Below are 57,671 nucleotides of genomic sequence, written 5' to 3'. Positions count from 1 at the left end.
CTGTCTTTTGAAGTATGGTTTTTGCAGCAGTCACTCTTTTCGGACTTTTCTTTACAGCAGGTATCCTGCATAGATTGAGAGTAGAAGCTGTCTTTAGGAACTAAAAAAATTCCTAGACATAAAATAATTGCAAGAATGTGAAACAGCTTCATCTCTGCAAAAATACAAAAATTATGACAATGGATCACCAACTTTTAAAGCACAATTGTGCCAAGGCTCTCCGTGTGCCGGGTTCAGTTTGGGTTTTGGCCCTGTTGGAGCTGGTGCTGTTACCGGACCGGGAACGTTTTGTGCACTCTGAGCAGGTTGTTGTGCTGGTGTTGGTACCGGTGCTGGTTTGCTGCTTAATGGCTGACCTACCGGAATATCACATCTGTGACCTGGCTGTCCGTGTGGAGGGTTCATGCCGGGCGCAGTTTTCACCTGTTTTGCATTATTGTCAACTACTGCTTTTCCTGCCGACATCGAATTAGCATCTATTTTAATGGGATTGTTTGGGTTTTGGCCCGGAGCGGTCTGTATGGCCGTTGGGCTTACATTAAGCGGCTGTCCTACCGGAATATCACATCTGTGACCTGGCTGCCCGTGAGGAGGGTTCTTGATTCCCGGCGCTGCTGCAATAGGAGCAGGATTTGGATTGGACTGTACGCCTGCCTGATCCAGCAGGGAAGCTTGAGGAGCTGCGTTAACGGCTACATTGGGCTGCTGTACACCTGCTTCTTCTTTTAAATAAGTTGGCTTTTCGTCTTTATTACATGAAACGGCGAGCAAAGAGATGGCGATAACGCCAAAGAATGTATTTTTCATATCCAATCGGTATGAAACAAAATTAGCAAAACATTTTTAATTGTTTTGCTAATTTTATATTTATAATCTGTATTTAGGACTAATTTTTAACTAAAAGCCTAAATCCTTCCCCGTGAACGTTGATAATTTCCAATCCTTCGTCGTCTTTTAATAACTTACGAAGTTTTGCGATATACACGTCCATACTTCTTGCGGTAAAGTAATTTTCCTTTTTCCAGATCTTTCTCAAAGCCAGGTCTCTTGGCATGAAATCATTTCTGTGGATACAAAGAAGTTTCAACAGTTCATTTTCTTTTGGAGAAAGTTTGTATTCTTTATCACCTACTTTCAGCTGTCTCAGCATAGAGTCGAAGAAAATATTACTGATCTTGAACTGCTCCTGTTCTTCATTTTCTAACGTAGAGCTTCTCTGCAGGATCGCTTTTATCTTGTACAAAAGAAGTTCTGTATCAAACGGCTTTGTGATATAGTCATCCGCGCCCAGTTGGTACCCTTTCAGGATATCCTCTCTCATATTTCTTGCTGTAAGGAATATGATAGGTGTATTTTTATCGATTTTTTTTACGTCTTCCGCTAATGAAAATCCATCTTTTTTAGGCATCATCACGTCAAAAATACAGATGTCAAATTCATTTTCTGTAAATTCTTTCAAACCCTGTTCTCCATCTGTAGCAAGGGTAACCTCAAAGTTATTGATCGTTAAATAATCCTTCAGCACTGCCCCGAAACTCTGATCGTCTTCTACTAATAATATTCTGTTGCTCATGATTTTAATAATTAAAAATTAATGATTAAAAATTAAGAATGAACGTTCTCACTCTATCTTCTATATTTTGTTATTTGGTTCAATATTTTATAATTGATGAATAATTATCATCTATCATTCATCACTCATCATTTATGTTATCGGCAGTTTGATAATAAACGTACTTCCCTTACCTTTATGGGAGTCTACGATGATTTGCCCTTTATGCAGTTCTGCAATTTTCTTTACGTAAGAAAGTCCCAGTCCCTGTCCTTTTACATTGTGAATGTTTCCGGTTTCTTCTCTGAAGAATTTTTCAAAGATTTTTGTCCTGTTCTCCGTTTCCATTCCCATTCCTTTATCCGAAATCTCTATGATGTACCAGTTTCCTTCGTTTCTTGTTTTCACATGAATTTCAGGTGCTTCAGGAGAATATTTATTGGCATTATCCAACAGGTTTACCAGCATATTGGAAATGTGAAATTCATCTATTTTAAAGGTATAGTTAGATGCATTGAATTCCTGGGTCAGCGATCCGTTTCTCTGTTTTACGATAAGATTGAAAGATTCTGTTGTTCTCTTGATCAGTTCACGAACATTGGTTTCCCTTAAGAACAGTTCTACTTCATTTCTTTCAAGCTTAGACATATTCAATACATTTTCCACCTGCTTCTTCATCCTTAAATTTTCCTGCTTGATCAGTTCCGAGTAGTATTTTACCTTCTCAGGATTGGTAGCGATCTTGTCATTGGCCAAAGAATCTGTAGCAACAGAAATCGTTGCCAACGGCGTTTTGAACTCGTGAGACATATTATTGATGAAATCTGTCTTTACTTCTGCCAGTTTCTTCTGTCTCATCATATAATTAATGGAAATAATATAAATTCCAAGGATAGTCAGTAAGGAAAGGAAAGTTCCGAGAAGCATCGGCCAGTTGTTCATGGCCAGCGAGTATTCTTTTTTAGGAAACACCAAAGCCAGACTGTATAAAGTCCGGTTTTTTATATCCGTGAAAAGAGGGTAGGTGTAAGTATTATTTTCCTTTTTCTCTTTGTATGCTTTATTGGCAACACTGGTGAGCTTATTATTCTGGTCGACGACTCCGTACCCGAACTTGGCTGTGATTCCTTTTATTCTCAGCTCTTTTGCGATGACCGAATCAAGAATTTTCGGATCCACTCTTTTACCGATCGGAAGGTTGGTTCCTACTACTTTTACGAATTCCTTCACGGCATAATCTCCGTTTTCAATATCGGTATTAAGTTCTGAAGTAAGAAGTTCCCGGTTGGTGGTGTCCTTTTTTACCTTGTAGGCAGCGTTGTCCGTATATAAAGTAGTCAGCTTCAGAGTATCTCCCTTTTGAGAGATCGGAAGCTGTGTCTTTGATATAATATTTTTGGAATAGATGATCTGGCGTTGTGTACCGGAATCTTCTACCTGTTGGATGGTCGTTAAAGATGGCTGATCTTTGCTGGCAGTGATATTGTTTCTTAAATTACTATAGCCTTGATTCAGGTATTTATCAGCTTCAATTTCCTCAATATTTTTTGAAGTATTTTCTAAAACGGAGTATACTTTATTAGAGAATTCCTGTTCCAAAGCACCGTAATAACCTTTCAGCCAATAAAATTGGAGCGTAACAAAAACAATCAGTGAGATCGTCATAAACACCGAAATTATTGGGATGAATTTATTATTCATTATTTAATTATATATGTATTGAGAAAAATGAATGTTAAAATTAATTATTTTAAGACTTGATAAACAAAAAACGAGCCAAAAAATTGTTTAATTTCTCTTAAAAGTGAGTTTTTTAACAATTATTTATGAATTTTAAATTACTTGTCCTATGGAAAGTCCTTCAAACTGAGAAATTAGGTAGCTTTGTTAAAAATAATTACTTATGGAATCTAATATCGTTTTTAACAAAGATTTTGACTCGAACAGTGTTTATGTCATGACGGTTTATGATGCAGATGTTTCAAAAGTGTGGGATTATTTTACCCAATCTGAATTACTGGACCAATGGTGGGGTCCAAAACCGTGGAAATGTGAAACGGTCAACCAGGATTTTAAAGAAGGCGGAATCTGGCATTACGCAATGGTAGGTCCGGATGGGGAGAAAATGTATGCGCAGGTTCAATACGGCGAAATCATGGAACACCGAAGCTTTGACGGGCTGGATTCTTTCTGTGATGAAAAAGGAAACATCAATGAGAATTTTGGACAGGCCAAATGGCTGTTTGGATTTACAGGAATAGAAGAAGGAGTGAAAGTAACTGTCAATATTCATTTTCCGTCTCAGGAAACGATGAAACAGCTATTGGAAATGGGTTTTGAGGAAGGTTTTAAAACAGGATTGACACAGCTAAGAGATGTGATGATTTGATAATGTGTTGATGTGTTGATGAGATGATAGGGGTAATTAGAAAATTTGACAAAGCCGGAGATGGGGCCCATTTTTATGTTTTGGCTGAAGCCGTTGACTTTTTGTCATAGAAAAGACGGGCTGAAGCCCGTCCCTATTTAATTTTATATGTATATGTGCATTTGAAGTTTAAAATGATTTGAGGGTTTATAGAACCCTAAGATTTGTACTCTTGTACATCATCCTAATCGCCAAATCATCGTATCCTCAAATCAGCACATCGTCTCATCAAATCAATTCTTCCTCCTGAAAATACTGTATAATCGCTTTTTTCATCAGAAGAGACTGTTCGTTGGGTCTTAATTCCGGAAGTTCTTCCAGTTTGTCATATTGTGGCCATCCGTCTTCATAGTGTGTAAATTTGTAGTACCCGAAAGGTTCCAGCAGTCTGCATACCGCGATGTGGATTAAATTTACTTTGTCTTCTTTTGTATATTTTTGTTGGCCGCTTCCAAGTTCCTGTAGTCCGATCAGAAACAAAAGGGTTTCAATCGGTGGATTCTTTTCAGTATCGAAAGTATCTACAAAGAACTGTTCTATTTTTTTCCAATAATCTCCTTCGTTAACCATAATTTATAAATTATCATTTATTTTCAACAGAAACGCATATTCCAGCGCGTCTTCTTTCAATGATTCAAACCTTCCGCTGGCTCCGCCGTGGCCTGAGCTCATATCTGTTTTGAATAATAAAAGATTGTCATCTGTTTTCAACTCCCTCATTTTTGCCGTCCATTTTGCCGGCTCCCAGTATTGAACCTGAGAATCGTGAAGACCTGTTGTGATCAGCATATGAGGATAGTCTTTCGCTTCTACATTGTCGTAAGGCGAATAGTCTTTCATATACTCATAATATTCCTTGTCATTCGGGTTTCCCCATTCGTCGTATTCTCCGGTTGTCAATGGAATGGTTTCATCCAGCATCGTTGTCACCACATCTACGAAAGGAACCTGTGCTACGATTCCGTTAAAAAGCTTAGGTTCATAATTAACCACAGCTCCTACCAGAAGTCCGCCGGCGCTTCCGCCCATCGCATACATATGGTTGGATGATGTGTAGTTTTCCTTAATCAAATGCTTTCCTGCATCGATGAAATCGAAGAATGTATTTTTCTTGAAGAGCATTTTTCCATCTTCGTACCATTCTCTTCCCAGGTATTCTCCGCCTCGGATGTGAGCGATGGCATAAATAAATCCTCTGTCCAAAATAGAAAGTCTCACATTGGAGAAACTTGCGTCCACTGTATGTCCGTAGCTTCCATAACCATATAACAGTAATGGTGTTTCTGCAGATTTTTGAGTGTCTTTATGATAAACCAATGAGATCGGGATTCTGGTTTCTCCATCTCTTGATTCTGCCCAGATTCTTTCCGATACATAATTTTCAGCATGGAATTTTCCACCCAGTACTTCCTGTTGTTTCAGAAGCTGAGTTGTTTTCTCTTTCATGTTGTACTCATAGGTTGAGCTCGGCTGCGTCAGTGATGTATAGCCATAACGGAGAACCTCGGTATCAAATTCCATATTGATTCCGATATAAGTAGTATACGTTGGGTCAGAAAAAGGCAGATAGTAGGATTCCTGAGTTTTCTCATCAATAATCTTGATTTGAAGAAGTCCTTCTTCTCTCTCTTCCAGAACCAGATAGTCTCTGAATATTTCAAAACCTTCCAGCAGAACTTCAGCACGGTGTGGAATTACGTCTGTCCAGTTTTCCATTCCGCAGTTATCAATCTTGGTTTTTACAATCTTGAAATTGGTGGCATCATCTGCATTGGTGATGATGTAGAATTCATCTTCATAATGTTCTACAGAATATTCCAGATCATCTATTCTTGGCTGAATAATTTTCCATTCCGCGAAAACATTGTTGGAAGGGATAAATCTGTGTTCATCAGAAATCGTACTTGAGCTTGCAATGAAAATATACTCCATTGATTTTGTCTTGAAAACATTCACGTCAAAAGTATCATCCTCTTCGTGGAAGATCAGAATATCTTCTGAAGCATCTGTTCCCAGCTTATGTCTGTACACCTGGAATGCACGGAGACTTTCATCTTTTCTGATGTAGAAAACGTGTTCATTATCATTCGCCCAGACCGCTTTTCCCGTCGTGTTAAGAATCTGATCTGCGAAAACTTCTCCTGTTACTAGATTTTTGAAATTGATCGTATAGATTCTTCTGCTGACATTGTCTGATGAAAAAGAAACCAGTTCATTGTTTGGAGAAACGGCAACGCTTCCTACTTCAAAGTAAGTTTCACCTTTCGCCAATACATTGACGTCAACTATTATTTCTTCTTCGTTATCAAGACTTTTGTGTTTTCTGCAGAAGATAGGATATTCTTTTCCTTCTTCGTAGCGTACAATGTACCAGTATCCGTTAAAGAAATAGGGGAGAGACTCATCGTCTTTTTTGTAGCGGGCTTTCATCTCTTCGAAAAGTTCTTCCTGAAATGCTTCAGTGTCTTTCATCATCACCTCTTCGTAAGCATTTTCCTCTTCAAGGTATTGGATGACTTCGGGATTTTCCCTTTCGTTAAGCCAGAAGTAATTATCAGTTCTTCTGTCGCCGTGTATTTCTAGTATTTTTTCTATTTTTTTTGCCTGTGGAGCTTTCATCCGAATATTTTAAGTTTTTAATGGGCCGGATGGAACGTACTTATCTGTTTTCTCTTTTTCAGAGAACCGATTTATAGTAACGTTTCATTCAATATTAATTCTTGTTCAAATTTAGGTAAAAAAAAGCCATCTTTCCTGTATTGAAAAGACGGCCGTTTTTATCTTATGTATTAAAGACTATTTGTGAAGTGCTTTAATATACTTTTCAAGTGCCATAGTCATAGACGGAGTTTCCTTTGTAGGAGCCATCAGATCTACTTTTAGACCTGCTTCTTCCGCAGCTGCTAAAGTAGTGTTTCCGAAAACACCGATCTTGGTTTCCTCCTGTTTGAAGTCCGGGAAATTCTGTTGAAGAGATTTGATTCCCTGTGGGCTGAAGAAGATCAGCATGTCATAATCCTTAGCATTGATGTCTGTAAGATCGCTGCATACAGTTCTGTACATGATGGCTCTGGTCCAGTCAACATTAGCTGTTTCCATCGTTTTCACGATATCAGGGCTCAGCACATCTGAAGACGGCAGAAGGTATTTTTCTGTAGGGAATTTCTTGAACAGAGGCAGAAGATCTGAGAAGTTTTTCTCCCCAAAGCTGATCTTTCTCTTTCTATAAACAATATGTTTCTGAAGATAGTTGGCAATCGCCTCAGACTGGCAGATGTATCTCATCGTATCCGGAACCGCGAAACGCAGCTCTTCGGCAAGTCTGAAGTAATGATCTATTGCATTTTTGCTGGTGAAAATAATCCCAGTAAACTGCGTTAGATCTATCTTCTGAGTTCTGAGTTCTTTGTTGTCAACTCCTTCGACGTGGATGAAAGGGCGGAAATCAATCTTTATTTTTTCCTTCTTTGCTATATCCAGATATGGAGAAGACTCACTAGGCGCTGGTTGAGAAACCAATATAGACTTTATTCTCATCATTGACTTTTATTAAAAAAATAACAACTTCCATAGCAACAATAAAGGTGCGATTTGGAGGGTGCAAATATACAAAAATTTATAATACCATTTTTCGGGAAGTATGTTGTTTTTGTGAAACAAATAGAAGAAAATCTTGAAAACCGCGACAAATGCGAAGAATCCGAAATAGTATAAAAATATTTTATTTCTGTCTACGGGGAAATAATAGTGGGTTACACAAAGAATTATTAACAAAAATGACAGAATGAAGTAAAATTTGGTGGAGGTAAAATAAAAAACAGTCCATTTTTTGCCATCACCTATACTTTGATAAAACAAAAAGCCTAATGCAGATTTTGAGGCATAAAAAAATATGACTGCCATTAATGTATATCCGAATTTATTGAGCTGATATCCCATAAGCTGAAGATCGGCGATGTATTTCGGAACGATAGGGATATATTGAGAAAGCAAAACAGAAAGGGTCAGAGCCGTTACACAGGACGTGATAATCCAGCTCGGAAGGTTGTTGCTGGCATCAAAATACTTCTGAAGCAGAAAGTCTTTCAGGCTTGCATCTCTCTCTATGATATTCATCATGAAAACATACAGGAATATGCATCCTATCAGGATAAAGATTACCCAGTCATTGTTCTCAGGTATTCTTACGTGGTTGATAAAGTTTTGTGATAACGGCAAAGGAATATTTTTTGCAAAATTATAGATTATTTTGTATAAAATAAAAAGGTTAAATAAACTATCTTTGCAAACTGAAATGAAAAAACTCGTCATCATCCCTACCTATAACGAAAAGGAAAATATAGAAAATATTATTTCCGCGGTTTTTGCATTGGAAGATGACTTTCATATTCTGGTGGTGGATGACTCTTCCCCGGATGGAACAGCAGAAATAGTAAGAGGCCTTCAGAAAAGATTCCCCCATCATCTTCATATGTCTGTGAGGCATACAAAAGACGGTTTGGGAAAGGCATATATCCATGGATTTACATGGGCCATAGAAAATAAGTATGACTATATTTTTGAAATGGATGCCGATTTTTCACACAACCCAAGTGATTTGCCGAAACTTTTTGAAGCCTGTCTGAATGCAGATATGGCGATAGGTTCCCGTTATTCAAAAGGAGTGAATGTCGTGAACTGGCCTATGGGCCGTGTGCTGCTTTCCTATTTTGCCTCCAAATATGTAAGATTTATTTTAGGACTTCCTATTCATGATACCACAGCAGGATTTGTCTGTTTCTCAAGAAAAGTTCTTGAAGAGATTGGATTAAATAATGTAAAACTTAAAGGATATGGCTTTCAAATAGAAATGAAATTCCGTGCTTTTAAAAAAGGTTTTAAAATTGTAGAAGTTCCTATTATATTTACGAACAGAATTTTAGGAGAAAGTAAAATGAACGGTGGCATCATTCATGAAGCTGTATTCGGAGTTTTAAATTTAAAGTGGAAATCAATAATCAACAGATTATGAGAAAGCTGGTCTTCATTTTCGTTATGCTGTGCATGTTCTCATGCGGCGATTATATCGACAAACCCAAAAATCTGATCGAGCCGGATGCTATGGCTGAGATCCTCGCTGACCTTGCGCTTACAGATCAGGCCATCATGACCTATCAGAATAAAAACCTTGAAGCGGGAACAAGATTTGTGCTTAAATCCCATAAAGTAAAATCTGAAGATTTTGTAGAAAGCTTTAAATATTATGTCATCAAAGACAAAATGAAAAATATTGCGGAAGACGCGCAGAAAATAGTACTAAAAAAAGATCCTAAAGCGGAAAAATATATTCAGGATAAAATGAAAGGTACTTTACCTCCACCTGTTTTAAACAAATAAATATGATGCGGAAACGCGTTCTGTTTTTAAAAGCAGAACCGTTATTAGCGGCGAATAAAAAGAATAGACGAATGAAATTTTTTAATATAGAAAAAACCTCTGAAGGAAAAGCAAGAGCGGGGGAGATCACCACAGACCATGGGAAGATCCAGACACCCATCTTTATGCCTGTAGGAACTGTAGCAAGTGTAAAAACGGTTCATCAGAGAGAATTAAAAGAAGACATTAAAGCCCAGATCATCCTGGGAAATACCTACCACCTGTACCTTCGTCCTGCAATGGACACTATGGAACAGGCAGGGGGACTGCATAAATTCATGAACTGGGATCTTCCTATCCTTACCGATTCAGGAGGTTTTCAGGTGTTTTCACTTTCCAAAAGCAGAAAAATGTCTGAAGAAGGAGTGAAATTCAAATCTCATATCGACGGAAGTTATCACATGTTTACGCCTGAAAAGTCTATGGAAATCCAGAGACAGATCGGCGCGGATATTTTCATGGCTTTTGACGAATGTGTTGCTTATCCCAGTGGATACAACGAGGTAAAAGCTTCTATGGAAATGACCCACCGATGGCTAAAAAGATGCATCGATTGGAATGAAGCAAATCCTGAATTATACGGTCACAAACAAAGATTTTTCCCCATTGTTCAAGGTTCTACCTATTCGGATTTAAGAAAGATTTCAGCGGAAGTAATTTCTGAAGCAGGTGCTGAAGGAAACGCAATCGGCGGACTTTCCGTTGGTGAGCCTGAAGAAGAGCTGTACAGAATTACCGACGAGGTTACCGATATTCTTCCACAAGAGAAGCCAAGATACCTTATGGGTGTAGGAACTCCTTGGAATATCCTGGAATCCATTGGTCTCGGAATTGATATGATGGACTGTGTAATGCCTACCAGAAATGCCAGAAATGCAATGCTTTTCACATGGCAGGGGGTGATGAACATGAAAAATGAAAAATGGAAGCAGGACTTTTCACCTTTGGACGAATTTGGAACCAGCTACGTAGACAGAGAATATTCGAAAGCGTATTTACGTCATTTATTTGTATCAAAAGAATATCTTGCAAAGCAGATCGCATCAGTACATAATCTTGCTTTTTACTTAGATCTTGTAAAAGTAGCGAGAGAACATATTTTAGCAGGTGATTTCTATGAATGGAAAAAATCTGTAGTGCCGGTTCTTAAACAGAGACTTTAAAAACAGAACGATCATGATCAAAATTATAGACGGGTATATCATCAAAAAATATCTTGGAACATTCAGTTTCATGCTGATATTGTTGTCTATAGTAGTACTGGTCATTGATGTACAGCAGAAAATTCCAAGGATTGAAAATGCAAAAGCACTCGATCCTAAACTGAATCTGATGTATTTCCTGATCCATTTTTATCCGTTCTGGATCATTAATCTTGTGGTGACGTTCCTGGCTATCCTGGTATTTATTTCCGTGATTTATTTCACATCCAGAATGGCGAATAATACCGAAATTGTTGCCGTAATCAGTAGTGGAGCCAGTTTTCACAGGTTTGCAAAGCCTTACCTTTATACCTCTGTTTTAATTGCCATGATATCCCTTGTGGTGAATCATATGGTGCTTCCATGGGCCAATATCAAGAAAAATGAACTGGAGGCGTACACGTATAATGCAGCCAATAAAGAAAAAATTCTGGGTACAGGTCCTGCATCTTCCCAATTCAGTAAAACGGAATATATTTTCGTCAATTCCTGGAACAAAAGAGAAACCAGAGGCTCAGGCTTCGTTTATCAGAAGTTTGATAAAGCCAGAAAAATGGTCTACGAGCTGAAAGCATCTGAAGTATATTGGGATAAAGCTAAAAAACAGTTTATCCTCACCAATTATCTCGAGAAAACCATCAACAAAAATAATACAGAAAAACTCGGCAACGGTATCGAAATGAGGAAAAGTTACGGGCATTCTCCTGAAGAACTTTTTCCGAACGAACTGCTTGGCCAGAATAAAACCACTCCCGAACTTGTCAAATTCATTGAAAGGGAAAAAAACAGAGGAAACAGTAACCTGAACTCCTACCTTAATGAGCTCCATCAGAGAACTGCAATGCCCGTGGCCATTATTATTCTGACCTTCCTGGCCCTGTCTCTGGCTTCCCAGAAGAAAAGAGGTGGTCTTGGAGTCAATCTGGCCATAGGAATTTCCCTGGCGTTTGTTTTTGTTTTCTCTTTTGAAGCTTTAAAAGTTGTTTCGGAGAACAAAAGTTTATCACCGGCGGTAGCTATGTGGCTTCCGAATATGGTATTCTTCCCGCTTACTTTATATCTGTACCTGAAAAGAGCCAATCAGTAAATCAGTAGAGGAGTTTGATCTCCTTATGATAAAAAGGTTTTAAACCATCCTTTTCGAGTTCTATCCACAATTCTCCCTTTTCGTCAGCATGACGGATGATGCCATTTTGTCTCTCTTGTCCGATTTCGAAGACAGAGATCTCATCTTTGCGATATAAATTCAGGTTAAACTGATCGATAATTTCCTGTTCAGACGGAATATTTTTCAGTTTTTCTGACAGATACTGATGAAGTTGAAAGACAAAATCTTCAAGATCAAAAACCTGCCCGGTGAGTGTCAGAAGTGATCCTGCATGCGATATTTCATCAAACTGATCCTGCAGAACATTGAAACCGGCACCGATGATGAAGTAATTATTTTGGTTTATTTTTTTCTTTTCAATTAAAATCCCGACGATTTTTTTATTTTTAAGGATCATATCATTCGGCCATTTTATTTTCACCACATTGTCAGTCAAATTGGCAAGGAAATCCCGGATTACAACTGCGGTATAGTAATTGAATATAAAATCTGAGAGCAAGAAGCTTTGAGCCTTAACAGCCAGCGTATACGCCACATTTTTTCCGGCCGCCGCCGCCCATGTATTTCCGTATTGTCCGCGGCCTTTAGTTTGATTGAATGTAGAGAGTCCAATAAAATCTGAATTTTCGTAAAGTAAAAACTTTGAAACTTCGTCATTAGTAGAAGAGCACTCTTTTAAATAAAATAATTGATCCATTTAAGAAAACTTTAAGACTTTAAAGGGCTAAAAGTAAGGCTAAAGTAAAAGAAAAACAATAAATTTGCAGATTATAGATATTTTAATGAATAAAACAGCAGAAAAGCAGGCACTAATAGATAAAATTGTTGAAGCCATCCAGGATGTAAAGGGTGAAGATATTATGATTTTCGATCTTTCGAAAATTGAAAATTCTGTAGCGGAAACTTTTATAATTTGTAGCGGAAACTCAAATACACAGGTTTCTGCATTGGCAGGGAGTGTGGAGAAAAAAGTAAGAAACGATCTTAAAGATAGACCTTGGCATGTAGAAGGTACCGAAAACTCCATGTGGGTTTTGGTAGATTACGTAACAGTGGTAGTGCATATTTTCCAGAAAGAAGTTCGTGAATATTACGATATTGAAGAACTTTGGGGCGATGCAGCCATTACCAAAATAGAAAATTAATTTTAAATTTTAAAAAGTATAAATGAACAATAAAGGATTCAACTGGTTTTTTCCAATTGCAATCGTGGCTCTTTTGTTATTTTTCGGTTCCAATTTTTTAGGAGGCGACAGTGCAAAATCTATTGATGAGGATGCTTTCTTCAGGGAAATGCAGGCAGGAAAGGTCCAAAACGTTATCATATACAAAGACACAGAGAAAGCTGATGTTTTCCTGACAAAAGCAGCAAAGACAGCAATGGTTAGTAAAACAGCCAACCAAAGCAATCCTCTTTCTGCGTTCGAAATGGCTCCAAAAGCAGATTTTTCTGTGAAATACGGAGACCTTCAGCTTTTCCTTCAAAAATTTGATCAGATAAAAGCTACAGACGCTACTATCAAAACGACCAAAGATTACGGAGCAGGCAAAAACCCGTTCATGGACATCCTGGTTTCAGCATTGATATGGATCGCGATCTTAGGACTTTTCTACTTCCTTCTTTTCAGAAAGATGGGCGGTGGCGGAGGCCCTGGCGGACAGATCTTCTCTATCGGGAAATCTAAAGCGAAGCTTTTTGACGAAAAAGAAAGAATTCAGGTGACATTTAAAGATGTTGCAGGTCTTGAAGGCGCTAAAGAAGAAGTACAGGAAGTGGTAGACTTCTTGAAAAACTCTGAAAAATATACAAAATTGGGTGGTAAGATTCCTAAAGGTGTCCTTCTTGTAGGCCCTCCGGGAACCGGTAAAACCTTATTGGCAAAAGCTGTTGCAGGGGAAGCCAAGGTACCATTCTTCTCACTTTCAGGTTCAGACTTCGTGGAAATGTTCGTTGGAGTTGGTGCTTCAAGAGTTAGAGACCTTTTTGCTCAGGCAAAAGCTAAATCTCCGGCTATCATCTTTATTGATGAAATTGACGCTATCGGACGTGCCAGAGGAAAGAATAACTTCTCCGGTGGAAACGACGAAAGAGAAAATACATTGAACCAGCTTCTTACAGAAATGGATGGTTTTGGAACAGACGTTAACGTTATTGTTATGGCTGCTACCAACAGAGCTGATATCCTGGATAAAGCATTAATGAGAGCAGGTCGTTTTGACCGTTCCATCTATGTAGACCTTCCGGAATTACATGAAAGAAGAGAAATTTTTGATGTTCACTTGCTGAAAATCAAATTAGATGATACTGTTGACAGAGATTTCTTAGCGAAACAAACCCCTGGATTCAGTGGAGCGGATATTGCTAATGTTTGTAACGAAGCAGCGTTGATCGCGGCTAGAAACAGTCATACCTCTGTTACTAAGCAGGATTTCCTTGATGCTGTAGACAGAATCATCGGAGGTCTTGAGAAGAAAAATATGGCCATCAAACCTTCTGAAAAAAGAAGAGTTGCTTATCATGAAGCAGGTCACGCGACAATTTCATGGTTGGTAGAACACGCAGCACCACTTTTAAAAGTAACGATCGTTCCGAGAGGACGTTCTTTAGGAGCAGCATGGTACCTTCCGGAAGAAAGACAGCTGACCACTACTGAACAAATGTTAGACGAATTGTGTGCAACGTTAGGAGGTAGAGCAGCAGAGCAGGTTATCTTTAACAATATTTCAACCGGAGCATTATCTGATCTTGAATCAGTAACGAAAAGAGCGCAGGCTATGGTTACTGTTTACGGTTTAAGTCCTACGATTGGTAATATTTCTTATTATGACAGCTCAGGCCAGTCTGAATATAATTTCGGAAAGCCATACTCAGAGGAAACTGCTAATAAGATTGATGTTGAGATTAAATCAATTATCGAAAATCAATACGAGAGAGCAGTTCAGATTCTTACTGAGAACAAAGATAAATTGGATGCTTTGGCGAATAAGCTTCTGGAAAAAGAAGTGATATTCCGTGAAGATCTTGAAGATATATTCGGTAAAAGAGCATGGGATCCTGAGTTAACAGAAAGACCTGTTACAAGCACGATTGCTACGGCGAAAGAACCGGATGAGCAGATCATCATTAAAGACAAGGAAGAAGAAAGTGAAATTCAGGCTCCGGAAAGCCCGACTCAACTTTAAAATACTTCCAAAACATATTAAAAAAAACCTGACAGTCTTAGAATTGTCAGGTTTTTTCATATTTAAAGCCACATTTTTAGAATCTATTGTAATTATTTTCTATTTTTGTATAAAGTTGACTAAAAATAGATTAAGTTGAATTTATTCAAGAGGATTGTAAGCAAACTTACCAACCAGCCTGAGGAAGAGGAAAAACAGAGTCTGGAGAAGCTCGGGGATTCGCTGAAAAATGCGGATCTTGACTATAAGTTTGCGCAATTATTTACGCATTCAGGGGGATTTTTTAATTATTGTGCAGATGAAGCGGAAGCTCTACAGACTTTAAATCAGATTGTCAAAATAGAAGGAGTAAACAATGTGTTCTGCTGGGACAAAGAGCTTCAGAACTTTTTGAATGTGGTGAAAATACCATACACCTCAGAAATGGAGCATTCTAACGATGCCGCCTTCATCACCTGTGAATATCTTATCGCCTACGACGGGAGAATTATGCTTTCGCATAACAATATCCTGCATTACCATTCTTCAAGACTGCCGGGTAAGATCATTATCATGGCCAATGTTTCGCAGATTGTCAACAACCTGAATGATGCGATGGGAAAGATAAAAAGAAACGGGAATATCAAAAACCTTACTTCCATCAGTGGAGGACAGTCAAGTTTAGATACTTCCTCCAATACGAATACAAAACTGTTTTTATTGCTGCTTGAAGATTAAGCATCAACTTATAAATTTTACATCTTGGACAAAAACCTTATTCAAAGAACCATTTCCGGGCTTGTTTACGTTGCCGTTATCATTCTTTGCACAACACCGCTGGGCGCCCAGCTTATCAACAGGATCCATCCTGACCTTATCAGACAGGAATACCTGTATCATGGGCTGATCACTCTTTTGCTGCTGGTAGGAACCTGGGAATGCGTTAAGATCATGAAATTCGGGAAAGGCTATGAAAAATGGATCGTACTCCCGCTGGTGATTTTTATTTACTATGTTTTTTCCAAAAGATATTTCCACCACGATTTCTTTTTCGATTTCAGGCTGAATGAAATACTGGCTATTTCCCTGATCGCGATTGCGGTGGTCACCTTATTCAAGTACCCGAACGAACTTTATTTCGACAGCGGAAAGCTGATATTTACCGTCATCTATGTAGCACTGCCTTTCAGTTTTGCATTGGGACTGCCTAAGTTTTCCAGCTTTGACGGGACGTTCTCACTGGAAGTTCTTTTCCTGTTTATTCTGATCTGGAGCAGTGATACCTTTGCTTATCTTACCGGAAAATTTTTCGGGAAACATAAAATGGCCCCAAAAATCTCTCCAAAGAAGACCTGGGAAGGTTATGGCGGCGGAGTAGTGCTAACGTTGGTTTTATCCTACTTTATTGAGCATTATCAGCCGGAACTTCGCGGGAACTGGATGGTAGTAGGTTTCCTGGTAGCTGCATTTGCTCCGTTAGGGGATCTTGTGGAAAGCCAGCTGAAAAGAAATTTCGGCGTAAAAGACAGCGGAAACATCATTCCGGGGCATGGAGGCGTGCTGGACAGACTGGACAGTTTTTTAATTTGCGTTCCTGTCGTATATTTGTACTTTATTTTAGAAAAATTTATTTAATCTCATGAAACTACATAAGGAGTCAAAAGGAACGATTACCGTAGCAACGATACTTTTTATCATCATAAGTGTGTTGGCTATTTATTTTCTTAAAATGTGGTCGTTACTGATCATTATGCCAATATTGGTTGTTTACAGTTTAGTATTCTGGTTTTTCAGAGTTCCGGAACGTGATATTCTGGAGCACAGAGAAAACGTAATCGCACCGGTAGACGGAAAGGTCGTGATGATCAAAGAAGTGGATGAAACTGAATTTATCAAAGGAAAAGCCATTCAGGTTTCCATCTTCATGTCACCATTGAATGTGCACATCTGTAGATATCCGGTATCCGGAAAAGTGATCTACAAAAAATACCATCCAGGAAAATATCTGGTTGCATGGCATGAAAAGTCATCTACAGAAAACGAAAGAACAACGGTAGCGGTAGAAACGGCTACGAATCATAAAGTGGTATTCAGACAGATCGCAGGATATGTGGCCAGAAGGATTGTTTTCTACTGTAATGAAGGTGATCAGGCAAAAGCCGGACATGAGTTCGGATTTATCAAATTCGGTTCTAGAATGGACGTATTTTTGCCTTTAGACACGGAAATTATCTGCAAGATCGGAGATATTACAAAAGGAGGTCTGGATGTGATCGCCAAAATGAAAGATTAATAGAATATTTATCATCAGAATATAGAAAGGAGAAATTAAGTTTTCTCCTTTTTTTGTTTTTATAAATTGGTCTTCTCATTTGTGAATTCCTTTTACATCATTTTCTTACACGTACGAGTACTATTGAGTAGTTGTTTCGTAGCATATGTTAAATCTGACCGGTATTTTTGTCATGACAAGTTTTGATTTTAATTGATTTTTTTAATTAATTTTATCCAAAGCATAACAGTTTTTAACCAATTGGTCAATTGTAATGAGCGGCATATCGTTTTTTTATGTAAATATGCTGAAAAATTATACGGATGTATTAAGTCTCATTGAGCTTAATATCTTATTAAAAAAAACACATCTTTTCACAATTTTCACTGACATAAAAAATAGCAGGACTAACCGCTCTGCAACTTTCTGTTATGCTTTGCTGAGTATTGATATGAGGTCGTTTGGCTTGTGCAAAAAGCTACATGAGCATTATTAAAAAAACATAAAACAAATACGATGATTTTTAAATTTTTCTTCAGAATGATCAGTGAAGAGCCTGACAAACTGGATAATGAATATGAGCGCAGCTATCTGAATCTCATTAATAAATACCTGGTTTTTCTTTTTCTGCTGTTCTTATTTTATTCTGTTTTTATCGTGATTTTTTTTGGGGATGCACTGATCTCCATATTTCTGACCATCATTACGCTTTTCTGGCTTTTTTTAATGGCTATGAAAGGGAAAACCGGCCGTTACCGGAAGATGCTCAAGACAAGTGTTATTTTCGTGTTTGTTCTGCTGACTTTTATTGTCAGTTTCTTTCATATTTATACATTCAAAAGTGCAGGGGTAGAATATTTTTATTTCTCGCTATTATTTGCTACTCCGTTTTTTTTCAATTATAGAGAAGAATCCGTTCTGATCCTGATCATGGCCTTTGTGATCAGTCTCAATTTTATTGCATGCCTCTACGTTGATTTTGACTTTCTTCCTAAGAGTAAATTTTTTGAAGCCGGAGATTTCAAAACGGTGAAACTGCTCAACATTCTCTTCTCCGTTGGGTCATTCCTAATGGATATTTCCTTTATAACCCAAAAAGATGACCTGATTTACGGACTTATTGAAGATAAAAGAATCAAAAATTCCACGATAGTAGATCTGCAAAAAACCAATACCGGACTTCTGAAACAGCAGATGCTGATCAATCATCTTACTGAAGAAAATATCAGGGAAATCTATCAGCTTGCTGAAAGTAATTCGCCTTTGTTTTATGATAAATTCCAGGTGTTTTTTCCCCATTTTATTCCGGAGATTTTAACCATCAATCCCAACCTTATTCATTCGGAACTGTATTTCTGTGCCCTGATAAAAATTGATTTTGATACTAAGAAAATTGCGCAGTGTACGAAGTGCAGCATCCGGGCCGTGGAGAGTAAAAAATACAGGATCAGGAAAAAACTGAATATACCCTCAGAAATGAATATTAACAGTTTTATTCTTAAAATATAATTTTTTTGACAATACGCGTAGTATTACGTAGAAAGACAGGCTGTTGTTGATTGTTGTTGTTAATATTTTTGCTGTACTTATGAATTTAAAAGATATACATATTGGAAGTTTTGTGAAAGCGAAGGCAGAAGAACTTGGGGTATCCACTACCAGGATCATGAATTTTTTCCACTGTACCGAGGCCGAAATACAGGAAATGTATGATCAGGAAAGTATAGACACGAAAAAACTGCTCAGATGGAGTAAGCTTCTGCATTTCGATTTTTTCAGAATCTATACGGGACATCTTATCCTGTATTCACCTCCTTCAAAAACGGATAGAGCTATTAAAATGGAGAGTTCGACACTGGAATTCAGGAAAAGTGTGTATACAGAAGAGGTGAAATGTTTTATACTGAATAAAATCCTGTCCAAACAGATGACTACCACCGAAGTTCTGACGAAATACAAGATTCCCAAGACGACTCTTTACAAATGGATTAAGAAAGCATAGCCATGCCTGATTTTAAACTAATTTATACAGACATCATCAGTGAAAAGTTTCCTGAGAAAATAAACAATCCGGTAATCAGAAATAAGCTGAATGTTCTTCATACGACATCTGATATTTTAAAATTCAATGCCCTGATCTTTGGCCAGGCCACCTACAGCGTTGAGTGTAAAAGTCAGAGGCTCCGTTCTTATGATGAATCTTCTATCCGTGAAATTCTCAATTATCAAAAGAAAAACAGGCTCACCAATACAGAAACGGCCAATCATTTCAAAACCAGCCGTAATACGATTGCCCGGTGGAAATCGGTGTATAAATTGTGACTTTTTTGTCTGTTTTTACATCAATTCCACATCCTGACCTGTTTTCTGTCTCTTTTTAAGTGTTTGTTTGTAAGATGCTGATTGATTGTGAGTTTTACTACTCGCGCGTAGTATTGCGTAGGCTGTTTTTATTTGAAATGCCTTTATGGATGATATTTTTGCGTTGGCTGAAAAGTCAGTTTAAAACATAACAAACATAATTATTTCGAAACGATGAAAACAAATTCTACAACAGCAAAAATCAAAGTTTTGCTTCTGGCGCTGCTTTTGGTTTTTGGACAGTTCTATTCACAGATTCAGAACGGCTCGGTAGGGATCAATACGTCTTCGCCTAATGTAAATTCGGTGCTGGATGTGGTCTCAGGAAACAATAATAAAGGGATATTAATTCCCCGCCTCACGGAAAACCAGAGAAATGCAATTATTATTAACAAACCGAAGGATGACGGTCTTACCATTTATAATACGACAGAAGACTGTTTTAATTACTGGAGCTTTGCCGATGATGAATGGAAAAGTGTCTGCGGGCAGATGGGAAAAGCCGTGTTTACGGTTGACTGTTCCAACACGAAAGTGATGGGAACCTATGTGAAAGGAAGAGACCTGACCACTTCCAATTATCTGAATATTTCCGTTAATGTGACTAAAATAGGAAACTATACGATTTCAGGAACCACCATCAACGGATATAATTTCTACGGAACAGGGACATTTTTGAATACAGGTGTACAAACCATCCAGATAGGCGGACAGGGCACTCCTCAGAATGTTCAGACGGATGATGTGACGCTAACGGCTAACGGCAATGATGTGACCTGTACTCCTGCTGTGTCTGTCAACGTTCTAAGCCCTGCAGGAAGTTATACCATGAGTTGTGGAGGTGCTGTGGCGAATGGCGTGTATAAAGTGGGAACAGCTCTTAATTCCTCCAATACGATTACATTGCCCATCAATGTTTCTTCATTGGGAAGTTATACTATTACAACTAATACTGTAGATGGAATTTCATTCAGAGGTTCAGGTACATTTACATCGACAGGAAATCAAAATATAACCCTGAGCGGTATGGGAACACCATCTTCCACAGCGGTGAAAACCATTACCATTACTTCAGACAGTCAGGGAGGGGTTTCTACAACATGTAATGTGAGTGTCATCGTTGTAATTCCTGCAAAAAAATTACTTGCCATAGGACTTGGAACAACTTATGGATATAATCTTAGCAATAGCGGAAGACCTTCAAATACATTAATTACCACTAACACTAATTACGGAACGCTTCCTGCAAGTACCGTAAAATATGAAGGATGGTCTCAAATTATTGATGGAGGTAATTCTCCAAGTGCAGCTCAGTTAAATACCTGGTTACTGGGTTCAGCTCCCGTTGATATGGTTGTAATAGGGTATAGCTATGGAATGAGTGCTGGCGAAGCTTCAGTTTTTCTTCAATATTTGCAGAAAGGGGGTGTTATTCTTTCGTTCTGTGAAGATACTACGGGAAATCAGAATTTCTTCAGAACTATTTTTAACGATCCAAGTATTACCCAATCTACAACAGGAGGTTCCGGTGACGGAAGAACCTATACTTTACCCATTACTTCTGACGAAATTACAAATGGTCCTTTTGGAGATATTCGGGGTAAGCTTTGGGGAGATGATGCTACCGATGTGGTATATTTTACAGGATTGCCATCCGGAGAAATAAGTGTTTACTCAAATGCGACAAATGCCAATAACAGTACAGGTACAGTTGCTGGTGCTGTCACAGCTTTCAAACATAAAAGTTTCAACCTGATATGGGTTGGAGAAGGAGGTTTTAATTCTCAAAGTGGAAACACGGGAGATTTAAATTCCAATACCATTTGTCCGTTTATTTTAGATACAAACAAAAAACCAACTCCAAAAACTACGTATGGTACAGCCGGAACGTTGATCTATAATTCAACTTTTACAGCAAATGCTTTCGCATGGGCTATTAAACAGGCAGAATTCAAAGGAATTAATACACAGTAATGAAAGATAATTTTTAAAGAGGGCTGCGGCATGGTGAAACCATGCCGCAGTTTTTATTTTATATGTTTTTTTACCTCTTCTGTGAGGCTTAAAATAGTTTCAATGGGCAAATCCTCTTTCATATCGATGAGGAGAATTTTAAACTTCTTTCTGCCATCCTGAATCAGGAGTGGATGATCAAGTCTGTCTCCATGATAAAAACTGACGTAATGCTGTTTGTACTTTTTGCTGTAGTAGAGATAGCACAGCATTTTCTTTTTATACTTAAAGAAAGGAAGTCCGAAACTTAATGTCTCTGTAATGTGTTCCGTATCAGATTCGAGGATCTTTTTCCGTAAAAACAAAAGAGTACTTCTTTCAGGCTCGTCGATTCTGTAGAAGTACTCTTGTATTGGATTCATTTAAATGAATTTAATTCAATAAACGATTAGTCAAAATTTTGCAGCTCTACCAGCTTGTGGTACATGCCTTTCTTGGCGATAAGATCGTGGTGTGTTCCCTGTTCCACTACAATTCCTTTCTCCATTACTACGATCCAGTCTGCTTTCTGAATCGTTGAAAGTCTGTGGGCAATCACCAGGGAGGTTCTGTTTTCCATCATTTTATCTAAGGCATCCTGAACAAATCTTTCAGATTCCGTATCCAGTGCAGAAGTAGCTTCATCTAGGATCATTACCGGTGGATTTTTCAATACCGCTCTGGCGATGGAAACCCTCTGTTTCTGACCTCCGGAAAGTTTATTTCCATCGTCACCGATATTAGAGTTGTAGCCATCAGGAAGATTCGAAATAAAATTGTCAGCATTGGCAATTTTTGCCGCCTCAACTACTTCTTCTTTCGTAGCATCAGGTTTACCCATCAGGATATTGTTGTATACTGAATCATTGAACAGTACAGATTCCTGAGTTACCATTCCAAGAAGCTGACGGTATTCTTTTAATTTTAAATGTTTAATATCAACTCCGTCAATTAAAATCTGACCTTCATTTACATCATAGAATCTTGCCAAAAGGTTAGCAATAGTTGTTTTTCCACTTCCACTCTGGCCTACAAGGGCGATGGTTTTTCCTTTCGGAATGATCAGTGAGAAGTTTTTAAGGATCACATTATCTTTATCGTAATAGAATCCAATATTTTTGAATTCGATTTGGTTGCTTAAGGTAGAGATAGAAATAGGTTCTGCAATTTCTTCTACTTTTAAATCATAATCAAGAACTTCAGCTACTCTTTCCAAACTTGCCATACCTCCCTGGATAGAAGAAATCGCACTGGAAAGCTTTTTCGCCGGGTCGAGAATCTGGAAGAACATACCGATGAATACCAGGAAAGCCTGAGGTTTCATCGTTTGGTCCTCTAAAATTTGTGTTCCCGCATACCAGGTAATGATAAGAATGGTGATAGAACCAAGGAATTCGCTCATAGGAGAGGCTAATTCTCTTCTTCTGCTCATATCGATCGCGTAGTTCTGCCAGTTGGTCGTTGTTTCGTTGAATCTGTTTTTAAGGATCTTATCTGCGTTAAAGATCTTGATCACCTTAGACGACTTCAATGTTTCGTCAACCAATGAGAAAAGATTTCCAAGTTCAGCCTGAGCAAAATGAGCCTGTTTTTTCAAACTTTTTCCGGTCCATGAAATCAGCCAGCCCATAATCGGGAAAACAAGCAGTGAGAACAGGGTAAGCTGAGGAGACAATAAAAATAGTGCGATCAGTGAAGAGATGATCATAAACGGAGCATTGATAATGTCTACCAAAACCCCCATGATTCCACCTTCCACACCTCCGATGTCATTGGAAATTCTGGACATCATATCTCCCTTTCTCTGTTCTGTAAAGAAAGAAACCGGAAGCTGAAGAAATTTATTATACATCGCCGTACGAAGATCCTTGGTAATTCCTACACGGTAATTCACCAATAGGAAAGATCCGATGTATCTGAAAATATTTCTCAGTAAAAATGAAACTCCCGTGATGGCACAAAGAACAGCCAATACATAAACAGCACCGTGCTGGTCTATCTGTATCTGTACAAAATAGTACGCTTTATCTTTTATATAATTGAAATAGTCGCCGAAGGCTCCGCTCCATACCGGCTCTTTGGCCTGTTTTTCAATCGTACCGAACATTAATCCCAAAATAGGAAGCATGGTTCCTACCGATAAGATATTAAGTAAGGAGTACAGAATATTGAAAAACATACTTCCGAAAAGGTATTTTTGATGCGGTTTCGCGAAATAAAGTATTCTTTGTAATGGTTTCATTCAATGAAAAATTGGATAGCAAAATTACGTAAAATTAAAGGAAAAGACGTTCTTAATCCTGTTTTACTTTAATTAATATGTTTCAATCGGTCCCGTTTTGTTACAAACGTTTGTTTAATTTTATATCATTAATGGGATATAAGCTAAATAAAAAACCGCCATTCCGGCGGTTTTATGATTGTATTTATTTAAAATTTTACTTTGTCATTATATTTTGGAGCAAAATTCTGAGGATTTAATTTTTCAAGAGTTTTTCCCACATTGTTGATAATACCCGTTAAATTATCAAAATCTACCACACTCACATCATCACTTTCATTATGGTAATGCGAAGCTTTCGTCATATCAACCGTAGAAAATGAATGTGCGATAATTTTCTTCTTCACAAAACTTACATTGTCTGATCTGTAGAATAATTTTTGTGCTGCGTAAGGGTCCGGGTTGATTTTTAAACCGTTCGCTGCATATGTGTTAAAAAGTTCATCAAAGTCTGAAAACTCGTCACCCGTCATAAAAAGAGCATTTTTCCCGAACTGAGATTCTGTAGCGACCATTTCAAAATTGAAAAGAGCGGTCATATTATTATAAATCTTATCCAAATTAGCATCCGTAGAAATCGCTTTGGACCCCAACATTCCTTTTTCTTCTCCATTAAAGGCCATGAAAACCATTGAGAATTCAGGTTTTTTATTTTTAAAATAATCGGCAATACCTGCTAAAGTGGCAATTCCGCTTGCGTCATCATCTGCACCATTATAGATATTATCTCCGGTTTTGTCACTTGTCCCGATGTGATCGAAATGACCTGAGAATCCCAGATACTTATCCGTTTTCCCTTTTTTAACCCCGCATACGTTGTAGACTTTCTTTCCTTCATATTCAAAAGGAATCAGGTAGGAATTCCCTGTACAGTAGCCAAGTTTATTTTCTTTAAAAAGCTTTGCAATATATTCTGCTGCCTTGTCATTTTCCGGAGTTCCGATCTCACGGCCTTTCATTTCGTCTGAAGCAAGCGTGGAAAGGATGGTGGTTACTCTTTCTTTTGAAACTTCCTGTGCCAGCGTAAATACGGAGCAGAAGGACAGGGCAAGGTAGGTTAGTTTTTTCATTATAGATACAATTTAATAAGATCAGTCGTATTCTTAACGGAAATGTTGCACGAAATGGTATAAATTAATCAGACAGGAATGCATTTCAACCATTAAGAAGCTTAAGATGTCATGCGAAATTAAGTAAATCATTTAATTTTTAAAACATTTTCCAGGCTTTCAGTTGATATTCACACCGATACTATTTCAAAAAAGACTCTGTCACACTGAGCGGAGTCGAAGGGTGATAATTTAATTATGAAAATCAAAACAGTTTATATAATGACTACAAAAAAAACAGCTCCTTTCGGAACTGTTCTCACTCAAAAAATCGTTGTAAGGCTATCGAAGTCGGTCTACAGATTTTACGAGCCTCTCATCTCTGCGGATCAATACGTTTGCGATAAGCAGACATATGATTGCAATCAATGGGAAAACCGGCTCAATACCCTTCTCAGGAATATGAATTCCTCCGGATAAGTTTAGTAACCAGTACGCCAATACACCAATCAACAAAGCGTTTATAACGATGCTGAACGTATTCAGCATGATTTGTCTTTTTCTGTTTTTGAAACTGAAAATACTTAATGCACCTGCCAAAACAAGGGCAATACAACTGATATCAATCACCGGAATATTGCCGAAAACGTCAACATCCTGTCCTGTAACGAAAAGGGAAACAGCAGCCAAAACCGCCAAAAGAGTCCATATAGTCTGTATTCTCTGTAACATTGATTATTAAATACCTGGCAAAAATAACATAAATTTTGCACAATTCAAAAATTAGTGTAGATTTGCATTATACATATGTACTTGAAAACAAAAGTCACCGGACTTACTTTTCTTACTCACAATTAATTACATTTTTACATTAAGTATGTTTAACATAGAAACGTTAAGGTCAAAATCCGTAACGGAACTGACTAAAATCTTAAAAGATTTAGGCGTTAAAGTTGCTAGAAACAGCAATGATAATGATAAGATCTTTGCCGTTCTTGACTTTCAGGCTTCTAACCCTAAAGTTGCAAAAGATTATTTCAACGCCACAGAAACCAGCATGGATACTGAAGAAAAACCGGCAGACAAACCTGCTAAGGCTCCTGTAAAAAAAGCAGCGCCTAAAAGACAACCTGCCAAACCGAGAGCAGAAGTAAAAGCACCAACTGAAGAAAAACCACAGATTGAAGAGAAAGTAGAAGAAAAGGTGCCGGCTGCTGAAGAACCCAAACAGGAAGAACCGAAAGCTGAAACAGTTTCCACTCCTGAAGAAAACAATCAGGCACAAGCTAAGAAAAAAAGAAAAAGAGTCGTAGCCAATAACACTGGTAATACAGAAACTCCACAAGAAAGAGCTGAAGCTCCTAAAAATGCAGAACCTCAGGAATCTGCTCCATCTGAAGAAAAGCCTAATATTCCTCAAAATCAGGCCAGATCCCAACAAAGACAAAATAATCCGCAAAACAGCGGAAACCAAAATAAGAACCCTAATCAGCATCAAAACCAAAACCAGGGTCAGAACCAAAATCATCCTAACCAACACCAGAATCCTAACCAGAATCAGAATTCAAATCAAAATCAGCAAAGACAACACGCTGACAGAAATGAGGAGCATCATTCTGAACACAGAAAAGAATTCAGTTTCGATGGGATGGTAAGTATTGAAGGGGTTTTAGAAATCCTTCCGGATAACTACGGATTCCTTCGTTCATCAGATTTTAGTTATATATCTTCTCCTGATGACGTGTATGTTTCTACGGCACAGATCAGAAATTTTGGTCTTAAAACCGGAGATACCGTTAAAGGAATTGTAAGACTTCCGAAAGAAGGGGAAAAATATTTCTCACTGCTAAAACCTACGGAAGTAAACGGACGTGATCTTGCGTTCATCAAAGACCGTGTGGCATTTGAATATTTAACGCCGCTTTTCCCTGAAGAAAAATTCAATCTTACCGGAAACGGATCTACACTTTCAACAAGAATTGTAGACCTTTTCGCACCGATCGGGAAAGGACAGAGAGCAATGATCGTAGCCCAGCCTAAAACGGGTAAAACGATGTTGCTTAAAGATATCGCCAACTCTATTGCAGCCAATCACCCTGAAGTATATATGATGGTCCTTCTGATCGACGAACGTCCTGAAGAAGTTACTGATATGGAAAGAAGTGTAAATGCAGAAGTTATCGCCTCTACATTTGATGAAGCAGCTGACAAGCATGTAAAAGTGGCCAACCTTGTTTTAGCAAAAGCCCAGAGAATGGTAGAATGCGGACATGATGTAGTGATCCTTCTTGACTCTATCACAAGATTAGCAAGAGCATACAACACGGTGACACCGGCATCAGGAAAAGTACTTTCCGGTGGGGTGGATGCCAATGCGCTTCACAAGCCAAAAAGATTTTTCGGGGCAGCCAGAAAAATTGAAGGGGGTGGTTCATTAACTATCATTGCAACAGCACTTATCGATACAGGTTCCAAAATGGACGAAGTGATCTTTGAAGAATTCAAAGGAACGGGTAACATGGAACTTCAGTTAGATAGAAAAATTGCCAACAGAAGAATTTATCCTGCGATTGATCTTGTCTCTTCAAGCACACGTAGAGATGACCTTCTCTTAGACGAAGTGACTTCGCAGAGAATGTGGATCTTCAGAAAATACCTTTCTGAGATGAATCCTGTAGAAGCAATGGAATTTGTAAACAAAAACATCAGAGGAACTTTAAATAACGAAGAATTCCTGATGTCTATGAATAAATAGATTAATTTAATTGTTGTTAAAAAAAGCACGGAAATCAGCGGATTTTCGTGCTTTTTTATTGAAGTTTTTGAATTTGGGAGTAAGAGTGTAGTGTTTGAGAGGGCAAGATTATAAATTTGTTCTCTTGTAGTTTAATAATTAAATTAGACTTTGAGATGTATTTTACACTACAAGAACCTCCATCTTCCGACTTCCTGCTTCCTTCTATAAAAATTAATTCATTCTAAATCAATATATCAATGTTAAAGATTTATTAAAGTAATACCCAGTATTTGATAATCGCTTAAATATTGGCTAAATTTGGATATAACATTAAAAATAAAAATTATGTCATTTGAATTACCTAAATTAGGATATGCATACGATGCATTGGAGCCTACTATTGATGCTAAAACTATGGAAATCCACCATACAAAACATCACCAGGCTTATATTGACAATTTAAATAAAGCCATCGAAGGAACTGAATTAGCAGGTAAAACGATCGAAGAGATCTGCCAGACAGGAACTGACAAGCCAGCAGTAAGAAACAATGGTGGAGGACACTTCAACCACTCTTTATTCTGGGAAATTTTAACGCCGGGCGGCAGCAATGAGCCTGTAGGAAATGTAAAAGCTGCTATCGAAGCTTACGGAGGTCTTGAAAAATTCAAAAATGATTTTTCTGACGCTGCTAAAACAAGATTCGGTTCAGGATGGGCTTGGTTAGTGAAAAATGCAGATGGATCTGTATCTGTTTCATCTACTCCGAACCAGGACAACCCGTTAATGCCTGTTGCAGACGTGAAAGGAACTCCGGTTCTAGGATTAGACGTTTGGGAGCACGCTTACTATTTAAACTACCAAAACAGAAGACCTGACTATGTAGCAGCGTTCTTCAGCGTAGTAAACTGGGATAAAGTAGAGGAATTATTCAACAAATAATTTTCAGCTATTATAAAAGTAAAAAGGTTCAGAATTTCTTCTGAACCTTTTTACTTTTATAATATTAATAATGAACTCACTTAAACTTTTATTATATCCTTTTAGAGTTGGAAAAACGCAAGGAACGCAAAGCTCGAATAAAAATGAGGATATTTTAAGGCGCAAGAAAATCTAAGATTTTCGGCAAGTTCATTGGCGTTTATTGAACGAACGGTCTGCAATTTTATCGTAGATAAAATCCTCGCGCCTTAAAGCATTTGAATTAGAAAAAAAACTTGCGTTCCTTGCGTTTTTCCAACTCTAAAGTTTGAATAAGTTGAATCTCAATTTCTTAATCTTTAAATTATCTCGCAGCATCACTTGGAGAAAGCCCGTTCATTTTCAATCCGTATTTCCAGCTTACATAGGCAAAGACCTGATAGAGCTTGTATTCAAATTTAATCCCGTATTTTTCTCTCGGATCGTAATCTATGCTGGATTCTATAATATTCCTGTATTTTCCTGAGCTGTAATAAGAATTCCATTCAGTAACAAGGAATGTATTTTTTGTTTTCAGATAAGATTCCGAATACTGGCTCATCGGTTTGGCTACCGCATTTAAAAAGTAATCGAACTGGGTGTCAATTACAGTAAGATCCCACTCGCCATCCTCATTTTTAGAAGGCTTCATTTCAGACTTCTCTTCACCTTTCTTAGGGCTGTCCTGAGAAAAACAGCTGAAAGGAATCAGTGCAAAGAGAAGTAGGGTGATTATATTTTTCATAATAAAGGCATTGTATAAAAAATAAGCACTCAAAATGAGTGCCTAAGTTAATTTTTTATGGTTCTTTCTGAAGAATAACAAATGCCGGGAAGTGGTCACTGTATCCTCCTGTAAACTGGTCTCCATTCCAGGATCTGAAAGGATAACCTTTATAATTTCCTTCTTTGTTCACTAAATATGGGGGAGCAAAAATTTCCGCTTTGTATACTGAATATTCTTTAGTTACCTGATCCGAAACCAAATTCTTGGACACTATGATCTGGTCAAAAAGGTTAGGTGCATCCTGATAAGCCAGTGAAGCAATACCTTTCTTATATAAAGGATACATTAAATTAAGGTAAGGTGTAGTTTCGTTTAAATCTTTAGGGCTTGCTGCCGCTTTTAGATAATTTTTTAAACTTGAGCTTACAGGATCATCATTGAAGTCACCCATTGCAAAAAGCTTTGTCGTAGGATCTGCTGTTCTGATGCTGTCCATTTGCTGCTTCAGTAAAGCTGCTGCTGCATTTCTTTTAGGTAATGAAACGGCCTCACCACCTCTTCTTGAAGGCCAGTGATTCATGAAGAAGGCCACTTTTTCATTGTCAAGGAAACCGGTTACTACCAAAATATCTCTGGTATATTCTCTTTTACCGTCATCACCGAACACTTTCAGCTCTTTCTTTAAAGAGTTGGTTACCGTAAATCTTCTTTTCTGATAGATTAACGCTACATCAATTCCTCTGTAGTCATAAGAATTGTAGTGTACGATTCCGTAATCATATTTGGCAAGAGCAGGCTGTTTTACAAGATCTTCGATCACCTGTCTGTTTTCTACTTCAATAAGTCCTACCACGGCAGGAGCTGTTTTGGTATACTGAGCACCCATTTCAGCAATTACTTTGGCTTCGTTGGCCAGTTTTGCTTTGTAGATTTTAGTATTGTAGTTTTTACCGCTGCTTGGCGTGAATTCTTCAGAACCGCTTTGGTATCTTACTGCTTTCTTTCCCTTTAAAGCGCTGTCACTCCAAGGTCCGTCATGCTTTTCAGCTTCTAAAAACTTGATGGAATCTAAGGGTATACTTCTATGGAAAGCCGGATTATGGATGTCTTTAGTCCCATCTATATAATCTGCAGAACGTATGGTATCCCAAAGGTTTTCAACATTCAAAAAGCCAACAGCAGCCACTTTTCTAAGCTTCCCCTGTTGTGCAAAAGCCATTACCGAAAATACGATGGCCATAAAACTCATAAATCTCTTCATCCTCTAGAGTATTAAAATTATTTAAACGACAAATTTACCTTTTTTTAATTCACCTCATTTTAAATATTTGTAAATTTAAAACAATATAAAATAATTCTCTTACATAATGAATCATAAAAGGTTGCAATGTTAAGAAAAAATAATGTTAAAAAAGTTGGAAATTCTAAATTTTGACTAAATTTGTGCCCCCAACTTTTAAACTGTTGAAAACTAAGAAGAAAAGTATTAAAAAAAATAAATATACTCATGATTAAAAAACTATCATTAGTCTCTTTATTTACTTTACTTCCTGCTTCATTCTATTTTGCGCAGACCACTGTGTTTGCGTATCTTAAGGATGCCGAAGGAAAGCCTATTGAAAGGGCAGAAGTAGATCTTAAAGGGAGCGAAAATGATGTAACGGCTGATAAAATTGGATATTTCCAGTTTGTAGACCTGCAGCCGGGCCATTATCAAATTATGATTACGAAACCAAACTTCGAAACCAAAATGATGGAGTTTGACGTAGCCGATGAGAAAAAAAAGGATCTGGGTATCATTACCCTGTATTCTAATCTTACAAGCGCAGATCAAGGTTTAGCTATTATAGACAATGATGATGATGACAGCAACAGCAGTGGACAGGCTTCCACAGTAGGTTTGCTACAATCATCAATGGATGTATTCAGTAGAATTGCTGCGTTTGATTTAGGGTTTTACTGGTTCCGCCCAAGAGGTATCGACGGAAGAACTGGTGAATCTATGCTGAACGGTGTTTCCATGGTAAAATCTGATAATGGTAATGTTGACTTCAGTAACTGGGGTGGGCTAAACGAGATCACGAGATATCCGGAAATCGCGTCCAACCACTCTCCATCTGAATATGCTTTTGGTGGAAACAGCTCTGTGGTTTACAAAAACACAAAAGCAAGTGAGTATAGAAAAGGATTCCAGTTTACGCAATCCTTAACTAACAGAAACTACAGAAACAGAACATCTTTACGATATACCTCAGGAATGAGCAAGAAAGGATGGGCGTTTACTGCAATGGGAGCCAGAAGATGGGCTGACGAAGGAATTCAGGAAGGAACTTTCTATGATGCTTACGGAGCTTACCTTGGGGTTGAAAAGAAATTCAGCGACAGCCACACGATTACCTTCAATGCGATCGGTGCGCCTTACAGAAGATCTACATCCAGCCCGAATACTCAGGAAGTGTATGACTACAGAGGGGTACATTACAACTCGTACTGGGGATGGCAGGATGGAGAAAAGAGAAGCGAAAGAGTTCGTAGAGGATTCCAGCCGCTTTTCCAGATTCAGGACTTCTGGAAGATTAATAAAAAATCAAGTCTTTGGACGACTGCATCTTACCAGTTTGGAAAAGATAAAGGTTCCCGTTTAGACTGGAATGGAGTTACCAATCCTTCTCCTACCTATTATAGAAACTTACCAAGTTACTATATCAACAGCATTATTTATAACGCTACCAATAATACACAGCCAGATCCTACACAGTACGGAACTCTGATTGATGCTTACAATACAAGTTTGTCAAGCTGGCAGAACGGAGATCCTAATGTTACTCAGCTTAACTGGGGACAGATCTACGCCAATAACCAAAAGGTGGATGCTGCAGACCAGGCTGAAATGGGCCGTTTGTACGGAATATCCGGAAAACGTTCTAAAGTATATCTGGTAGATGACGTAAGTGATGATAAGATTTTCAATGCTGGTACACACTACACGTACAACTTTAACGACCGTACGAAGTTTATCATGAACGTATCTTATCAGAACTACAAATCTGAGCTTTACCGTGAAATGAAAGATCTTTTAGGGGGTGATTACGCTATTGGTGTAGATCCGTTTAAAGAATCTGCAAAACCTGGTTCTTCAGGATTGTATAATACTCTAGATTCCAACGTTCAGCTGAAAGAAGGAGACCGTATGACTTACAATTATATCCTGAGAAGACAGGAGGCAAAAGTAAATCCGGGACTTAAATTCTCTACAGGTAATTTTGATGTATTTGTTTCTGCTATGGCAGGATATTCTACTTCAAACAGAGAAGGCCTTTTCAAGCATTATTTATATGACAACTCTTACGGGAAAAGCAAAGATTATAATTTCTGGAACTTTGGTCTGAAAGGACAGATCGTTTACCGTATCAACGGACGTAACTTCTTAGTGTATAACGGAGCCATGTACAATCAGGCACCATTCCTGGAAGACTTGTTCATCAATCCAAGAATTAATGCACTTGTTAACCCTAATATCAGAAGTACAGTATATACAGCGAATGATTTAAGCTATGTGATCAATACACCTTTCCTTAAATTAAGAGCATCAGGATTTATTGTAGATACTCAGAATGAAACCAATGTACAGAGATTCTTTGCAGACGGAATTCAGCTGAGCAGCACAAATCCGGACGGATCTGTTTCTCAGGTACAAAGTGCATTCGTTACTCAGGTAATGTCCAACGTAGAGAAAAGAAATATGGGGGTTGAATTAGGGGTTGACCTTAAAGTTCTTCCTACTTTATCTTTACAGGGTCTTGCAAGTTTAGGTGAGTATACATACAGAAGCAATCCGGAAGTTTATCTGGTTTCTGATGCTTCAGGAAGTAGTGTAACTTCTTTCGGAAAGGCCTATTTAAAAGATTATAAGCAAGGGGGAACTCCTCAGCGTGCTTTCTCTTTAGGTTTCCGTTACAACAACCCGAAATACTGGTGGGTAGGTGCCAACTGGAACTATTTTGATAACAATTATCTGGATCCGGCTCCGGCTTTAAGAACGAATAACTTTATTCAGAACCCTTATTCAAGTACACCTTACATTGGTCTTACCGATGGAGATGTACGTGATATGCTGAAGCCTGTACAACTTCCTTCTGCATTTTTCTTAAATGCCAATGCAGGGAAATCATTCATGATTGGAAAGTATTACATATTATTGACTGCTTCTGTGAATAACATCTTAAACAACAAGAGATTCATCACAGGAGGTTTTGAGCAAACGAGAGAAACAAAAGCGAAAGATTTTGCTTCGGATTATTACAGTCCTACACCTTCTTTCGGACCGAAATACTGGTATACTCAGGGACGTTCGTACTTTGTTAACTTACAATTCAGATTCTAATAAAAAATAAAAAAATAACAATGAATAATTTCACTAACTTTTTCAAAACGACGTTCGTAGCAGTAGGTGTACTGTCTGCAGTGTCTTCTTGTGTAAAGAATGATGATTGGGAAACTCCCCCGATCGCCTGTTCCAATAAGTTCGAAGCGCCAAACATTTCAATGGCAGATTTTTCGGCTCAGGCTCCTGCTACAGGATATAAATTAATTACTACAGATCAGATTTTCGACGGTTATATCGTTTCTTCTGATGCTCAGGGAAATTTCTACAAAACCATCTCTTTCCAGGATAAAACGGTTAACCCTACAGTAGGTCTTCAGATCGAGGTGGATAAAGCAAGTAACTTTGCAGATTTCCCGGTAGGTGCACACATCAGAATTAATGCTAAAGGATTGCGTTTAGGTCTGGACAGAGGGACTATTAAATTAGGTTCTGAAGATCCGAATTTCGCGATCGGTAGAATTCCTCAGGCTCTTGTAGGAAGATATGTTTCCGGAGTATGCTCAGGAAACGGTTTGGATATCCAGACGCTTGTCCCTACAAAGCTTAATTCATTAAATGATGCAAAACAGGCTAACCTGATCAACACGTTAGTTACTGTATCTGACGTACAGTTCGGTATCGGTGAAATCTTCCCGGTTCAGAAAAAATATCTTGATTATGATGCCGGAAACCAAGGTTTGGATACAGACAGAAATATTGAAGATAAATTAGGAGGTGCAGCAGTAATCAGAAACTCAGGATTCTTCAAGAGTGGAGGAGAGCTTATACCAAAAGGAAACGGTACCGTTACCTTCGTAGTAAGCAGATACAATTCTACATGGCAGATGCTTATCAGAAGCTTATCTGATATCAACTTCACCGGAACTAGAGTAGATGCAACGCCACCTAAAGGTGGTACTGAGATTGCGTATTCAGGTTCATTCCTTGAAAACTTTGAAAGTTATTCACTGACACCTGCTAACCTTGAAGTATATCCTAAATATGTAAATGATGCGGTATTAGGAAACAGATACTGGCAGTTAAAAACTTTCAGCAGCAATAAATATATTCAGTTGGGAGCTAATTCAGGTTCTGGAAACTATTTAACTTATTTCGCCGTACCTGTTGACTTTACAGCAGCCAATACCGTGAAATTTGACGTTAACGTTGGATTCTGGAATGGGAATGCTTTAAAAGTATACTACACGACCAACTATACTCCGCTTGGAGATATTACAACGGCCACTAAAACAGATATTACATCTGCGTTTACAATTCCACAGGCTCCGGCTGTTAATTATGGTACATTAGCTCCTGCGGGAACTTATACACTGCCTGCCGGATTAACAGGGAATGGATTTATTTTATTTGAATACACGGGAGCATCTACAGGTGTGACTACTACGATTCAGTTAGATAATATTCAGGTTCAATAATCAAAATCTGATATTTTAAATACTGGCCGTCTTTTAGGAGACGGCCTTTTTTGTTTAGTTATGATTTTTATAATGATCAGTAAATTTGAAATTATTTAAATCCTGATATTTTTTATTTATCCTTGTGAAGGTTTTGAACCTTGAGGATAAGTTTTGTCTTTTTTAGAATGAGTATATTGGAATATATAAAAGTTAAACTCATCCTGTATGAACGAAATAACCAAAACCTTGACCTGTTTGTTCGTGTTTATCATGCTTTTCTCCTGTGAAAAAAACGAGTGTTTAAAATACAGTCAGATACTTTCCAAAGAAGAATGTAACATTATTGTAGATCTGGAACCAGCTAATTCGGTCTGGTTTGAGATTAAAGGACATGATCCTATAACGCAGGAACCTAAAGTTTGCAAAACACACAACAGATGGTGGAATTTATATGCCGATGAAATAGAACTTGGAGATACGGTGGTAAAAAAGAGAGGGGAACTAACATTTAATATTCATAATAAAGATACCGTGATAATGCATGAATGGGAGAAATGTAATGACATAGATGCTGCTCTCAAGAAAGGATCTTAATCGCTATTATTTTGGATCAATTTCAAAACTTTGGGAGCAAGCTTTTTAAACATTAAGACATTAAGATCTTAAAAGATGGGGTGCTTAAAGAACTTAAAAAAAATCAATGTATTGATTTCTTCATTCATAAAAATAAGTATACTGCTTAAATCCTTAATGTTTAAATTAAGAAATAAACTAAAGTTTATTGAGGTTAAAGAAATTAAGGTCAATTTTAAACAGATTGTATTTATTCTACTCCCCAAGCTTTATGATTAATCCATTATTTTGATAAAACAAAACAGGAAAAGACACAAAAAAACCACCGCATCTGCAGTGGTTTATTTATTTTTAAATTATTCCGATTAGAAAGAAACCTCATTCACTTCTTTTCCTCTTTGGAAGTTCATTACTTTCTGGCTTCCTTTGTAAGAAACACTCACAATATTGAACTGCTTAGGAAAAGAACTTAAAAGAATGGTGTTTTTAATCTTCATGGTACTGATGTCCGGAACACCGCCGGTTTCAAAATATACCCATACCGTTTCTCCGCTTACCTGACTTCCGGTGAAGGTTATAGTTTTCGGAGAGCCATTGACGTACACATCAAAATTATTGTTCACATATTTTTTAACTTCTGCTTCAAATCCGGCTGTATTGGGATTGATTTTAATAGCGTCAGAAATATGGTTGGTATTCATCTTTGTGGTAAACTTCAATGTTTTGCTTCCATCTATATAATCAACTTTGGTCATTGAAGAGAAAAAGTCTACATACATAAAACTCATTAACACAAAAAATGTTAAAATTCCTGATATATATAAAAGTTTTTTCATCTTAATTAATAGATTTACAATCATACTTGCTAATTATAGGTCACAAATAATATGCCAATTAAAAATTTACATTCACAGAATACTTATCGTAAAATGCTTTAATGTGAGCCACCGCTTCATCAGCCGTGTCTACCACTCTGTATAAGTCCAGATCATCTTCTGCGATCATCCCTTCTTTTAACAGTGTTGCCTTGAACCATTCCAACAGTCCGCCCCAGAATTCACTTCCTACAAGAACGATTGGAAATTTACCGATTTTATTGGTCTGGATCAGTGTCATAGCTTCCGTCAGTTCATCCAGTGTCCCGAAACCTCCCGGCATGACCACGAATCCCTGAGAATATTTTACAAACATTACTTTTCTTACAAAAAAGTAATCGAAGTTCATAGAATAAGATTTGTTAATATACGGATTAAAATGCTGTTCAAACGGCAGATCAATATTAAGTCCGATAGATCTTCCCTGTGCATTAAAAGCGCCTTTATTTCCTGCTTCCATGATCCCCGGGCCGCCTCCGGTAATGATTCCGAAGCCCAGTTTGGTGATCTTTTCAGCAATTTCCACCGCCATCGCGTAATATTTACTTTCAGGCTTCAGTCTTGCAGATCCGAAAATAGAAACACAAGGTCCGATTTTGGCCAGTTTTTCGTAGCCATCCACGAATTCAGCCATCACTTTGAAAACCATCCAGCTGTCTTTGGTGATGGTTTCGTCCCAGGTTTTCTGTCTGAGACTGTTGTGAAGCTTTGTTTCATTAATATCTAAGGCCGGATTTACTAAACTTTCATCCCTGTTTCCATCCATTTCCATTACAAAAATTATTTAAAATGTTTTTCGGCTTCTATTACAGATTCGGGTCTTCCCACATCTATCAGAATGCTGTCGTGCACAAATCCGTGGATATGCTCGGTCTGCATCAGATCCAGATATTCCTCCATAACAGAAAACTTGCCGGTTCTCTTTATTTTTTCAAAGATAGCGGGGTTGATACAGTGAACGCCACTGAAGGCAAGAGCTTTAAAGCCTTTGTTGAATTCCGCCAGCCTCTGTTCTCCCGACTGTACATTCAGCCAGCCTCTCAAAACCATATCGTCGTTGAAAAGTAATTTTCGCGAACTATCTCTGTCTGAAACCGCTAAAGTAGCAAAATCTTTTATCTTTTTGTGGTACTCCACCAGAGCATTGATATTGATATTCGTTAAAATATCAGCGTTCATGATCAGAAAATCTTCCCCGTGATCGAGGAACTTTCTAGCAAAAATCAAGCCGCCGCCGGTTTCCAGCAGTTCATTGGTCTCATCTGAGATTTCAATGTTGCATCCGAAATTACTGTTTTTATTTAAAAATTCAACAATCTGATTTCCAAAATGATGGATATTGATCACAAAATCTTTTATTCCGAAGCCTTTAAGATAATTGATATTTCTTTCCAAAAGCGGTATGCCGTTTACCTTGGCCAGTGCTTTCGGATGATGATCCGTAAAGGGTTTGAGCCTTGTGCCTTTTCCGGCAGCGAAAATTAAAGCTTTCATATAGTATAAGTAATGAGTGATAAGTAATGAGTAATTTCAGGGTTGATGAACAAGTAAAATAGTACTTATTGCTCATTACCCATCACTCACGTTCAACTGATGCTGTTCGTCATGGTGAAGGCTTATTTCTGTTCCTTCAGGATATTTTTCCCTGATGAATTCAGCAATTTTGATGGCAGAATATACAGACCTGTGCTGTCCGCCAGTGCATCCGAAACTGATCTGAAGGTCTTCAAAACCTCTTTCCAGATAATTATCGATATTGATGGACACGATAGATTTTACCAGCTCCAGAAATTTAGGCATCTCTGTTTTGGTTTCAAGATATTCCTGAACCCCGATGTCATTTCCTGTCTGGATTTTATATTCTTCAATTCTTCCAGGGTTTAAAATTCCTCTGCAGTCGAAAGTAAAACCTCCGCCGTTTCCTGAATGATCCTTGGGAATTCCTCCTTTTTTGTACGAAAAACTGTGTATGTCGATGTGTAGCATTCTTGTTTATTTTATTTGAACCATTTAAGGTTTTTATTTTTTTAATAGTAAGCCTTCGACTCCGCTCAGGCTGACATTGTTAATATGATTCGGCTATAAAACCAAAAGAATCTTAATGGTTCAAAATCGCATTAATTTTTAATTTTGATTCTTCTGTAGCCAGCTGTTCAATTACTTTTTTAAGTTCCGGATAATTGTTCATCTGTTCCCACGATGATGCAAACTGCGTGATATTTTGAATCCCTTTTTCCAGACTTGATATGAAATGTTGTTTTCTTTGGATCAGTCCTCTGAAGCCGTAAGCTCCAAGCACCTGCAGGAATCTCATCATCTGGATTGGTTTTACCGAGTTTTTTAGTTGATTTTTAACTTCTTCATTATCAAATTGCCCGATGTAATAATCAAGCATTTCGTTTTTGAAATCCTGCGGGAAATCAGCCTTTGCCTGGAAAAGAAAAGAGATCACATCATACATCAATGGACCTTTCATAGCAGACTGATAATCGATGAACGAAACTTTACTTTCTTCATTTACCATGATGTTTCTGGCCTGAAAATCGCGGATCATAATTCCTGTAGGTTCGAGGCTTTCAATAAGTGCAGCGATCTGTTTAAATTCTTTCAGTAAAGCAGACTTACGGTATTCCAGTTCCAGAACATCCGCCACAAAGTTTTTAAAATAGTACAGATCATGGATCACGGGAAGTTCGTCATAACTTTCATATTCAAAAGTTTTTGAGAAATCAATTTTCCCCTGCGTCCGGATCTGAAGTTCAAAAAGTTTTTCCAGGGTCTGTTTTACCAATGCCTGCACATGTGGAGAAAGTCCTTCTTTGGTAATAATCTCGGAAAGAGTCTGTCCTCCCAGGAATTCCTGTACATACATTTTCCTGTCATCAGAGACTGCAAAAATACCGGGTGTATTGAGGTTGAGTTCAGAGAAAATTTCAGAATAATAAAGGAAACTTTCGTTTTCCGGGATATTTTCATTGCTGGTGATGATGTATTTTCTGCTGCCGGATTTGGCCAGGAAATTCACCCTCGCAGAACCGCTTTGAGCTAGTGTAACGAACTCAGAAGATGGTTCACCGAGATAGTTTTCAAAAAATCGTTTTGCGTTTTCGGAAGTCATAATATGGAAACAAATATACTAATTTAATGGGAGTTTGAGAGTTTTGGAGTAGGAGAGTATGAGGGTGTTGGCGTTTGAGAGGTTTGAAAAGTTATCAGTTATAAATTATGAGTTATTTCGAGTGGGTTCCGGAGTTGGAGGACTTTCACATTTCACTTGCGCAGCAAAATTCACAATTCACATCCCTCAATAACAACCTAAAAATCTGAAATCTCACGTCTGAAATCTGCAATCTGATGTCTTAATTTAGCTTACATTTCAGTCGAATTTTTATCTTTGTACTATGCTAAAGGATTTTAAACCAGTTTTAAACATTTTGCTGAGGTTCATCGTCATTTATCTGGTGTTGCTGTTTGCTTACCAGTTTTATCTGAATGCTGGTAAAGCAGGCGGACTGGATCCTTTTTCGAGAATAATCGCGGATCAGGTGGCCTCTATTCAGAAAGCTTCAGGATTTCCTACCTTACTTTATAATGATGTGAAAAATGAGCAGGTTTGGTTTTATGTAAAGAAAAATTACGTAACCCGAATGGTGGAAGGGTGTAATGCCATTTCAGTAATGATCCTGTTTGTCGCATTCGTATTTGCGTTTTATAAAGGTGCCAAAACTGTTGTTTTTGCTCTTGCCGGACTTGTCCTGCTGTATATCATGAATCTTCTCCGGATTGTTGGACTGAACGTGGTAATGTCAGACTATAAAACATATGGAAAGATGTTTCACGACTTTATTTTTCCGGCGGTTATCTATGGAACGGTGGTGGTTCTTTGGCTGGTATGGATTAAATTCTTTGCATTAAAAAATGAAAATTCTTAACTGGCTTCTCGTCATAGCAGGAATCTGCGGTCTTATCAGCGTACGTGTGCTGGAGGACAAAATGTTCTATGATCCTTTCCTGGAATATTTTCATGAGGCGAATAAACATATTGCATTTCCGCAGTTTGAGTGGGGCAAATTAATACTTGGTCATGTTTTCAGGTTTATTCTTAATCTTGCTTTGTCCTGCCTGATCATTCAGTGTCTTTTTAAAAATAAACAGTGGACGGTGCAGGGCGCATTGCTCATCACCATTATATTTGTTATTACTTTCCCGATTTATCTTTACTGTATCTATGACCGGTTTGATGTGGGTTATCTTTTCTCCTTTTACATGAGAAGGTTTGTCATTCAGCCACTGGCGCTGCTTTTGATTGTTCCTCTGTTTTATTACAGGAAACAGTTAGAAAAGAACAGACAAATAAACGGGTAGACTCATTACCTTACAGGTTGCCTCACAATTTTGGAATATTGGGAAAGGTCAATGGTGAATTTTGCTTCGCAAGTCAATGGTGAATGATAGAAGTAGAAGTAAGAATCAAGATAATCAGAAGATGCTTCATTAGCTTAATTAATGTCAAACAGTAACTAACTAACCAGCAACTGACAACACTCTGAGCCCTAGTCTGCTGTATGTTTGTCTACACTCGTTACATTTTCCGGAGTCCATTGTACTCTTTTCACAAAGTTTTTTTCGCGGACAGGGCAGTCTTTGATCTGACAGACAGAACATGAAACGGTTTTACAATCATCCATATGAAAGTTAAATTCTACGCTTCTTTTGGTATTTTTAGCTAAAAGAATAATCATTTTTTCCATTTCATTGTGCGCTTCCCGAAGGCTGTAATACCAGGGCAGAGTAATATGGGCATCAATATGGAGATTGGCGCCGAATTGCTGGATTTTCATATTGTGAACGTCTATCCATTCTATTCTTCTGTTGTCTTCCAGTACCTTGATAATCTGGTTCAGAAGATCAGGATCCTGCTCATCCATAATTCCGCTTAGCGACTTTCTGACGATCTTATATCCGACATAGATGATGTAGAAACCAAAAACAAGGGCTACCACAGAATCCAACCAATAAATTTTGGTAAAATAAACAATAACCAAGCTGATGACCACACCTAATGTTGTGATGGTATCAGACTGAAGGTGCTTTCCGGAGGAAACCAAAACCAGCGAGTTTTCAGCTTTGCCTTTTTTAATGGAAATATACCCTAAAAGATAATTAACGATCGCGGTTGCAGCGATGATCCATATTCCCAGATCCAGTTTGGCTAAAGTTTTTCCTACAACTAAGCTGTTGATGCCTTCATAGATGATCATGATCCCCGCAATGGCGATTAAAGCGCCTTCAATGCCGGATGTTACGAATTCTACTTTTCCGTGGCCGTACGGATGGTCTTCGTCCTTTGGTTTGGCGGCCAAATGAAGAGAGTAGAGCCCCATAAATGCACTGATGACATTTACGACACTTTCCATGGCATCTGAAAATACAGCATCGGAATTGGTGAGCTTCCATGCAATGATTTTTCCAATGAATAAGATGACTCCGAAAACAGCAATGATTTTCTGGAATCCAATTTTGTCTTTGTGGGTAATGGTCTTTTTATTTTCCATAGTTTGATAAAAAAAAGAATCTCAATTCTGAGACTCTTTTTTATTTTGTTAGTTTAAACTAAGTTGTTAGCTGCTAAGTATTCTGCAATCTGTACAGCGTTCGTTGCTGCTCCTTTTCGCAGATTGTCTGCTACGATCCAGAGATTCAGCGTTTTGGGCTGGGAGAGATCCCGTCTTATCCTGCCGACGAATACATCGTCTTTACCTTCGGAGTAGAGCGGCATTGGATATTCGTTGTTTTTCACGTTATCCATTACGACTACACCTGGTGTTTCAGATAAGATCTTTCTTACTTCGTCAAGGTCAAATTCGTTTTCAAATTCAATATTTACACTTTCTGAGTGACCTCCCTGAACAGGAACTCTCACTGCAGTTGCGGTAAGGTTGAATGTATCGTCACCTAAAATTTTCTTAGGTTCTTTCATGAGTTTGATCTCTTCTTTAGTATAATCATCATCACTGAATACATCACAGTGAGGAAGTGCATTTTTAAAGATCTGATAAGGATAAACTTTGGCAACGCTGTCGTCTCCGTTTATTTCGGCATTAAGCTGATCTACGGCATTTTTCCCTGTTCCTGTTACGGACTGATACGTAGAAACAACGACTCTTTTCAGATCATATTTTTTATTCAATGGACCTAATACCATCACCAACTGAATGGTAGAACAGTTTGGATTCGCGATGATCTTATCTTCTTTGGTCAATACACTGGCATTGATTTCCGGAACCACCAGTTTTTTGGTAGGATCCATTCTCCAGGCAGAAGAATTGTCAATGACTGTAGTACCAGCTGCTGCAAACAGAGGGGCAAATTCAAGAGAAGTGTCTCCTCCGGCAGAGAAAATAGCAATATCAGGTTTGGCAGCTATAGCGTCTTTCATGCTTACAATCGTAAATTCCTCCTGTTTATACTTCACCTTCTTACCTACAGATCTTTCGGATGCTACCGGAATTAATTCTGTTACAGGGAAGTTTCTCTCCTCCAAAACTTTCAGCATAACTTGTCCAACCATTCCTGTTGAACCGACTACAGCTACTTTCATTGATTTAATTAAAAATTTAAGGTTAAACTATTACCAAGTAATCAACTCATTGTATATCACTTAGTATTTTATTTTTTAAGCCCCAAAGACTCTTGTCCAAGGGAACGCGAATGCAAATAAACCTACCGCAATAAGACCCATGATTACAATTCCTAAAGAAATAGTGTCATTAGATTTTACTTTCTTATTGATGATCGTCATCAATACCGCTGCGATCAGCATAGAAAATGGATGTTCTACAAATGTCTGTCTGCTGTAAGCATCTTTCATTAATGTTCCGGCTGCTATGGCAGCTTTAAAGCCCGGAGAGGTGAACAGTAAACATACGCCCAGTAAAAACTGAACGTGGAAGAAAATCATCGTGAAGAGCGTGATCTTCTTTAAAAATTTGTTCACTTTACCACTGAAGCCAAACATAGTAGCTAAAAGGGCAATAATAAATAATGAGGCCAAAAGAAGTTCAAGATACCCGAATCCTTTGTGTGCATTAAGCAAAATCTTGTAAAAATCCATATTCAATTTTTTCTATTTTTCTAGGTACAAATATAACAAAAATCCCGGCTAAAAGCCGGGATAGATATTTATAAAATCTAATATAATGATCTTATTAGAAGTTGAATGACAATGTAGCTGCCCATGTTCTTCCGAATCCGAAGAATACTCTGTTAGTTGTATCAATTCCTTTATAGAAGTTATTTGGATTATTGATATAAGCGCTATACTGCTGTTGAGCTGTTGCTCCACTTGGTATATCTTTAAAATCTCCTACTCCTTTAACGAAATTATTTGTTGCACCATCTTGGATGTAAGTAGTATCAAATAAGTTGTAAACGTTAGCTCCAACAGTGAAATACTGGTTAGCGTCTCTCAATCTGATTTTATATGAAATACCTAAATCTGTAAGATTGTAATCAGGCAGTTTTAACACTCCTCTGTCTTGGTTAGCAATATTTGAGAAAGTAGCAATATCAATAGAAGAATAAAGTTTACCTACAAATCTCCATCCTGCATAGATGCTTAAGTCTTTTACTGGCTTAACAGTAGCTCCTAATGATGCAGTCATTTGAGGAATACTGTTACTGCTTGTTCCTCCTACTTTTACTTTATCAATATAAAGCGTAGTTGTGTTTGAAGTTCCAGCTACAGTTAGAGGATTGTTGTTTCCGTCAAATGTCGTACCTGTTGCGTTTCCTTTATAATAATAGTCTCCCCAAGAGAACATACCATTAATTTCTAAGAACTTATTCAGTTTGTAAGTTGCATCAAATTCAACTCCCTGGTGAATTTCAGTGATACCATTCATTTCTGCGTAAGCATCTGTTACATCAGGAACCTGGATTGTTCTTCTTAATGCTCTGTCTTTCCATTGAGTTCTGTAAACGTTAACGTTTGCACTGAAGTTTGCAGATCTGAATCCATAACCAAGTTCAGCAGAGAAAATTTTCTCATTAGTTAACTGAGGGTTAACAACTTGCTGGTTACTTGGATATACGGTATTCATAAATGGCTGCTTACTGTAATAACCAACATTTGCAAAAACATTATGGTTTTCGTTGATGTTATAGTTAGCACCCCCTTTGATGTTGTATCCAAAAATGTTTTTGAAACCTGTTTTTCTGTTTACAGTTTGGTTTCTTTGTACGGTAACACCATCTTGAATGAACTCATCGATTCTTTGGTATCCCTGATTAGAAACCGATCCCTGTAAGAATGCAGATAGTTTATCTTTTGTATATTCTACCTGACCAAATCCACTGTACCAGATTACTTCTCCATCATTACTGAATCCAACTCTTTCGTTCAAAGGAACCTGGCTTCCTCCGAAAGGATTCCATGATAGTTTTTTGTAATCAGAAGTTTGAGAAACAACGTTTGGAGCAATATTCTTGTTATTAGAATCTTTATATCCCTGTGCACCATATAGATCTGAAACAACCTGATAATGATATCCGTAATAGTATCTGTCGTCAGTACCTACAGAGAAGTTCCAGTTATCATTAATCTTATGTTGGAAATTAGCTAGTACACCGTACCAGTTATGAGAATTGATACTTGCTCTACGTACTAATGTTGCTCCTGCACCTGCTGTGCTCGCATTTACTGCAGCATTTTCAGCAAAAACTTTGTCAAAATTGTAAAGCCCCTGTGCATCTCTAAAGTATGGTTGGTTATTAACTAGAGCTGTAAGACCTCTACCGTTAACTCTTCCAAGATCAGAAGTTCCACCACCTCTACCGTTAGACATGTAGGCTACTGTGCTCAACTTGGATTTATCATTGATATTCCAGTCCCAGTTAAACATGATAACTGGTTTGTTATAATAGTTTGATCTGTTAGAAAGAGCGACTCTTCTTCCTTCAGCATTGGTGTAATATCCCCAGTCTGAATTATAAGTTCTGTCAGGAGTTCCGTCATTATCAGGATTATATCTTACATAATCACTGATAGTAGGAGCATAAGATCTTTGATCATGCCATTGTGGAGCTCCAGTGATTGTGAATTGGAAATTGTGTTTTTTGTTTGGCTCCCAACCTAATGCAAAATAGTAAGCGTAAGATTCGTAGTCTGTATTTTGAATATAGGTAGATCCGCTTTGTCTGCTCATTAAGAATGAAGTAGACCATCCTTTGTCGGATTTTCCTGTATTGTAAGCGAATGATGTTTTTAAAAAGTCATTGTTACCAACTCCTAATCTTACAATACCGCCTTTTTTCATATCTGCTGACTTCGTGATGAAGTTCATTGTACCTCCAACAGAAGCGATAGCAAGTTTAGAAGAACCAAGACCTCTTTGTACCTGCATAAAACTTGTTACGTCAGATAGCCCAGTCCAGTTTGAGAAATAAACAGTACCACCTTCCATGTCATTAACAGGCATACCGTTTACCATTACTGCGATGTTTCTTGATTCAAAACCACGCATAACAATCTGAGAGTCTCCAAAACCACCGCCGCCTTTTGTTGCGTATACAGATGGTGTTGTGTTTAAAAGTTCAACAAGTTCCTGGTTTCCTTGTCTTTCAAGAATTTGTGCTGCTTTTACTGTAGAAACTGCTACTGGTGTTTTTCTATCTTTAGCGATATCCGTAACACCTCTTAGAATTACCTCGTCAATATCTTTCGACTTCGTTACAGTGTCTTGAACTTGCTGAGCGTAATAAACACTAGCTGTAGATAAAGTGATAGCTACAGTCAGTATCGATTTGTTGATTAATTTCATAATCGTTAGTAATAGTTAGATTTAATTTTCTGCAAAATTCGCGAAATAAAATTTAACTAATATTAACTGTATGTTAATTTTTACTCAATCTTAATAAGAATTAAAATACTGATTATCAATGCTATGTATAAAAATTGAATTTTAGCATGAAAAAAATCATATTATTGAGTTTTTAATAAACAGGGGCTGTTTTTGTTAAAAATACAACGCTATTTCACTGCTTTGAGACTCAAATCTATATTTTCAGCAGAGTGGGTAAGGGCCCCGGCAGAGATATAAGTAACGCCTGTGGAAGCGATTTCTTTTAACATTTCGCGGGTAATTCCACCGGATGCTTCAGACTCACAAGATCCATTGATCATCTCTACCGCCTGCTTCATCATGGGTACGCTCATGTTGTCAAGCATAATTCTGTCCACTTTTGCTTTGATAGCTTCTTTGACTTCTTCGAGATTTCTTGTTTCAACCTCAATTTTTAACTTTTTCTTGCTGTTTTTAACATAATCTTTTGCCATTTTCACAGCATTCGTAATGCTTCCGTTATAGTCAATATGGTTGTCTTTCAACATAATCATATCATATAAGCCATATCTGTGGTTGGTTCCGCCACCGATAGCTACTGCCCATTTTTCACAAACTCTGAAATTCGGAGTTGTTTTTCTGGTGTCGAGAAGCTTTGTTTTAGTGCCTACCAATCTGGAGTCCCAGTCGTGGGTAAGGGTAGCGATTCCGCTCATTCTCTGCATACAGTTCAGGATAAGTCTTTCCGTGGAAAGGATGGATCTTGCACTTCCGGTTACGATCATTGCGACGTCACCTACTTTGGCAGCTTCTCCATCTTTAATGAAAGTTTCCACCTTTAAATCCTTATCAAAAGTTTTAAAAATAATTTCCGCCAGCTCAACCCCTGCTAAAATACAGTCCTGCTTCACCAGAAGTTTAGCGCTCTGCTCCAGATCTTTCGGAATGGTAGAAAGGGTAGAGTGGTCGCCATCCTGAATATCTTCCTCTAAGGCATTTTTGATGAACGTTTTTAATACTTTATCGGTTGCGTAGCTTGGTCTTTTCATTATGGATGTTTTTTAGACTAGATCTTTATTATAAAATGCGCCCTTGTTTTCCGTCATCTCCATAGATTGGGTAATGATGAGGTGGGCAACTGTTGTCAGGTTTCTCAATTCAGATAACTGCGGTGACAAAATGGAGTAGTGATATATTTCATCAACAGCTGCAGCGATTTCCTGGTGTTTTTGCAGGGCCATAGTCAGACGTCTGTTGCTTCTTACGATACCTACCAGATCACTCATCATTTCCTGAAGCTGTTTTCTGAGGTAACTCACGATCACCATTTCATCCATGATCTTCATGCCTTCCTCATTCCATTCCGGAACAGCTTTGAGATCATCGAAATTGAAATTGTTTTCTTTAAGTAAATCAACGGTTTTGATTGCGGCATTGTGTCCGAAAACCAAACCTTCCAGTAAAGAATTTGAAGCCAGTCTGTTCGCGCCATGAAGTCCTGAGTTGGTACATTCACCTACAGCAAAAAGATTTTTGATAGAAGATTGCCCGTCACGGTCTACTTCGATACCGCCCATCAGATAATGGCAGGCAGGAACTACAGGGATCAGTTGGGTAAAAGGATCAATTCCTTCTTCTCTGCATTTCTTATATATATTCGGGAAGTGCTCCAGGAATCTTTCGTGATCCATATCGCGGCAGTCGAGGCCGGCATATTCATCTCCTGAAATTTTCATTTCGTTGTCGATGGCTCTGGCTACAATATCTCTTGAGGCTAGTTCTTCACGCTCATCATATTTGTGCATGAATTTTTCGCCCTTTTTCGTTCTTAATTTGGCACCATCTCCTCTTACGGCTTCAGAAATAAGGAAAAGCATTCCATTAATCTTGCTGTACAGAGCTGTCGGATGAAACTGGTAGTACTGCATATTCGAAACCTTACCTCTGGCACGGGCTACGAAGGCAATTCCGTCTCCGGTAGCAATGGTAGGATTGGTCGTGTTCTTGTACACATGTCCCGCTCCTCCGGTAGCTGCCAGTGTGATTTTCGAAGTGATTTTTTTGATGGTCTTTGATTTTTCATCAAGGATGTAGGCTCCGTAGCAATTGATCTCACCTTCGTTCACTTCTTTCCCGGGAACGTGGTGTTGCGTAATGATGTCAATAACGTAATGGTGATCAAGGATTTCAATATTCGGGCTGTTTTTCGCCGTTTCCAGCAGAGCTCTTTCAATCTCGAATCCTGTGATATCTTTATGGTGAACAATTCTGTTTTCAGTATGGCCACCTTCTCGTCCCAAAGCGAATTCTCCGTTTTTCATGTCAAAGTTGGCGCCCCATTCTACGATCTCGTTGAATCTTGCGGGAGCTTCTCTTACGACCATTTCTACAACGTCGCGTTTGTTTTCTCCGTCTCCGGCACGCATAGTATCATCGATGTGTTTCTCGAAATTGTCATTCTTAAAATCGGTGACTACGGCCAGTCCGCCCTGTGCATATTTAGTATTGCTTTCGTCTTCGTCTGATTTTGTTACGATGATGATTTTAGCATCAGGGAACTGTTCAGAAACTTTAATGGCATAGGAAAGTCCCGAGATGCCGGAACCGATTACTAATACATCCGCTTTTATCATATGCTTGCTTTAGGTACAATCGTTTAATATTAAATAAATTTAAACAATTTTTCGTTTGGTTTTCTTACTTTTTTCATGTGCTGGAAATGATCTTCCTCAGAACGGTAGCCTAAAGCGAGGGTAACGGTTACTTTTTCTGTCTCCGGATTGATGTTGAGAATCTCTTCTATCATATCCTGGCGGAAGCCTTCCATGGGGCACGAGTCTATATTTTCAATAGCAGCGGCGTACATCAGATTCGCCAGTACGATATAAGACTGCTTTTCTGCCCAGTTGAAAATTTCATCCTGTGTTTTTTGAACAATGTGCTGATTAATGCTTTTCCTGAACAGATCAAGTTTCTCAATGGGAGTTTCCCTTACCTCGGAAATGTGATTGAAATAGCCATGGATATAGCTTTCGTCAATGGTTTTCTTTGAAATAATGACAATGAGGTGAGAGCAGGTGGAGATCTGCGATGGATTATAGAAAGCCGGAATTAATTTCTGTTTCATTTCGTCACTTTCCACTACCAATACTTTATAAGGCTGAAGCCCAAGCGAACTGGCAGACAGTTTTCCTGACTCAAGAATGTTGTACAAAGTGTCTTGAGGAATGATCTCGTGATTAAATTTTTTCACAGAATATCTTCTGCTTAAAGCTTCCAAATAATTCATAGGACAAATTTAAGAATTGAATATGAATAAAGAGCTTTTAAAATGAAATATCTCCCGTTTGAAAAAACAAAAAAGGATCACGCCAAATTTGACGTGATCCCGGGGTATTTAAAAAATAATCAATTTCAGTTTATTCCCTGTTTTTCACCATAATCCAACCTGAGAATTTGATAGGGGTGTTCTTGCTGTTATTCTCATTCCATGTGATAGAATACCAGTAGTTTCCGGTAGGCACTTTCTTGCTTCCGTTGGTAGTTCCGTCCCAGGTGTATCTGTTGGACTTGTCTGCCTGGAACATTTTATATCCGTATCTGTCGAAGATTCCGATTTCCAGATTTTTTTTGTTGGCCAACGCTGAATAGTCTATGATATCATTCACCCCGTCTCCGTTTGGAGTAATAACGTTGATCAGATTAGGAACCGTAATATTAATTTCGATAGGCTCGCAATCATAACTGTCCTTTACAAAGATCTTGGTTTCGCCTCTGGCAACATTGGTGAAGACATTGGAATCCTGCCAGTTTACATTATCCATTGAATATTTGTAAGGAGGAGTTCCGCCGTTCACAAAAGCAGTGACTGTGCTTCCTGAGATATCTATGCTCGTCACAACAGGCTGTTCCGAAGCATATACTTTTACCGTTTGTAAGATCGTACAGTCTCCGGTTTTCAGTTTTACCCAGTACGTTCCAACGCCTACATTGTTGATGGCCTGTGTAGTAGCGCCTGTGCTCCATATATATCCGGTGAATCCAGGTCCTGCGTCCAGTGTGGTTTTATCTTCAATACAGATGATTTTATCTTTTAATACGCTGGAAAGAGTCGGTGCGATAACAGTAAGGGTAACTTTTGCAATTGAATAACATCCCTGTGCGTTAAATACTTTTACATAAATTACTCCCGATGGGGCGGTATAGGTGGCGAAATTCAAAATTTCATTCGTTCCGCCTACAGCATCAGCCATAGATGGATAATATTTTTTAGGTGCTGTTCCGGCAATGACCGGAGCATTGGCTAAGTTGAATGTTCCCAGTGACGGATTGGTCTCAAGGAAACATGTTCTTAAGGAAGCATCCGTAACAACGACAACCGGGTTAAGATTCAGAGTGACTTTTGCATTGCTGACACACCCCTGAGGAGTTGTTACTTTGGCAAATAGTACTGCTGCTCCCGATGCATAAGCCGTAGGATTAGGAATCTGGTTGATTCCTGCATTCAGGTCAAACATCGTATTGTAAAACTGCATCGTACAGCCTGGAACCGTTGTCAGAGCGGCTGTTGTAAGGTCAAATGTGGCTGTCCCTGCATTATTATTGTTACAGCCTGTCAGTGTGGCATCTGTAGCGGCAAATGGTGTAGGATTAAGCTGTATGACGCCATCACCATTATCACAGAGCGTAGAACTCGGGTCTTTGATGACGACCTTAATTGTAGTATTCCCTGTGTATGGGAAGTTGGTAGGGTTCGTGATAGGTGTTGAACTTCCTAAAACATAGTAAGTGAATACATAGTTTGCAGGATTGTTCACAAACTGTGCATTGAAAGAAGTCAGATCCACAGATCCTGCTCCTGTTGCCGGATTCGTACACACAAACGGAGTAACGGTGGCGTTCAGGATGGGAACTTTATCTACAAAAACTTTTACATTCTTGATCGAATGTCTCGCACTCGCACCTCCCGTAGCGGCTGAGAAACCGAAATATCCCTGAGACATTCCTATGGCTCCTCCCGAAGGGGCAAATGACTGGTCAACAATAAGGACACCGTCAAGTTTAATTTTAATGATCCAGTTCGTAGGATTCGTGAGGTCTGTTTCTCCGTTTACTTCTACGTGTTTATAGGTAGGCCCTACGAAAGGCTGTGTCGTAATAAGATCCGGAGAATGAAATGTGCTTCCGGGAGTTGTGTTGTATTCAATATTATTTCCGGCGGTATCATTGGTTCCATACAGTAAATGTATTTTACTCATCTGGCCTTCTGTGGAATTGTTGAAAATATCAAATCCTACCATCAGTCCTGATGCGTTCGCCGGAATTCCAAGCCCACCCCCGGATACAAATCCTGTTGGAGGATTCACGAGATACCAGAATGTAAATCCGTCACCACGCCCGAACTGTGTGGTTCCGTTTCCATCGATCCTGAAGTCGAATTCTACCTTCCATTTGTCACAATAGCTTAATGTGATGGGGGTAGCCAGTTTTACAGCACCGAAAAGGCTGGTATTATCTGTGGTAAGACGGATGAAATCGTTTTCCACAACTGCGTTGGAAACAAGGTCCCAGCCTGTGGTATTGACAGGGTTTCCGGCCAGTTGATAGGTCTGTGAGAACAGCTGTCCTGAAAAGCCTAAAAAAATAAATAAATAGTAAATGAGTAGTTTTCTTTTCATGAAGCGATTGGTTTAAGGTTATTGATATAAATATATTTATTTTGTTTGTGACTGTATAATGAATAATTGTCAATTGTTTGGTTAAATTTGTCAATTTAAAGTTAATTTTAAACGAATAATAAAAACATTAAAATGATATTGCGCTTTTCTTGTATTGGGTTAAAAAATACATAAGTAATTCGTTTTAGGTTTATATTATTAAAAAAAATCACTCCAGGGAAAGAGTGATTTTTTATAATAGAAGATTATTCTCTGTTTTTCACCAACACCCAGCCTGAGTATTGGGTAGCGGTATTATTCTTGTCATTTTCATTCCAGGAGATAGAATACCAGTAAGTTCCTGTAAGGACCTTCTTGCCGGAAGCAGTTCCATCCCATTTGAAGTTTCTGATTTTGTCAGCTTCGTAAAGTTTATTACCATATCTGTCATATACGATGAATAAAAGATTTTTCTTATAAGCCAGAGCAGAATAATCAATAAAATCATTTACATTATCGCCGTTTGGAGTTATCGCATTGATCAGGTTTGGAACGGTGATCTGTACTTCAACAGGTGTACAGTTGTAAAAGTCTTTTACGAAAACTTTAGCTTCCCCTCTGTGAAGTCCTGTAAACGTATTCGAATCCTGCCAGTCTATACCATTCAGTGAATATTTATAAGGCGGGGTGCCTCCTGAAACATTGACCGTTACTGTGGTATTGTTGATGTCGATGCTTGTTACCACAGGATTGGCAGAAGCAATCACTTTTACCATTTGGGTTGTAATACAGTTTCCTGTTTTTAATTTTACCCAATAAAGACCTACGCCAACATTTTGAATTGAAGGTGTTGTTGCGCCGGTGATCCATTCATAGCCGTCAAAACCGGGACCTGCATCCAGATTGGTTCTTCCGTCTACACAGATTATTTTGTCTTTTAAAACTGAAGACATTACTGGCGGTAATACGTTAAGATTTACTTTTGCCAGTGCAAAACAGTTATTGGAGTCCGTTACTTTTACATAAATCGCAGTGCTCACAGACATGTACTGAAGCGGATTGACAATCTCATTGGTTCCGGCTAAAGCATCTGCTACAGAAGTATAATATTTTTTGGTGAAACCGCTGGTCAGGGTTGTTACATTAGCAGAAGTAAGGTCAAATACGGCACTCGTAATATTGTTCTGTATAAAACATGAGCGCAAAGTGACTTCTCTTACAGGAGTTTCCGGTAAAAATGCCAGGGTGATTTTTGCATTGCCCGTACAGCCAAGTGGTGTAGTTACTTTTACATAAACGCTTCCCGGCGCAGAAGTATAGGTGGCCGGATTGGTAATTTCATTAGTTCCGGCATTCAGGTCAGCAAGTGTTCTGTAGTATTTTTTGACTACAGTAAGTCCGCCGGCTACATCCGCAGCGTTAAGGTTGAATAATCCGTTTCCTGCTTTATTGTTGTTACAGGCCAGTAAGGTTTTATCCGTAAGGAGAAGAGGAGCAAGGACAAGCTGTATTTTTCCGTCAGGATTATCACATAATATTCCTGCATTATCCTTTACCACTACAGTTACCGTAGTATTTGCATTGAACTGGAAATTTGTAGGAGTTGTAATGGGAGTTCCCCCTTGAAAATAAGTAAATGTATAATTGGAAGGGTTGCTTACAAACTGAGAATTAAAAGTCGTTAAATTAACAGACCCGAATCCTGTTGACGGATTTGGGCAGAAAGACTGTGTAGCTGTAGCCTGTAAAATAGGAACTTTATCCGTGTAAATTTTTACATTTTTAATAGAATGTCTGGATCTCGCACCTCCTGTAGAAGCCGAAAACCCGAAATAGCCAATCGTCATGGCAGCTGCGGTGCCTGAAGGGGCAAATGACTGATTACAGATCAATGTTCCGTCAATCGTAATTTTTACAATCCAGTTCACAGGATTGGCAGGATCTACCTGAGCGGTTACTTCAACATGTTTATAGGTGGCTCCCTGAAAAGGAAGCGTTGTATTCAGATCCGGTGAGTGGAAAGAACTTCCTGCGGTATTGAAAAACTCTACGTTGTTGGTATCTGAAGTGTTGGCTACCTGTCCGTAAGCGACATGTACCTTACTCATGGTAGCGGTCGTCGTATTGTTGTACGTGTCAAATCCTACAATAAATCCTACGGCATTCTGGGAAACTCCAAGACCAGAACCCAGTACACTCGCAACAGGAGGATTGGCCAGATACCAAAAGGCAATACCATCTCCGTTGGAAGTTTGGTTGGAATCCATTCTGAAATCGAATTCCACTCTCCATTTGTCACAGTATTTTAAGTTGATCTGATCATTCAGACGTATAGATCCGGATTGATTGTTGGTATCCGGGGTAAGCTGGATAAAATCACCATTTACCTGCGCGGGATTCACCATCGTCCATCCTGTGGTGTTCACCGGATTTCCTGTTAACTGATAGGTTTGGGAAAACATTCCTCCAGACAAAAAGATCAGAAGGAGGGAAATATAAGACAGTAAAAATTTATTCATTGAATTGGGATTACTTTTAATTAGATGGTGTAAATATATTAAATCCCAATTAATTTATGCGTGTTTAATGTTAATTTTACTGAATATGATAACAAATTTTCAATAAATGATGCGATATGCAGGTGAATATTGAATGTTGTGAATATGAATTTAGATTCATTAAAAAAGAGAGTTACTCTCTAAACCTTCGAAATAAGAGTCGATTTCAAGATCAGATGAGTTGGCGGCAGCTACGGCAAGTTTATCACAAAGTTCATTTTCAAAATGTCCCGCATGACCTTTTACCCAGTGCATTTTTGGAGTATGCTTATTGTACATCTCGATGAATCTTTTCCAGAGGTCCGGGTTTTTTACATTTTTCCATCCTCTTTTGATCCATCCTGCGATCCACTTCTGATTCACGGCATCCGCTACATATTTGCTGTCTGTGTAAATGTGGATGTCGTTCTCCGAAGACTTTAGTTTTTCCATGGCGGAGATCACGGCCAGAAGTTCCATCCTGTTGTTGGTGGTTTTTCTGAAACCTTTAGAGAATGTTTTCTGATAGTTTTTTTCAGGAACACGCATGAGAATTCCATAGCCTCCTTTTCCGGGATTTCCGCTGCATGCACCGTCAGTATATATTTCTATTCTCAAAAGTTCTGGTATATATAAAATCAGTATTCCGCTACAAATAGCGTACAGAATACTGAGCTGTTATTTAATTTAAAAAGATTGGTTTTCTAGAACGGGAAATCATCATCGTCATCGAAATCGTTCATAGAAGACCCGGAAAGTTTTGAGCTGTCCGGAAGATCAAATGCTGCACCCGGCTGGATGGTAGTCTTAATCTTATCAAAACCACTCGGTTCATTAGATCCGAAATTAGAAGGGTAACCTCCCATACCGCCATCTAACGCAGCTTCAATGTCACCAAATTTAGCAAAATGTTTTAAGAATGATAATCTTACATCGGCTGTAGCACCATTCCTGTGTTTTGCAATGATCAGCTCGGCCTGGTTTTCCGTTGGGGTTTCCGCACCTTCTTCGTCATTATCCCACACAGCAATTTTATAGTATTCCGGTCTGAAGATAAAAGATACGATATCCGCATCCTGCTCAATCGCTCCGGATTCTCTCAGGTCAGAAAGCTGAGGTCGTTTTCCTGGACGGGCCTCCACACTTCTCGACAGCTGGGAAAGAGCAATTACCGGTACGTTAAGTTCTTTAGCAATCGCTTTCAGTGAACGTGAGATCATAGAGATTTCCTGTTCACGGTTTCCGACTCCTTTTCCTCCGCCTCCTGCTGTCATCAGCTGAAGGTAGTCGACCATGATCAGCCTAACGCCATGCTGCATCACCAGTCTTCGGCATTTTGCACGGAAGTCGAATATAGAAAGGGAAGGGGTTTCGTCAATAAATAGCGGTGCATTTTCCAGTTCGGATACATTGGAGAAGAGTCTCTGCCATTCTTCATCATCCAAAGTTCCTTTTCTCAGTTTTTCGGAAGAAATTTTCGTTTCGGAAGCAATCATCCTGGTGATCAGCTGTACAGATGCCATCTCGAGAGAGAACAGCACCATCGGAATTTTGTGACCTACAGCAATGTTTCTGGCCATAGACAGAAGGAATGCTGTTTTACCCATCGCGGGACGGGCGGCTATAATGATGAGGTCGGAATTCTGCCAACCTCCGGTTTCTTTATCAATATCTCTGAATCCTGAAGGAACACCGGAAAGTCCTTCCTTGTCCTTCAAAGATTTGATGGTGTCAATGGCCTGTTTTACCAATGAGTTGGCCGTGTCAAATCCTTTTTTGATCGTACCGTTCGTGATCTCAAAGAATGACTGTTCTGCTTTGTCCAAAAGTTCAAATACATCCGTAGATTCTTTATAGGAAGAATCAATTACGTTGGCAGATACATTGATCAGACTTCTTAAGATATATTTTTCAAGGATGACACGTACGTGGTATTCAATGTGGGCAGATGAACTTACACCCATGGTAAGATCAATAATATAATGATCTCCGCCGGCCTGGCTTAATTTATCTTCTTTCTTTAGTTCCTGAATGATCGTCATAAGATCGACAGGGTGGTTGCCTTCGTAAAGTTTTAAGATCGTAGCAAAAATGACCTGATGTCTGGGATCGTAAAATACTTCCGGGGTAAGAAGGTCGATAGAGTGGTCAAGCCCTTTCTTGTCAATAAGAAAAGTTCCTATCACCAGTCTTTCAAAATCTACAGCATTGGGTGGCATTTTTCCATCCGCAATAGACAGTTCTCTTGCAAAGTTTCCGTGTGTAAGGGATGATAATGTTTCTTTCTGCGCCATGATGCAAAGATAGTTTATTTAAAAAAAATAATTAAAAAATAGTAACTAACAAGTTATCAGCATTCCTCCGTACGATGCCGTGGACAGAAAGTATGAGAATGTTAGTAAAAAATGGGGATCAAAAATAGAAAAATTTCAATTATTTCTGCTTGATTGGATGAAAATTATAAGTTTTTTGATTTAGATATCAGAGGTCAGACGTGAGGTTTCAGATTGCGATAAAGGAATGTGAATAGTGAATTTTGCTTCGTGAAAGTCCTCCAACTCCGGGACCTATTCCAAATAACTCATAACGCATAATTAATAACTTTTCAAACCAGTATCCCGTGACCTGTAAAAAAAAAGACTGCCGTAACTGGCAGTCTTTTTCTTTTGATATAAGAATAGATTTATTCCTTATTTTTTAACAGTATCCATCCTGAATATTTCGTTTCGGTACTGTTTTTATCATTTTCGTTCCATGAGATCGTATACCAGTAAGTTCCTGTAGGAATTTTTTTACCTGAAGCGGTTCCGTCCCATTTGTAATCTCTCATTTTGTTAGCCTCATAAAGTTTGTTTCCATATCTGTCGTACACAATGAAAACAAGGTTTTTCTTATAAGACAGAGCAGAATAATCAATCTCATCATTGATCTTATCTCCGTTTGGAGTAATGGCATTGATCAGATTCGGTACAGTCACTGTAATCTGGATAGGGTTACAGTTGTAAGAATCCTTTAAGAAGATCTTATTGTCTCCTCTAGGAAGTCCACTGAATGTGTTCGCTGCCTGCCACGTAATACCATCTAATGAATACATATAAGGAGAAGTTCCTCCTGAAGCATTCACAGTGATCGTGTTGTTGCTGATATCTACAGAAGA

53 protein-coding genes (2 of these 53 cut by a window edge) are annotated in these 57,671 nt (G+C 38.4%); 21 read left to right on the top strand and 32 right to left on the bottom strand.

Annotated elements, in window-relative coordinates:
- The 4 genes from IW22_RS03035 to IW22_RS03020 form a co-directional block, all read right to left on the bottom strand.
- Positions 1–152 carry the beginning of a hypothetical protein gene (locus IW22_RS03035; RefSeq protein ID WP_051890990.1) on the bottom strand. The gene continues 217 nt to the left of window position 1, outside the view, so only the first 152 of its 369 coding nucleotides appear in the window; the start codon lies at positions 150–152; its stop codon lies off the left edge, out of view.
- Positions 153–171: 19 nt separating this feature from the next.
- A complete protein-coding gene (locus IW22_RS03030) occupies positions 172–807 on the bottom strand; it encodes a hypothetical protein (protein WP_034724059.1) in 636 nt (211 codons plus the stop codon).
- Positions 808–886: 79 nt separating this feature from the next.
- Positions 887–1,573, bottom strand: a complete 687-nt coding sequence (locus IW22_RS03025) for a response regulator transcription factor (RefSeq protein WP_002982671.1) — start codon at positions 1,571–1,573, stop codon at positions 887–889.
- A 132-nt stretch (positions 1,574–1,705) separates the two neighbouring features.
- A complete protein-coding gene (locus IW22_RS03020) occupies positions 1,706–3,253 on the bottom strand; it encodes a sensor histidine kinase (RefSeq protein WP_034724057.1) in 1,548 nt (515 codons plus the stop codon).
- A 202-nt stretch (positions 3,254–3,455) separates the two neighbouring features.
- Here IW22_RS03020 and IW22_RS03015 point away from each other — a divergent pair, with 202 nt between their 5' ends.
- A complete protein-coding gene (locus IW22_RS03015; protein WP_034724055.1) occupies positions 3,456–3,941 on the top strand; it encodes an SRPBCC domain-containing protein in 486 nt (161 codons plus the stop codon).
- A gap of 267 nt (positions 3,942–4,208) precedes the next feature.
- Here IW22_RS03015 and IW22_RS03010 read toward each other — a convergent pair whose 3' ends face one another.
- From IW22_RS03010 to IW22_RS02995, 4 genes are all read right to left on the bottom strand, one after another.
- Positions 4,209–4,550 carry a hypothetical protein gene (locus IW22_RS03010; RefSeq protein WP_034724054.1) on the bottom strand — a complete coding sequence of 114 codons (342 nt, stop codon included), beginning with the start codon at positions 4,548–4,550 and terminating at the stop codon, positions 4,209–4,211.
- A 3-nt stretch (positions 4,551–4,553) separates the two neighbouring features.
- Positions 4,554–6,599, bottom strand: a complete 2,046-nt coding sequence (locus IW22_RS03005) for a S9 family peptidase (RefSeq protein WP_034724053.1) — start codon at positions 6,597–6,599, stop codon at positions 4,554–4,556.
- Between the two features lie 177 nt (positions 6,600–6,776).
- Positions 6,777–7,517, bottom strand: coding sequence for a uroporphyrinogen-III synthase (locus IW22_RS03000; protein WP_034724052.1), 741 nt, complete (start codon positions 7,515–7,517; stop codon positions 6,777–6,779).
- A gap of 12 nt (positions 7,518–7,529) precedes the next feature.
- Positions 7,530–8,198, bottom strand: coding sequence for a DUF4271 domain-containing protein (locus IW22_RS02995; protein ID WP_051890985.1), 669 nt, complete (start codon positions 8,196–8,198; stop codon positions 7,530–7,532).
- A 76-nt stretch (positions 8,199–8,274) separates the two neighbouring features.
- Here IW22_RS02995 and IW22_RS02990 point away from each other — a divergent pair, with 76 nt between their 5' ends.
- The 4 genes from IW22_RS02990 (at position 8,275) to IW22_RS02975 (ending at position 11,684) form a co-directional block, all read left to right on the top strand.
- Positions 8,275–8,991, top strand: coding sequence for a polyprenol monophosphomannose synthase (locus IW22_RS02990; RefSeq protein WP_034724050.1), 717 nt, complete (start codon positions 8,275–8,277; stop codon positions 8,989–8,991).
- Positions 8,988–9,356 carry a DUF4296 domain-containing protein gene (locus IW22_RS02985; protein WP_051890982.1) on the top strand — a complete coding sequence of 123 codons (369 nt, stop codon included), beginning with the start codon at positions 8,988–8,990 and terminating at the stop codon, positions 9,354–9,356. The genes IW22_RS02990 and IW22_RS02985 overlap by 4 nt, the downstream gene beginning before the upstream one ends.
- A 71-nt stretch (positions 9,357–9,427) precedes the next feature.
- Entirely contained in the window at positions 9,428–10,558 is a 1,131-nt protein-coding gene (tgt, locus tag IW22_RS02980; protein WP_034724681.1) for a tRNA guanosine(34) transglycosylase Tgt, read from the top strand.
- A gap of 16 nt (positions 10,559–10,574) precedes the next feature.
- Positions 10,575–11,684: an LptF/LptG family permease gene (locus tag IW22_RS02975; protein WP_034724680.1), complete on the top strand. Its 1,110-nt coding sequence runs from the start codon at positions 10,575–10,577 to the stop codon at positions 11,682–11,684.
- Position 11,685: 1 nt separating this feature from the next.
- Here IW22_RS02975 and IW22_RS02970 read toward each other — a convergent pair whose 3' ends face one another.
- Positions 11,686–12,402 carry a biotin--[acetyl-CoA-carboxylase] ligase gene (locus tag IW22_RS02970; protein ID WP_034724046.1) on the bottom strand — a complete coding sequence of 239 codons (717 nt, stop codon included), beginning with the start codon at positions 12,400–12,402 and terminating at the stop codon, positions 11,686–11,688.
- Between the two features lie 85 nt (positions 12,403–12,487).
- Here IW22_RS02970 and rsfS point away from each other — a divergent pair, with 85 nt between their 5' ends.
- The 9 genes from rsfS to IW22_RS02925 all read left to right on the top strand — a co-directional run bounded on the left by rsfS (position 12,488) and on the right by IW22_RS02925 (position 21,474).
- The gene (rsfS, locus tag IW22_RS02965) at positions 12,488–12,850 is read left to right on the top strand and encodes a ribosome silencing factor (protein WP_034700760.1); all 363 of its coding nucleotides are present in this window, start codon (positions 12,488–12,490) and stop codon (positions 12,848–12,850) included.
- A gap of 22 nt (positions 12,851–12,872) precedes the next feature.
- A complete protein-coding gene (gene ftsH / locus IW22_RS02960; RefSeq protein ID WP_034724043.1) occupies positions 12,873–14,888 on the top strand; it encodes an ATP-dependent zinc metalloprotease FtsH in 2,016 nt (671 codons plus the stop codon).
- A gap of 135 nt (positions 14,889–15,023) precedes the next feature.
- On the top strand, positions 15,024–15,605 hold the full coding sequence (locus IW22_RS02955) for an LUD domain-containing protein (RefSeq protein ID WP_034724042.1): 582 nt from the start codon (positions 15,024–15,026) through the stop codon (positions 15,603–15,605).
- A gap of 24 nt (positions 15,606–15,629) precedes the next feature.
- Entirely contained in the window at positions 15,630–16,502 is an 873-nt protein-coding gene (locus tag IW22_RS02950; protein ID WP_034724041.1) for a phosphatidate cytidylyltransferase, read from the top strand.
- A 4-nt stretch (positions 16,503–16,506) separates the two neighbouring features.
- The gene (locus IW22_RS02945) at positions 16,507–17,160 is read left to right on the top strand and encodes a phosphatidylserine decarboxylase family protein (RefSeq protein ID WP_034724040.1); all 654 of its coding nucleotides are present in this window, start codon (positions 16,507–16,509) and stop codon (positions 17,158–17,160) included.
- A gap of 495 nt (positions 17,161–17,655) precedes the next feature.
- Entirely contained in the window at positions 17,656–18,648 is a 993-nt protein-coding gene (locus tag IW22_RS02940; protein ID WP_051890979.1) for a helix-turn-helix transcriptional regulator, read from the top strand.
- A 79-nt stretch (positions 18,649–18,727) separates the two neighbouring features.
- Positions 18,728–19,141 (top strand): transposase, encoded by a 414-nt coding sequence (locus IW22_RS02935; RefSeq protein WP_034724039.1) that lies wholly within the window; start codon positions 18,728–18,730, stop codon positions 19,139–19,141.
- Between the two features lie 2 nt (positions 19,142–19,143).
- Complete coding sequence (locus tag IW22_RS02930) at positions 19,144–19,461, top strand: hypothetical protein (protein ID WP_034724038.1); 318 nt, start codon at positions 19,144–19,146, stop codon at positions 19,459–19,461.
- 213 nt (positions 19,462–19,674) lie between these two features.
- Positions 19,675–21,474: a hypothetical protein gene (locus IW22_RS02925; RefSeq protein ID WP_034724037.1), complete on the top strand. Its 1,800-nt coding sequence runs from the start codon at positions 19,675–19,677 to the stop codon at positions 21,472–21,474.
- A 53-nt stretch (positions 21,475–21,527) separates the two neighbouring features.
- On the opposite strand, the gene IW22_RS02920 is transcribed toward IW22_RS02925, so the two are convergent.
- From IW22_RS02920 to IW22_RS02905, 4 genes are all read right to left on the bottom strand, one after another.
- Complete coding sequence (locus IW22_RS02920) at positions 21,528–21,875, bottom strand: DUF1801 domain-containing protein (RefSeq protein WP_034724036.1); 348 nt, start codon at positions 21,873–21,875, stop codon at positions 21,528–21,530.
- Positions 21,876–21,901: 26 nt separating this feature from the next.
- Positions 21,902–23,734, bottom strand: coding sequence for an ABC transporter ATP-binding protein (locus tag IW22_RS02915; RefSeq protein WP_034724033.1), 1,833 nt, complete (start codon positions 23,732–23,734; stop codon positions 21,902–21,904).
- Positions 23,735–23,922: 188 nt separating this feature from the next.
- The gene (locus IW22_RS02910) at positions 23,923–24,843 is read right to left on the bottom strand and encodes a M28 family peptidase (RefSeq protein WP_034724032.1); all 921 of its coding nucleotides are present in this window, start codon (positions 24,841–24,843) and stop codon (positions 23,923–23,925) included.
- Positions 24,844–25,164: 321 nt separating this feature from the next.
- On the bottom strand, positions 25,165–25,554 hold the full coding sequence (locus IW22_RS02905) for a DUF4293 domain-containing protein (RefSeq protein WP_034724030.1): 390 nt from the start codon (positions 25,552–25,554) through the stop codon (positions 25,165–25,167).
- 145 nt (positions 25,555–25,699) lie between these two features.
- Here IW22_RS02905 and rho point away from each other — a divergent pair, with 145 nt between their 5' ends.
- Positions 25,700–27,577 carry a transcription termination factor Rho gene (rho, locus tag IW22_RS02900; protein WP_034724029.1) on the top strand — a complete coding sequence of 626 codons (1,878 nt, stop codon included), beginning with the start codon at positions 25,700–25,702 and terminating at the stop codon, positions 27,575–27,577.
- Positions 27,578–27,904: 327 nt separating this feature from the next.
- On the top strand, positions 27,905–28,501 hold the full coding sequence (locus IW22_RS02895) for a superoxide dismutase (protein WP_034724027.1): 597 nt from the start codon (positions 27,905–27,907) through the stop codon (positions 28,499–28,501).
- Positions 28,502–28,844: 343 nt separating this feature from the next.
- On the opposite strand, the gene IW22_RS02890 is transcribed toward IW22_RS02895, so the two are convergent.
- Both IW22_RS02890 and IW22_RS02885 read right to left on the bottom strand, forming a co-directional pair.
- Positions 28,845–29,264: a DUF6146 family protein gene (locus IW22_RS02890; protein ID WP_034724024.1), complete on the bottom strand. Its 420-nt coding sequence runs from the start codon at positions 29,262–29,264 to the stop codon at positions 28,845–28,847.
- Positions 29,265–29,319: 55 nt separating this feature from the next.
- The gene (locus tag IW22_RS02885) at positions 29,320–30,507 is read right to left on the bottom strand and encodes an endonuclease (protein WP_034724023.1); all 1,188 of its coding nucleotides are present in this window, start codon (positions 30,505–30,507) and stop codon (positions 29,320–29,322) included.
- A 246-nt stretch (positions 30,508–30,753) separates the two neighbouring features.
- Here IW22_RS02885 and IW22_RS02880 point away from each other — a divergent pair, with 246 nt between their 5' ends.
- The 3 genes from IW22_RS02880 to IW22_RS02870 all read left to right on the top strand — a co-directional run bounded on the left by IW22_RS02880 (position 30,754) and on the right by IW22_RS02870 (position 35,624).
- The gene (locus IW22_RS02880; RefSeq protein ID WP_034724022.1) at positions 30,754–33,630 is read left to right on the top strand and encodes a carboxypeptidase-like regulatory domain-containing protein; all 2,877 of its coding nucleotides are present in this window, start codon (positions 30,754–30,756) and stop codon (positions 33,628–33,630) included.
- A 20-nt stretch (positions 33,631–33,650) separates the two neighbouring features.
- On the top strand, positions 33,651–35,048 hold the full coding sequence (locus tag IW22_RS02875; RefSeq protein WP_034724020.1) for a DUF5689 domain-containing protein: 1,398 nt from the start codon (positions 33,651–33,653) through the stop codon (positions 35,046–35,048).
- Between the two features lie 207 nt (positions 35,049–35,255).
- Positions 35,256–35,624, top strand: coding sequence for a hypothetical protein (locus IW22_RS02870; protein ID WP_228383984.1), 369 nt, complete (start codon positions 35,256–35,258; stop codon positions 35,622–35,624).
- A gap of 344 nt (positions 35,625–35,968) precedes the next feature.
- Here the strand turns inward: IW22_RS02870 and IW22_RS02860 are convergent, their stop codons facing one another.
- The 5 genes from IW22_RS02860 to IW22_RS02840 form a co-directional block, all read right to left on the bottom strand.
- The gene (locus tag IW22_RS02860) at positions 35,969–36,439 is read right to left on the bottom strand and encodes a DUF6702 family protein (RefSeq protein WP_228383983.1); all 471 of its coding nucleotides are present in this window, start codon (positions 36,437–36,439) and stop codon (positions 35,969–35,971) included.
- Positions 36,440–36,497: 58 nt separating this feature from the next.
- Positions 36,498–37,250 (bottom strand): TIGR00730 family Rossman fold protein, encoded by a 753-nt coding sequence (locus tag IW22_RS02855; protein ID WP_081873875.1) that lies wholly within the window; start codon positions 37,248–37,250, stop codon positions 36,498–36,500.
- Between the two features lie 8 nt (positions 37,251–37,258).
- On the bottom strand, positions 37,259–37,972 hold the full coding sequence (locus IW22_RS02850; protein ID WP_034724015.1) for an NDP-sugar synthase: 714 nt from the start codon (positions 37,970–37,972) through the stop codon (positions 37,259–37,261).
- A gap of 75 nt (positions 37,973–38,047) precedes the next feature.
- On the bottom strand, positions 38,048–38,464 hold the full coding sequence (locus IW22_RS02845) for an RNase adapter RapZ (protein ID WP_034724014.1): 417 nt from the start codon (positions 38,462–38,464) through the stop codon (positions 38,048–38,050).
- A gap of 112 nt (positions 38,465–38,576) precedes the next feature.
- Positions 38,577–39,596: an aminoglycoside phosphotransferase family protein gene (locus IW22_RS02840; RefSeq protein ID WP_034724013.1), complete on the bottom strand. Its 1,020-nt coding sequence runs from the start codon at positions 39,594–39,596 to the stop codon at positions 38,577–38,579.
- Positions 39,597–39,879: 283 nt separating this feature from the next.
- Here IW22_RS02840 and xrtF point away from each other — a divergent pair, with 283 nt between their 5' ends.
- Positions 39,880–40,410: an exosortase family protein XrtF gene (gene xrtF / locus IW22_RS02835; protein ID WP_034724012.1), complete on the top strand. Its 531-nt coding sequence runs from the start codon at positions 39,880–39,882 to the stop codon at positions 40,408–40,410.
- Positions 40,397–40,843, top strand: coding sequence for an exosortase F system-associated membrane protein (locus tag IW22_RS02830; RefSeq protein WP_034724011.1), 447 nt, complete (start codon positions 40,397–40,399; stop codon positions 40,841–40,843). Before xrtF ends, IW22_RS02830 begins: the two co-directional genes overlap by 14 nt.
- 188 nt (positions 40,844–41,031) lie before the next feature.
- Here IW22_RS02830 and IW22_RS02825 read toward each other — a convergent pair whose 3' ends face one another.
- From IW22_RS02825 to IW22_RS02770, 12 genes are all read right to left on the bottom strand, one after another.
- Positions 41,032–42,033: a cation diffusion facilitator family transporter gene (locus tag IW22_RS02825; protein ID WP_034724010.1), complete on the bottom strand. Its 1,002-nt coding sequence runs from the start codon at positions 42,031–42,033 to the stop codon at positions 41,032–41,034.
- A gap of 53 nt (positions 42,034–42,086) precedes the next feature.
- Positions 42,087–43,079, bottom strand: coding sequence for an aspartate-semialdehyde dehydrogenase (locus IW22_RS02820; RefSeq protein ID WP_034724009.1), 993 nt, complete (start codon positions 43,077–43,079; stop codon positions 42,087–42,089).
- Between the two features lie 75 nt (positions 43,080–43,154).
- Positions 43,155–43,592, bottom strand: a complete 438-nt coding sequence (locus IW22_RS02815; RefSeq protein ID WP_034724008.1) for a hypothetical protein — start codon at positions 43,590–43,592, stop codon at positions 43,155–43,157.
- 94 nt (positions 43,593–43,686) lie between these two features.
- Complete coding sequence (locus IW22_RS02810; protein ID WP_034724006.1) at positions 43,687–46,299, bottom strand: TonB-dependent receptor; 2,613 nt, start codon at positions 46,297–46,299, stop codon at positions 43,687–43,689.
- 209 nt (positions 46,300–46,508) lie between these two features.
- Positions 46,509–47,369, bottom strand: coding sequence for a carboxylating nicotinate-nucleotide diphosphorylase (nadC, locus tag IW22_RS02805; protein WP_034724004.1), 861 nt, complete (start codon positions 47,367–47,369; stop codon positions 46,509–46,511).
- Positions 47,370–47,381: 12 nt separating this feature from the next.
- Positions 47,382–48,953, bottom strand: a complete 1,572-nt coding sequence (gene nadB / locus IW22_RS02800) for an L-aspartate oxidase (protein WP_034724002.1) — start codon at positions 48,951–48,953, stop codon at positions 47,382–47,384.
- 29 nt (positions 48,954–48,982) lie between these two features.
- On the bottom strand, positions 48,983–49,609 hold the full coding sequence (locus tag IW22_RS02795; RefSeq protein ID WP_034724001.1) for an NAD(P)H-dependent oxidoreductase: 627 nt from the start codon (positions 49,607–49,609) through the stop codon (positions 48,983–48,985).
- 130 nt (positions 49,610–49,739) lie between these two features.
- Positions 49,740–51,998, bottom strand: a complete 2,259-nt coding sequence (locus IW22_RS23495) for a T9SS type B sorting domain-containing protein (protein ID WP_051890976.1) — start codon at positions 51,996–51,998, stop codon at positions 49,740–49,742.
- Between the two features lie 245 nt (positions 51,999–52,243).
- On the bottom strand, positions 52,244–54,496 hold the full coding sequence (locus tag IW22_RS23490) for a lectin-like domain-containing protein (RefSeq protein WP_051890973.1): 2,253 nt from the start codon (positions 54,494–54,496) through the stop codon (positions 52,244–52,246).
- A 159-nt stretch (positions 54,497–54,655) separates the two neighbouring features.
- Positions 54,656–55,132 carry a ribonuclease HI gene (gene rnhA, locus IW22_RS02780; RefSeq protein ID WP_034724000.1) on the bottom strand — a complete coding sequence of 159 codons (477 nt, stop codon included), beginning with the start codon at positions 55,130–55,132 and terminating at the stop codon, positions 54,656–54,658.
- 86 nt (positions 55,133–55,218) lie between these two features.
- Complete coding sequence (gene dnaB / locus IW22_RS02775) at positions 55,219–56,808, bottom strand: replicative DNA helicase (RefSeq protein WP_034723999.1); 1,590 nt, start codon at positions 56,806–56,808, stop codon at positions 55,219–55,221.
- A 389-nt stretch (positions 56,809–57,197) separates the two neighbouring features.
- Positions 57,198–57,671, bottom strand: the final stretch of a protein-coding gene (locus tag IW22_RS02770) for a T9SS type B sorting domain-containing protein (RefSeq protein WP_034723998.1). It continues 1,644 nt past the right edge of the window; the window shows 474 of its 2,118 coding nt (coding positions 1,645–2,118); its start codon lies off the right edge, out of view — the gene reads right to left on this strand; it ends in the stop codon at positions 57,198–57,200.

It is taken from the genome of Chryseobacterium sp. JM1, assembly GCF_000737715.1.
Classification (GTDB): domain Bacteria; phylum Bacteroidota; class Bacteroidia; order Flavobacteriales; family Weeksellaceae; genus Chryseobacterium.
This window is presented reverse-complemented; position numbering and strand designations above follow the sequence as displayed.

What these genes read in the sequence shown, in the direction of transcription:
- IW22_RS03030 (WP_034724059.1), bottom strand. Translation starts at nt 807, where the DNA reads ATGAAAAATACATTCTTTGGCGTTATCGCCATCTCTTTGCTCGCCGTT.
- IW22_RS03025 (WP_002982671.1), bottom strand. Translation starts at nt 1,573, where the DNA reads ATGAGCAACAGAATATTATTAGTAGAAGACGATCAGAGTTTCGGGGCA.
- IW22_RS03020 (WP_034724057.1), bottom strand. Translation starts at nt 3,253, where the DNA reads ATGAATAATAAATTCATCCCAATAATTTCGGTGTTTATGACGATCTCA.
- IW22_RS03015 (WP_034724055.1), top strand. Translation starts at nt 3,456, where the DNA reads ATGGAATCTAATATCGTTTTTAACAAAGATTTTGACTCGAACAGTGTT.
- IW22_RS03010 (WP_034724054.1), bottom strand. Translation starts at nt 4,550, where the DNA reads ATGGTTAACGAAGGAGATTATTGGAAAAAAATAGAACAGTTCTTTGTA.
- IW22_RS03005 (WP_034724053.1), bottom strand. Translation starts at nt 6,599, where the DNA reads ATGAAAGCTCCACAGGCAAAAAAAATAGAAAAAATACTAGAAATACAC.
- IW22_RS03000 (WP_034724052.1), bottom strand. Translation starts at nt 7,517, where the DNA reads ATGAGAATAAAGTCTATATTGGTTTCTCAACCAGCGCCTAGTGAGTCT.
- IW22_RS02990 (WP_034724050.1), top strand. Translation starts at nt 8,275, where the DNA reads ATGAAAAAACTCGTCATCATCCCTACCTATAACGAAAAGGAAAATATA.
- IW22_RS02985 (WP_051890982.1), top strand. Translation starts at nt 8,988, where the DNA reads ATGAGAAAGCTGGTCTTCATTTTCGTTATGCTGTGCATGTTCTCATGC.
- tgt (WP_034724681.1), top strand. Translation starts at nt 9,428, where the DNA reads ATGAAATTTTTTAATATAGAAAAAACCTCTGAAGGAAAAGCAAGAGCG.
- IW22_RS02970 (WP_034724046.1), bottom strand. Translation starts at nt 12,402, where the DNA reads ATGGATCAATTATTTTATTTAAAAGAGTGCTCTTCTACTAATGACGAA.
- rsfS (WP_034700760.1), top strand. Translation starts at nt 12,488, where the DNA reads ATGAATAAAACAGCAGAAAAGCAGGCACTAATAGATAAAATTGTTGAA.
- ftsH (WP_034724043.1), top strand. Translation starts at nt 12,873, where the DNA reads ATGAACAATAAAGGATTCAACTGGTTTTTTCCAATTGCAATCGTGGCT.
- IW22_RS02945 (WP_034724040.1), top strand. Translation starts at nt 16,507, where the DNA reads ATGAAACTACATAAGGAGTCAAAAGGAACGATTACCGTAGCAACGATA.
- IW22_RS02940 (WP_051890979.1), top strand. Translation starts at nt 17,656, where the DNA reads ATGATTTTTAAATTTTTCTTCAGAATGATCAGTGAAGAGCCTGACAAA.
- IW22_RS02935 (WP_034724039.1), top strand. Translation starts at nt 18,728, where the DNA reads ATGAATTTAAAAGATATACATATTGGAAGTTTTGTGAAAGCGAAGGCA.
- IW22_RS02930 (WP_034724038.1), top strand. Translation starts at nt 19,144, where the DNA reads ATGCCTGATTTTAAACTAATTTATACAGACATCATCAGTGAAAAGTTT.
- IW22_RS02925 (WP_034724037.1), top strand. Translation starts at nt 19,675, where the DNA reads ATGAAAACAAATTCTACAACAGCAAAAATCAAAGTTTTGCTTCTGGCG.
- IW22_RS02920 (WP_034724036.1), bottom strand. Translation starts at nt 21,875, where the DNA reads ATGAATCCAATACAAGAGTACTTCTACAGAATCGACGAGCCTGAAAGA.
- IW22_RS02915 (WP_034724033.1), bottom strand. Translation starts at nt 23,734, where the DNA reads ATGAAACCATTACAAAGAATACTTTATTTCGCGAAACCGCATCAAAAA.
- IW22_RS02910 (WP_034724032.1), bottom strand. Translation starts at nt 24,843, where the DNA reads ATGAAAAAACTAACCTACCTTGCCCTGTCCTTCTGCTCCGTATTTACG.
- IW22_RS02905 (WP_034724030.1), bottom strand. Translation starts at nt 25,554, where the DNA reads ATGTTACAGAGAATACAGACTATATGGACTCTTTTGGCGGTTTTGGCT.
- rho (WP_034724029.1), top strand. Translation starts at nt 25,700, where the DNA reads ATGTTTAACATAGAAACGTTAAGGTCAAAATCCGTAACGGAACTGACT.
- IW22_RS02895 (WP_034724027.1), top strand. Translation starts at nt 27,905, where the DNA reads ATGTCATTTGAATTACCTAAATTAGGATATGCATACGATGCATTGGAG.
- IW22_RS02890 (WP_034724024.1), bottom strand. Translation starts at nt 29,264, where the DNA reads ATGAAAAATATAATCACCCTACTTCTCTTTGCACTGATTCCTTTCAGC.
- IW22_RS02885 (WP_034724023.1), bottom strand. Translation starts at nt 30,507, where the DNA reads ATGAAGAGATTTATGAGTTTTATGGCCATCGTATTTTCGGTAATGGCT.
- IW22_RS02880 (WP_034724022.1), top strand. Translation starts at nt 30,754, where the DNA reads ATGATTAAAAAACTATCATTAGTCTCTTTATTTACTTTACTTCCTGCT.
- IW22_RS02875 (WP_034724020.1), top strand. Translation starts at nt 33,651, where the DNA reads ATGAATAATTTCACTAACTTTTTCAAAACGACGTTCGTAGCAGTAGGT.
- IW22_RS02870 (WP_228383984.1), top strand. Translation starts at nt 35,256, where the DNA reads ATGAACGAAATAACCAAAACCTTGACCTGTTTGTTCGTGTTTATCATG.
- IW22_RS02860 (WP_228383983.1), bottom strand. Translation starts at nt 36,439, where the DNA reads ATGAAAAAACTTTTATATATATCAGGAATTTTAACATTTTTTGTGTTA.
- IW22_RS02855 (WP_081873875.1), bottom strand. Translation starts at nt 37,250, where the DNA reads ATGGAAATGGATGGAAACAGGGATGAAAGTTTAGTAAATCCGGCCTTA.
- IW22_RS02850 (WP_034724015.1), bottom strand. Translation starts at nt 37,972, where the DNA reads ATGAAAGCTTTAATTTTCGCTGCCGGAAAAGGCACAAGGCTCAAACCC.
- IW22_RS02845 (WP_034724014.1), bottom strand. Translation starts at nt 38,464, where the DNA reads ATGCTACACATCGACATACACAGTTTTTCGTACAAAAAAGGAGGAATT.
- IW22_RS02840 (WP_034724013.1), bottom strand. Translation starts at nt 39,596, where the DNA reads ATGACTTCCGAAAACGCAAAACGATTTTTTGAAAACTATCTCGGTGAA.
- xrtF (WP_034724012.1), top strand. Translation starts at nt 39,880, where the DNA reads ATGCTAAAGGATTTTAAACCAGTTTTAAACATTTTGCTGAGGTTCATC.
- IW22_RS02830 (WP_034724011.1), top strand. Translation starts at nt 40,397, where the DNA reads ATGAAAATTCTTAACTGGCTTCTCGTCATAGCAGGAATCTGCGGTCTT.
- IW22_RS02825 (WP_034724010.1), bottom strand. Translation starts at nt 42,033, where the DNA reads ATGGAAAATAAAAAGACCATTACCCACAAAGACAAAATTGGATTCCAG.
- IW22_RS02820 (WP_034724009.1), bottom strand. Translation starts at nt 43,079, where the DNA reads ATGAAAGTAGCTGTAGTCGGTTCAACAGGAATGGTTGGACAAGTTATG.
- IW22_RS02815 (WP_034724008.1), bottom strand. Translation starts at nt 43,592, where the DNA reads ATGGATTTTTACAAGATTTTGCTTAATGCACACAAAGGATTCGGGTAT.
- IW22_RS02810 (WP_034724006.1), bottom strand. Translation starts at nt 46,299, where the DNA reads ATGAAATTAATCAACAAATCGATACTGACTGTAGCTATCACTTTATCT.
- nadC (WP_034724004.1), bottom strand. Translation starts at nt 47,369, where the DNA reads ATGAAAAGACCAAGCTACGCAACCGATAAAGTATTAAAAACGTTCATC.
- nadB (WP_034724002.1), bottom strand. Translation starts at nt 48,953, where the DNA reads ATGATAAAAGCGGATGTATTAGTAATCGGTTCCGGCATCTCGGGACTT.
- IW22_RS02795 (WP_034724001.1), bottom strand. Translation starts at nt 49,609, where the DNA reads ATGAATTATTTGGAAGCTTTAAGCAGAAGATATTCTGTGAAAAAATTT.
- IW22_RS23495 (WP_051890976.1), bottom strand. Translation starts at nt 51,998, where the DNA reads ATGAAAAGAAAACTACTCATTTACTATTTATTTATTTTTTTAGGCTTT.
- IW22_RS23490 (WP_051890973.1), bottom strand. Translation starts at nt 54,496, where the DNA reads ATGAATAAATTTTTACTGTCTTATATTTCCCTCCTTCTGATCTTTTTG.
- dnaB (WP_034723999.1), bottom strand. Translation starts at nt 56,808, where the DNA reads ATGGCGCAGAAAGAAACATTATCATCCCTTACACACGGAAACTTTGCA.